This window comes from Myceligenerans indicum, from assembly GCF_016742955.1.
Taxonomy (GTDB): domain Bacteria; phylum Actinomycetota; class Actinomycetes; order Actinomycetales; family Cellulomonadaceae; genus Myceligenerans; species Myceligenerans indicum.
The window spans coordinates 57,672-115,342 of record NZ_JABBYC010000010.1; the positions used below are offsets into that span (position 1 = coordinate 57,672).

Below are 57,671 nucleotides of genomic sequence, written 5' to 3' on the forward strand. Positions count from 1 at the left end.
TCGAGGACGGAGGCGACCATGCCCTTGCTGCGGCGCTTGCGGTGGGCCTGGATCGCGAACCGGTGCGCCTCGTCCCGAACGCGTTGCAGCAGGTAGAGGCCTTCGGAGGAGCGCCGCAGGATGACCGGGTAGTCGTCGCCGGGCACCCAGATCTCCTCGAGGCGCTTGGCGAGCCCGCACAGGGCGACGTCCGTGACACCCAGCTCGGCGAGGGCACGTGCCGCGGCGGCGACCTGGGGTGGACCGCCGTCGACCACGACGAGGCTCGGCGGGTACGCGAACCGCTTGGTGTCCTCGGGCGGGGCGTCGTCGGGATCGATCTCGCCGGACGCGAGCTCGACGTCGCCGGACCTGAGCCGGTCGGCGAGGTAGCGCTTGAAGCGCCGGGTGATGACCTCGTGCATGGCGGCGGTGTCGTCGCGGGCGCCGTCGCCGTCGGGGCCGCGCACGCTGAACGTGCGGTACTCGCTCTTGCGCGGCAGGCCGTCCTCGAACACGACCATGGACGCCGACTGGTAGGTGCCGCCCGTGTGGGAGACGTCGTAGCACTCGATGCGCAGCGGGGCGCTGTCCAGGTCGAGCGCCTCCTGGATCTCCTGGAGCGCCTGGCTGCGCGTGGTGAGGTCGCCGGCACGCCGGGTCTTGTGCAGCACGAGGGAGTGCTCGGCGTTGCGCAGCACGGTGGCGGCGAGCTCCTTCTTGTCGCCGCGCTGCGGTACCCGCAGGTCGACGCGGGAGCCGCGCAGGCCGGTGAGCCATGCCGTGACCTGGCCCGGATCCGGCGGCATGACCGGGACCAGAACCTCCCGCGGGACGGCGTCGCGCACGGCCTCCCGGTCACCGTCCTCGGCCGCGCCGTAGACCTGCTGCAGCAGGTGCTCCACGAGCTCCGCGTCCGTGACGTCCTCGACCTTCTCCACGACCCAGCCGCGCTGCCCGCGGATACGCCCGCCGCGCACGTGGAACACCTGCACGGCCGCCTCGAGCTCGTCCCCCGCCAGGGCGAACACGTCCGCGTCGGTGCCGTCGCCGAGCACCACCGCGTTCTTCTCCGTGGCGCGGCGCAGCGCCTCGATGTCGTCACGCAGCTTCGCGGCGCGTTCGTACTCCATGGCCTGCGCGGCCTCGGTCATCTCGCTCGTCAGGCGCTTCTCGAAGCGCCTGGTCTCGCCGGCCATGAAGTCGCAGAAGTCCAGGGCCAGGTCCCGGTGGTCCTCGGGGCTGATCCGGCCCACGCACGGCGCCGAGCACTTGTCGATGTACCCCAGCAGGCAGGGCCGCCCCGAGCGTGCGGCACGCTGGTAGACGCCCGCCGAGCAGGTACGGATGGGAAACACCCGGAGCACCTGGTCCAGGGTCTCCCGGATCGCCCAGGCGTGGCCGTACGGTCCGAAGTACCGGGTGCCCTTGCGCTTGGCACCACGCATCACCTGTGCCCGCGGGATCTCCTCGCCCAGCGTCACGGCCAGGTACGGGTACGACTTGTCGTCCCGGTACTTCACGTTGAACCGCGGGTCGTACTGCTGGATCCACGTGTACTCCAGCGCGAGGGCCTCCACCTCCGTACCCACGACCGTCCATTCCACCGACGCGGCCGTGGTCACCATGGTCCGGGTGCGGTGATGGAGGTTCGCGAGGTCCTGGAAGTAGTTGGACAGGCGCTGACGCAGGTTCTTCGCCTTGCCCACGTAGATCACGCGCCCGTGCTCGTCACGGAAGCGGTACACGCCCGGAGAGGTGGGGATCTCGCCGGGCCGGGGACGGTAGGTGGCCGGATCTGCCATGCCCGCAACCTTAGGCCAGGTAGCTGACATCGGCTCCTGACCGGCGACGACGCACCGAGCCGGACGGACCTGTCAGCGGACGCGGTCGTAGGTCAGGCTGAGCTCTCCGGCCTCGCCCGCCTCCTGGCGGGCCAGGGACCACGTCGACGCGTCGAGCCCGTCGTCGAACAGCCGCGCCCCGCCGCCGACCACCTCGGGCACCAGCAGGATCTCCAGGCGGTCGATCTCGTCCGCGGCCAGGAGCGCCTTGATCACGCTGACGCTGCTGTTGACCAGGATGTCGCCGTCGCCGTTCTCCCGCAGCTGCGCGACGACGTCGGCGGCCGGGGCGTTCACGACCCGCGTGTTCTCCCACGGCGCTTCGCGCAACGTGGTCGACAGCACCACCTTCTCCGTCTCGACGAGCCACCGCGCGTAGGCGACGTCGCGAGGATCGGCACCCTCGGCGTCGATCACGGACGGCCAGAAGCCGAGGAAGCCCTCAGCGTTGGACCGGCCCAGCACGGCCGTCGTCGACGACGCCACGAACCGGGCCAGGTGGTCGCGCGCCACGTCGGTCGTCGCGTACGGGACGACCGCCGCCAGGTCGGCAGGCCCGCCCGGACCGTGGTAGCAGCCGTCGAGAGTCAGGCAGATGTTGGCGACGACCCGGCGGGCGGGCGTGGTGGACGATGCGTTCATGAGAGCCTCCTGAGATCAGGCCGCGGCACCCGGTGCGCCGCGCTCACCCCTGGGACGGAGCGTGGTGCGACTTCTCGACATCCGCACGGACATCGGTTCTCACCGGACCGAACGTCTGCCCGCCAACCGGGACGGACCGCTTGGACCCGCTGCCGCGGGGGAGCTTCCGTGGCGCGGCAGAGCCGACGGGACGGTCCTGCCCGCGCAGCGCCTCAGGCGTGGTGGGCCGCCGCGAGAGGCGCCGGCTCGACGAGCACGGGGAAGTTCACCGAGCGCGCGATGAAGCACATCGCGTGGGCCTTGTGGTGCAGGGCGGCGATCTGTTCGTCGGTGGCGAGCTCACCGCCGTCGACCACGATGCGGGGGTGGAGCGTGATGTCGGTGAACTGGCCCTCCCCGCGCGACTCGACGCGCATCGTCCCGGTCGCGGAGTCCGTGTACTCACGCACCACGAGCCCGCTGGACGCGGCCAGGTGCAGGAACCACAGCATGTGGCACTGGCTCAGGCTCGCCACGAACAGTTCCTCCGGGCTGTACCGCCCCGGGTCGCCGCGGAACGCGGGGTCCGCCGTGCCGGGCAGCGCCGGCTTGTGCGGCAGCACCACGTCATGGTCGCGCGAGTAGGCGGTGTACGACGACGTCCCCGTCTCCCCCGCGCCGGTCCAGGTCACCTCGACGGCATAGTCATGCGTGGCTCCACTCATGGCGCTCACGATATCCGGAGGGTGTGACGCAGGCCATGGCTGCGACGTACCGTGCTCGTGTCGCGCCAAGCGCCCTCGTGTCGGTGTCGCCGACTACTTTCGCCCGGGTGACATTCTCACTCCTCGACTTCCACGTCTGGCACCGAAACGATGGCATCGTCGTGCGAAAGCCGGTGTCGTGCCGGAACCGTACCGGCGTCGCGCCGTTCCACCGCCTTGCGACCATCCGCGCGCCGAGAACGATCCGGGTGATCTCGCCGGCCTGCTCAGGGCACGCGGCGAAGCCACCCGCCCCGGCATGACCGATCACGAGCTCGGCCTGGCGGAGGAGCGCCTCGGTGTCACACTCCCACCTGAACTGCGCACGCTGTACCGAACGGTCGCCGACGGCTTCGTCCGGTGCGACGGCTGGCCGGGCTTCCACGTGGTCCCGCTCGACGACCCGGAACGCGACATGCCGCGCTGGCGCTGGTGCAGCGGAGGACGCCTGTCGTTGACCGCAGCACGCACCGGCCCGGACAGCCATGTGCAGGCGCTGTCCGATCCCGCCGAATGGGTGCTGTTCGGATCGGCGGACGTCTGGAACATCTCCGTCGACCTGGCACCTGGACCACGAGGCACCGTGGGGCAGATCATCGCGTGGGACACCGCCGACGCCGACCAGCCGTTCGGCGCGGAGGTCTGGGCCGGCTCGCTGAGCCAACTCCTGCAGGCGAGGATCTCGAGTGATGACCTTGCGGCGGGTCTTCCGCGCACCTACGCCACGACGCTCCCGCCCTTGTTCGTCGACACCCACGCCACCTCCGGCGATGACCCGGCCGGGCCGATCTCTGCGGACCTTGAGGTCCTCACGGTCCGGCAGCGCCGGATGTCCCTCGCCGGACTGGCCGGCCACACCCGGCTCCGGACTCTCATCGCGCACCCCGGGATGGCGGACGGTCTCGAGGCCATCGGAACGATCCAGAGCCTGGAGTTCGTCAGCCTGGGCGCGGCCGAGTGGCATGACCTGCTCGACGCCGGCGCCGTCCCCCCGAACCTCCTTGCGGCTCGTGTGACGGCCGAGGTCGCCCCCGGCAGGCATCACGACCGCGCTCATGCCGCCGAGGCCCGCCTTCGTCAGCTCTGGGCGTCCGGGGCCGCGGCCCCATGATCGTCCGGGGTCGTCGCCGCTCGGCATGGCTGAGCCCGCCGGGCCGGTGGACCGCCGCGTGGGCCGGGCCGCCGAACCGGTGGAGTGCCGGGCGGGCCGGACCGCCGGACTGATGAAGTGCCGGACCGGTGGACTGCCGGACCGGTGGAACGACGCAGACCCGGCGTCCCGCGATCCCGCCTCACCGTGACGCACGTGAATCCGGTTCACCGACCGACCGCATCGAGACGTCCGCCCTGGCCAAGAGGCGGACACGTCACCAACTGTGCCGTTCGTCACACCGAGGCGCGCCGCCGGAACCTCCGGCACCGCGCTCCAGTCGTCCGCCCCGAGTACGGTCACACACGGGCCATGGTCACGCGGAGTCAATGAATCAGCCAGTTCTGCGTCTCACACCGCACACGGCGCGTTCAGCGCTTGGCATACTTTTTCTCCGCAACGCAGAGGTTGCGTAACACCAGCGAAACGCCTGGTGGGGAAGGATTTCACCTCCTGAATCAGCACGAAGGTCTAGGACCTCTTTGCCGGATATGCGAGTCTTAGCGGTAGCCACCCGCACACGGCAAACCCCAGGGGTGATTTCCGTGCCGACCAGCACAAACGCCACGGCCACCTACGATGACATCGCGCCGCTCATCTGCGTCACGAGACCGTACTACGCCCTTCAAGACCTTCACAGCACCAGGCCCGGCCGGGTCACCGCCACCGTTCCCATCGAGGCGTCACCAGGACGCCAGACCCAGGTCATCAGCGTCGGTGAGGTCGGACGCCATCTCGCCGTTCTCGGCCTGTCGGCGGCTGCCACGAGCAGCCCTGCCCCGGGCCGCCGTCACTACTACCTCGCGAGCCGCGCCGTGGGCCGGATGTACCCGGCCGGTGAGACGCCCGCGCCGGGCCCGCTGACCGGGACGGCCGTCGTCCAGGGCCAGAACCGCCGGCAGGTCGTCGCGCACACCGAGCTGCGCGACTCCGCCGGGGCCCTCATCGCCCGGATGGACGTGCAGTACCGGGTCATGCCCGCTGCGACGTTCCACCGCCTCATGGGGGCGCCCGGCGAGGCCGACGCCAAAGGGCCCGACAACCCGTACGCAAGCGCCATGCCCGTGCGCGACGTGTCCGTCCACGAGCAGTCGGGCAGCGCGAAACTCGACGTCACGGCAGAGATGTGCCGGGGTCACTTCGACGGCTTCCCGGCGCTGCCGGTGTCGATGGCCAGCTACGCCTCCTTCGACGTGTTCCACCGGGTGCTCGACGAACTGGCCGGGCCGGACGCCCGCTGGCGATGCGGCGCGTTCCGGCTGAAGGCCGACCATCTGGCCGCGGCCGGGCAGACCTGCACGGTCGACATCGAGCCGACCAAGCCCCGGCTCGGCGAGCAGGCGTTCAGCGGTACGGTTCGCACCGCCGAGCAGCGCACCGCGGCACGCATCTGGGTGGACTACGACCTGGTCTGAGGCACCCGGACCGCCCGCCTCACCCCGCGACGGCCGCCTTGCGCCGCCGCGCCCGGCTCTTCGCGGTCCCGGTGGCCCTGGCGGCCTTCGAGCCCCCGTTCTCGAGGGCGCCCACCGGCACCGTGCCGTCGAGGATCTCCGCGAGGAAGGTCCCGGTGTGCGACTCCGGCACCATGGACACGGTCTCCGGCGTGCCCTCGGCCACGACCGTCCCGCCCCCTGAGCCGCCCTCGGGACCCATGTCGACCACCCAGTCGGCGTTCTTCACGACGTCGAGGTTGTGCTCGATGACGATCACCGAGTTCCCCTTGTCCACCAGGGACTGGAGCACACCGAGCAGCTTGCGGATGTCCTCGAAGTGCAGGCCGGTCGTCGGCTCGTCGAGCACGTAGACGGTGCGGCCGGTGGACCGCTTCTGCAGTTCGGTCGCCAGCTTCACGCGCTGCGCCTCGCCACCCGAGAGCGTGGGGGCGGGCTGCCCGAGCCGGACGTACCCCAGGCCGACGTCGACCAGGGTCTTCATGAAGCGCGAGATCGCGGGGAACGCCTCGAAGAACTCCGCGGCCTCCTCGATCGGCATGTCGAGCACATCGGCCACGGTCTTGCCCTTGAAGTGCACCTCGAGCGTCTCGCGGTTGTACCGCGCCCCGTGGCACACCTCGCACGGCACATAGACGTCGGGGAGGAAGTTCATCTCGATCTTGATCGTGCCGTCACCGGTGCACGCCTCGCACCGGCCGCCCTTGACGTTGAACGAGAAGCGGCCCGGACCGTACCCGCGCACCTTCGCCTCGGTGGTCTCGGCGAACAGCTTGCGCACCCGGTCCCACACACCCGTGTAGGTGGCCGGGTTGGAGCGCGGTGTCCGCCCGATCGGCCCCTGGTCGACGTGGACGACCTTGTCCAGGTGGTCCATGCCCGTGACCCGGGTATGGCGGCCGGCCACCTGCCGCGCGCCGTTGAGCTCGTTCGCGAGCACGGTGTGCAGGATCGAGTTCACCAGCGTCGACTTGCCCGACCCGGACACGCCCGTGACCGCGGTGAACACCCCGAGGGGGAACGACACGTCGATGTCCCGCAGGTTGTTCTCACGCGCGCCGACCACCGTGAGCTCACGCGCCGGGTCCACCGGTCGGCGCACGGCGGGGACGGGGATCTCCCGCTGCCCCGACAGGTAGGCGCCCGTGACCGACTCGGCCGAGCCCAGCAGGCCTGCCAGGTCACCCGAGTGGACCACCCGTCCGCCGTGCTCCCCCGCGCCGGGGCCGACGTCGACGATCCAGTCCGCCGCGCGGATCGTGTCCTCGTCGTGCTCGACGACGATGAGCGTGTTTCCCAGGTCCCGCAGGCGGGTGAGCGTCTCGATGAGTCGCCTGTTGTCACGCTGGTGCAGGCCGATCGAGGGCTCGTCCAGCACGTACAGCACACCCACCAGCCCGGACCCGATCTGGGTCGCGAGACGGATTCGCTGCGCCTCGCCTCCGGACAGCGTGCCCGCGGGACGCTCCAGCGTGAGGTAGTGCAGCCCGACGTCGAGCAGGAAGCCGAGTCGCGCGTGGATCTCCTTGAGCACCTCGGCCGCGATCTGCCGCTCGCGTTCTCCCAGCTCCAGGCCCTTGAGGAACTCGGCCGCGGCCGCGATCGGGAGGCGGCACACCTCCGCGATGGACCGCCCGCCCACCTTCACGGCGAGCACCTCGGGCTTGAGGCGGGCGCCGTCGCACACGGGGCACGGCACCTCGCGCATGAACGCCTCGTACTTGTCCTTCGACCAGTCGGAGTCCGTCTCCCGGTGCCGCCTCTCCAGGAAGGTGATGACACCCTCGAACCCGGTCGAGTACTGCCGCTCACGGCCCCAGCGGTTGCGATAGCGCACGTGCACCTCGTGGTTGCGACCGTGCAGCACCGCCTCCCGCGCGCGCTGCGGCAGTGCACGCCACGGCGCGTCCATGTCGAACTTCAGCTCCTCGGCGAGCGCGGTCAGCACCCGCTCGAAGTACTCGCTGGACGTCTGCGCCCACGGGATGACCGCCCCGTCCCGCAGCGACTTCTCCTCGTCCGGCACGACGAGGTCCGGATCCACCTCCAGGCGGAAGCCGATCCCCGTGCACTCCGGGCACGCGCCGTAGGGGGCGTTGAAGGAGAAGGTGCGCGGCTCGATCTCGTCGAGCGCGAGCGGGTGGTCGTTGGGGCAGGAGCGCTTCTCGGAGTACTTGCGGAAGCGGTCGGGATCGTCCGCGTCGAGGTCGACCAGGTCGATCATCACGAGCCCGCCGGCCAGCCCCAGCGCCGTCTCCACGGAGTCGGTGAGCCGCCGCTGCACCCCCTCGCGCGCCACGAGGCGGTCCACGACCACCTCGATGTCGTGCTTGAGCTTCTTCTCGAGCGACGGGGGCTCGGCGAGCTGGACGACCTCCCCGTCGACCCGCGCGCGGGAGAAGCCCTTGGCGGTGAGCTCCTTGAACAGGTCGGCGTACTCGCCCTTGCGACCCCGCACCACCGGGGCGAGCACCTGGTACCGCGTCCCCTCGGGCAGCTCCAGCACGCGGTCCACGATCTGCTGCGGTGTCTGGGACCGGATCTCCTCACCGCACACCGGACAGTGCGGCGTACCCGCCCGGGAGAACAGGAGGCGCAGGTAGTCATAGACCTCGGTGATGGTCCCGACCGTCGACCGCGGGTTCCGGTTCGTGGACTTCTGGTCGATCGAGACCGCAGGGCTCAGCCCCTCGATGAAGTCGACGTCCGGCTTGTCCATCTGACCGAGGAACTGCCGCGCGTAGGCGCTCAGCGACTCGACGTAGCGACGCTGGCCCTCGGCGAAGATCGTGTCGAAGGCGAGCGAGGACTTCCCGGAGCCGGACAGCCCCGTGAAGACGATCAGCGCGTCCCTGGGGAGATCCAGGTCTGCGTTCTTGAGGTTGTGCTCACGCGCACCAGATACGACCAGCCGATTGCTCACCCGAGCATCCTAGGCCGAGAGTCTGACATTCGCACGCGTGTTCTACGCCACTCGGGAGGACGGTGTCGCGGGCCCTCAGGCGAAACCGCCGATCACCACCGTCCACTCACGCGCGGAACGCTCCGTGACCAGGCCCTGCGTCCAGAACGGGTCCCGGTCCAGGGCTGCGAGCGCCGCCTGCCGCGAGTCCGCCTCCACAACGAGAAGGGCTCCCGCCGGTGCCGCCGCGCCGCCCTCCGTTCCGGCCGCCGGCTGCGGCCCCGAGGCCAGCAGCGTCCCCTCCGCGCGCAGGCCGTGCAGGAACGCACGGTGGTCGGGGCGGTGTGCGTCCAGCGCGGCGTCGTCGTCGGCGTACACGTAGGTCACGGCGAAGGTCGTCATGCGGGCCATTGTGCCGGGTCCTGAGGGGCACCGGTGACCAGGCCGGGCGAGCGCCGGGAGAGAGCCCCGAGCAGGCCGCGTGGCCGGCCCGAGCAGGGCTCGGGGACGGCGACGGCGCCCGTCCCCGGGAGACTCCTGGGGACGGGCGCCGTCACCTCACGACGGCACGCCCGGGTCAGCCGGCGCGCGCCCGCGTGCGCGGGGGCCGGTGGCTCACGCGTCCGCCGCGGTCTCCGCCACCTCGGCGTGCGCCAGGGTCACGAGCGCCTGGGCGTGCACGGCGTGCTGCCACTTGCCCAGGTCACCGACGCTCTTGATCTTGAGCGCGGCGAGCGCCTCGTCGTGGTTGGGGCTCAGGCCGAGCAGCGCCGACGGCGGTGCGGCGAGGATCTCGTTGATGCTCTTGCCCCGGAAGTCCTTGTCGACGAGCTTGTCGAGGTTCAGGCTCACGAATGCCTGCCTTTCGTGGTTGTGGTGGTGTCTCCGGCCGGGTGCAACCCGACCGCCCGCAGGATGTCGTGATCCGCCCCGATTTGCAACATCCGCCGGATACCGGAGACCTGCCGTGAGGGCCGCACGGACGGGAACCGGCCACCGGGATCACGAAGATGGCACCGATAACAGCACCTCCAGGTGCGCGGACAACCGCAACCCTGGCAGACTCCCTCCATGGCGCCCTACACCGGTGATGTTGTCACGGGCTGTGACCCCGACGTCCGCCTGCTCGACGACGTGGCGATCCACAAGATGGCCGTCGGCCCGATGGACAACAACACCTATCTCCTGACCTGTCACGCGACCGGCGCGCAGCTGCTCATCGACGCGGCCGCCGACCCCCAGTCGCTCATGGACCTGATCGACATGTCCGAGGGCGACGGGCCGGGCGACGGCCCCCTGGACGCGGGCCCTCCGCTCGACCTGATCGTGACCACGCACCGGCACGCCGACCACCTGGGGGCGCTCTCCGACATGGTCGCCGTCACGGGTGCCCGAACCGTGGCCGGTGCGGACGATGCCGACGCCATCGCGCACGACGCCGGTACCCCCGTCGACATCACCGTGTCCGACGGCGACGACATCACCTTCGGCGAGATCACGCTCGGTGTGATCCAGCTGCGCGGGCACACGCCGGGCTCCATCGCGCTCGCCTACACCGAGCCCGACAACGTTTCCGAGTCCGGCGCCGTCGCCGGGCGCACCCACCTGTTCACCGGCGACGCGCTGTTCCCCGGGGGCGTGGGTAACACGCACGGCGACCCCGACCGCTTCGCGACCCTGCTGGGCGACGTCACGACCCGGATCTTCGACCGCTACCGCGACGACACCTGGATCTACCCGGGCCACGGCGTCGACACGACACTCGGCACGGAACGCCCGCACCTGGCCGAGTGGCGCGACCGGGGCTGGTGACGCCCGGGCGCCCCGGAAACCGGGGACGTCACTTGCCGGCGGACACCTCGGACTTCTCCGTACGTGACCCGTTCCGCGTGGACAGGAGGCTCGCCACGGTGCCGACGGTCAGCGACACGAGGATCACGGTGAGCGACAGCCAGATCGGCACCTCCGGCGCCCAGTCGTAGCCCTCGCCGCCGTTGACGAACGGCAGGTTGTTGGTGTGCAGGGCCTCGAGGACGAGCTTCACGCCGATGAAGCCCAGGACCGCCGCGAGCGCGTACGGCAGGTAGACCAGCCGGTCCATGAGGCTGCCCAGCAGGAAGTACAGCTGGCGCAGGCCCATCAGGGCGAACAGGTTCGTGGAGAACACGAGGAACGGGTCCTTCGTGACGCCGAAGATCGCGGGGATGGAGTCGAAGGCGAACAGCAGGTCCGTCGAGCCGATCGCGACGAAGACCACGAGCATCGGCGTGAAGACCTTCTTGCCGTCCACAACGGTGCGAACCTTGCTGCCGTCGTAGTGGTGGTCCAGCGGAAGCACGCGGCGCAGGCCCCGGATGAGCGCGTTCTCCCGGAAGTCCTCCTCGACCTCGTTGACCTCGTCCACCACGAGCTTGACCGCCGTGTACACGAGGAAGAGGCCGAACAGGTAGAAGATCGCCGTGAACCGCTCGATGATCGCCGCGCCCGCGAGGATGAAGGCGGCCCGGAAGACGAGCGCCATGATGATGCCCACCATCAGCACCCGCTGCTGCTGGAGCCGCGGGACGGCGAACCGGGCCATGATGATCACGAAGATGAACAGGTTGTCGACGCTCAGGGAGTACTCCATGAGCCAGCCCGTGTAGAACTCGGCGGCCGGCGTGGCACCCCCGACGCCCCACACCACGCCGCCGAACGCCAGCGCGAGCGCGATGTAGAAGGCCACCCAGATCGCGCTCTCGCGGGTGCTGGGAACGTGTGGGCGCCTCCCGACGACGAGCAGGTCGGCGATGAGGAGGGCGATCATCGCGCTCAGTGACACCGCTTCGAACCAGATGGGCAACTCGAGAGTCATCCGCGTTTCCTTTCACAGACTCCGCGGAGGCCCACGACGGGCCGTGCAACCTCCGGTACGTATTACAAAGCACCGGAGGTCTTCCTCGCCCGCAGGAGACCCCGACCTGGCCGGGGCCAGGTGGGACCGCCGTCGGACCGGCCCGCCCGGGGTAACGCCGTTGTCACCCGTACTGACGATCGAGCCGTTCTGAGGTACTCCCCTCCAACGCAGGAGAGTCTACGGCACACGAAGGGACGGCAGAAGGTGGGCGTGCTCACTCCCCCGCCGCCGTCACGCTCCCGGGCGCAGGGACGCCCGGCAGCCGGTCAGGCGGTCGCGGCCTGCATCTGCCGGAACTCCTTCTTCAGGCCGGAGATCTCGTCCCGCAGGCGCGCGGCCACCTCGAACTGCAGTTCCGCCGCCGCGCCGTGCATCTGGTCCGTGAGCTCCTGGATGAGTTCGGCCAGCTCGCCGGCCGCCGCGCCCGCGAGGCGGTTGCCGGTGACGGCGCCCTCCTTCGGCGTGCCCGGGAGCGGGGCCTTGCCGCGCCCGGAATCACCCCGTGCCTTCCGGTAGCCGCCGGCGAGCAGTTCCTGGGTGTCGATGTCCTCCCGCGCCAGCATGTCCGTGACGTCCGCGATCTTCTTGCGCAGCGGCGTGGGGTCGATGCCGTTCGCCTCGTTGTAGGCGACCTGCTTGGCCCGGCGGCGGTCGGTCTCGTCCAGCGCCTGCCGCATGGCCGGGGTGATCTTGTCCGCGTACATGTGCACCTGGCCGGACACGTTGCGGGCCGCGCGGCCGATGGTCTGGATCAGGGACCGCCCGGACCGCAGGAAGCCCTCCTTGTCCGCGTCCAGGATCGCGACCAGGGACACCTCCGGCAGGTCGAGGCCCTCTCGCAGCAGGTTGATGCCCACCAGCACGTCGAACTCACCCAGCCGCAGTTCACGGAGCAGCTCCACGCGGCGGAGCGTGTCAACCTCGGAGTGCAGGTACTGCACCCTGATCCCCCGCTCCAGGAAGTAGTCCGTGAGGTCCTCCGCCATCTTCTTCGTGAGCGTCGTGACCAGCACGCGCTCGTCCTTCTCCACCCGGTCACGGATCTCGCCGAGCAGGTCGTCGATCTGGCCCGTGGTGGGCTTGACCACCACCTGCGGGTCCACCAGACCCGTCGGGCGGATCACCTGCTCGACCACACCGTCCGAGAGCGCCTGCTCGTAGTCGCCCGGGGTCGCCGACAGGTACACCGTCTGACCGATCCGCTCGGTGAACTCCTCCCAGCGCAACGGGCGGTTGTCCATGGCGCTCGGCAGGCGGAAGCCGTGCTCCACCAGGGAACGCTTGCGCGACATGTCGCCCTCGAACATCGCGCCGATCTGCGGCACCGTCTGGTGCGACTCGTCGATGACCAGCAGGAAGTCCTCGGGGAAGTAGTCGAGCAGCGTGTTCGGCGCCGTGCCGGGCTCGCGCCCGTCGATGTGCATCGAGTAGTTCTCGATGCCGCTGCAGGTGCCGATCTGGCGCATCATCTCGATGTCGTAGGTGGTGCGCATGCGCAGCCGCTGCGCCTCCAGCAGCTTGTTCTGCCCCTCCAGCTCGGCGAGCCGCTCGGCGAGCTCGGCCTCGATCCCCGTGATCGCCCGCTCCATCCGCTCCGGACCGGCGACGTAGTGCGTGGCCGGGAAGAGGTAGACGCTCTGCTCGCTGCGCACCACCTCACCCGTGAGGGGGTGCAGCGTCTGGATGGCCTCGATCTCGTCGCCGAACATCTCGATGCGCACGGCGAGCTCCTCGTACACCGGGATGATCTCGACCGTGTCTCCCCGGACCCGGAAGGTACCGCGGGTGAACGCGGTGTCGTTCCGGGTGTACTGCATGGTGACGAACCTGCGCAGCAGCTCGTCGCGGTCCACCACGTCGCCGATGTCCAGCCGGACCATACGGTCGACGTACTCCTGCGGTGTGCCGAGCCCGTAGATGCACGACACCGACGCCACCACGACCACGTCCCGCCGCGTCAGCAGGGACGACGTCGCGCTGTGCCGCAGCCGTTCCACCTCGTCGTTGATCGAGGAGTCCTTCTCGATGTAGGTGTCCGACTGCGCGATGTACGCCTCGGGCTGGTAGTAGTCGTAGTAGGAGACGAAGTACTCCACCGCGTTGTTCGGCAGCAGCTCGCGGAACTCGCTCGTGAGCTGCGCGGCGAGCGTCTTGTTCGGCGCCATGATCAGCGTGGGCCGTTGCAGCTTCTCGATGAGCCACGCGGTCGTGGCGCTCTTGCCCGTTCCGGTGGCACCCAACAGGACGACGTCCTTCTCCCCTGCCTGGATGCGCTCGGTGAGCTCGGCGATGGCAGCCGGCTGGTCTCCGGCGGGCTGGTACTCGGAGACCACCTCGATGGGGGCGACGGTCCGCTGCAGATCGGTGACGGGGCGCATGGTCCTACGGTAGTTCGACTGTCTGACATTCGACCGTCCGGCAACGGCGGGCGGGCCGATGTCTCAGTTCTCGGCTCCCGCTGCCGCCGCCGTCCTCTGTTCCTCCCCGCGTGCCGCGGCCAGGGACGTGGTCAGCACGATCCGCAGTGCGGCGGCCAGAGTCTCCAGCGGGAGTCCGGGATCGTCGTCCGCCGCCTCCTCCGTCGTCCGCGGCACGTGCACGAACCCCGTCACCCCGTCACCGAACGCGTCACGCAGGGCGTAGAACAACGCGTTGCACACGAAGGTACCGGCGGTGTTGGAGACCGCGGCCGGGACACCGGCGTCGTGCAGGGCGGCCAGCGCCGCCTTCACGGGGAGCCCGGTGAAGTGCGCTGCGGGCCCCGCCTCGACGAGGGGCTCGTCGGCCGGCACCTGGCCGGCGTTGTCGGGGATCCGCGCGTCGGCCACGTTGATCGCGACGCGCTCCAGACGGACGAGGCTCGTCCGTGCGGCGAGCCCGACACCGAACACCACGTCGTACGGTGCGCCTGCCTCGCTCGCGGCCAGGACCGCCGACCGGACCGGTGCGAAGGCCCCGCCGAACGTGACGGGCAGCAGCAGCGTGTCCAGGACGGCGCCCTCGGCCGACGCGTCCCAGCCCGCCGCGAGCCGGGCCACCGCCTCGGCCGACGCGTTGACCTGGTCCCCGCCGAACGGCTCGAAGGCCGTGACGAGCGCCCTCACGCCCCGGCCGCCCGTCTGTCGTGCAGTGCCACGTCCTCGGCCTCCGCCTCGGCCTCCTGCGCGACCTCGCGCCGCACCCGCTGCCACAGGGCGTCGATCTGAGCGTTCAGCTCGTCCTCCGTCCCCGAGCCGTCGAGCACCACGTCGGCCGCGGCGAGCCGGTCCTCGTCACGAGCCTGTGCGGCGATGCGGCCCCGCGCCTCCTCCGGCGCCATGCCGCGCCCCTCGACCAGCCGTTCGAGCCGCTGCTCGGCAGGAGCGTGGACCACGACGACGAGATGGAACGCGTCCGCCTGCCCGGTCTCGACGAGCAAGGGGATGTCGTGCACGACGACGGCTTGCGGGTCTCGTGCCGCCGCTTCCGCCTCGTGCTCGGCGGACAGGCGCCGCACCTCCGGGTGCACGATCGCGTTGAGCCGCTCGCGTGCCTCGTCGTCGGCGAACACGAGCCGTCCGAGCGCGGGCCGGTCGAGCTCGCCGCCGGACCCGATCACCCCGGTGCCGAAGGCCTCGGCGATCTCCTCGAGACCCACCGATCCAGGGGCGACGGCGGCGCGGGCGAGCTGGTCGTGGTCGACGACGACGGCGCCGAGATCGGCGAGGCGACGTGTGGCGACCGACTTGCCGGCGGCGATCCCGCCGGTGAGGCCGATTCGGAACATAGCCCTATCCTGCCTCACACGCCGAAGGTCTGCCCCAGTTGGGTGATCGGTCACGTTATGACCTGTCGCGCGCGCGGCACCGGGACAACGAGAGGGGCCCAGGCGATGACGCCTGGGCCCCTCTCGTCACCGGATCAGTTGCCGGTCAGCTTCTCGCGCAGTGCGGCGAGCGCCTCGTCCGAGGCGAGCGTGCCGCCGGCGTCCTCCTCGACCGGGGCCGAGGAGTAGGACGACGACGACGCCGCGGCGGGAGCCGGAGCATCGGCGGTGGTGTCGTTGTCCGCGGCGAGCGCCTCGGCGACCTGCTTGCGGTGCGCCTCCCAGCGGGCGTGGGCCTTGGCGTACTCGGCCTCCCAGGCCTCGCGCTGCGTCTCGAAGCCCTCGAGCCACTCGTTGGTCTCCGGGTCGAAGCCCTCGGGGTACTTGTAGTTCCCCTGGTCGTCGTACTCGGCGGCCATGCCGTAGAGCGCGGGGTCGAAGTCCTCGGACTCCGGGTCCACGCCCTCGTTGGCCTGCTTGAGCGACAGCGAGATGCGGCGACGCTCCAGGTCGATGTCGATGACCTTGACGAAGACCTCGGCGCCGACGGACACGACCTGCTCGGCGAGCTCCACGTGGCGCACGGCCAGCTCGGAGATGTGCACGAGGCCCTCGATGCCGTCCTCGACGCGCACGAACGCACCGAACGGGACGATCTTGGTGACCTTACCGGGCACGACCTGGCCGATGGCGTGGGTGCGCGCGAAGGTCTGCCACGGGTCCTCCTGCGTCGCCTTCAGCGACAGGGAGACGCGCTCGCGGTCGAAGTCGACGTCGAGCACCTCGACGGTGACCTCCTGGCCCACCTCGACGACCTCGGACGGGTGGTCGATGTGCTTCCAGGAGAGCTCGGAGACGTGCACCAGGCCGTCCACGCCGCCCAGGTCGACGAAGGCACCGAAGTTGACGATCGAGGAGACCGTACCGGGGCGCACCTGGCCCTTCTGCAGGGTCTGCAGGAAGGTGGAGCGGACCTCGGACTGGGTCTGCTCCAGCCAGGCGCGGCGCGACAGGACCACGTTGTTGCGGTTCTTGTCGAGCTCGATGATCTTGGCCTCGATCTCCTTGCCGACGTACGGCTGGAGGTCGCGGACGCGACGCATCTCCACGAGGGAGGCGGGGAGGAAGCCCCGGAGGCCGATGTCGAGGATGAGGCCGCCCTTGACGACCTCGATGACGGTGCCGGTGACGACGCCGTCCTCTTCCTTGATCTTCTCGATCGTGCCCCAGGCGCGCTCGTACTGGGCGCGCTTCTTGGACAGGATCAGCCGGCCTTCCTTGTCCTCCTTCTGGAGAACCAGGGCCTCGACGTCGTCACCGACGGCGACGACCTCGCCGGGGTCGACGTCGTGCTTGATCGAGAGCTCCCGGGAGGGGATGACGCCCTCGGTCTTGTAACCGATGTCGAGGAGGACCTCGTCACGGTCCACCTTGACGATGGTGCCTTCGACGATGTCACCATCGTTGAAGTACTTGATGGTGGCGTCGACGGCAGCAAGGAAGTCGTCCTCGGTGCCGATGTCGTTGACGGCGACCTGAGGCGCGGACTTCGTGGTGGAGATGGTCATTGAGTTCGATGCTCCGATGCGGACATGACGTAGTGCGGACAGGGACTGAAACTGCTGGGCGGCGCATATGGGTAGGCGCACGGCACCGCCGAACATCCTAGCCATGGGACGGTGGGACGGTCAACGCGGGAGGAGCGTACGCGGAGCGAGGCCGGAGAGGTCTCCCGCCACGCCCGCGTCCGCGTCTCGTCAGCGTTCCCGCCGCCTGCGTGCCTGGATCTCGGGGTCGGGCACCGGCAAGGACGCGAGAAGCCGCCGGGTGTAGTCCTCGGACGGGGCGCCGAGCACCTGCGCACCCGTGCCCTGCTCGACCAGCTCCCCGCGGTACATCACGGCGATCCGGTCCGAGACGAGGTCGACGACGGCCAGGTCGTGCGACACGAACAGGCAGGCGAACCCGAGCTCGGTCTGCAGCTCGGCGAACAGCTCCAGGACACGCGCCTGCACGGACACGTCCAGCGCCGACGTCGGCTCGTCCGCGATCAGCAGCTCCGGGTCCAGGGCCAGAGCCCTGGCCAGGGAAGCACGCTGGCGCTGGCCGCCGGACAGCTCGTGCGGGAACCGGTCACCGAACGAGCGGGGCAGCTGGACGGCTTCGAGCAGCTCGTCGACCCGGCCCCGGGCCGCCGCGGGCGACGCCGCACGGCCGTGCACCACCAGCGGCTCGGCGACGCACTCGGCGATGGTCAGCAGCGGGTTGAACGAGGTCGCCGGGTCCTGGAACACGAAGCCGAGCCTCGGGCGCATGGCCCGCAGGTCCCGGCTGCGCGCGCCGCGCATCTGCGTGCCCAGAACCTCCAGCGACCCGCCCGTGACGGGCTGGAGGCCCGCCATGGCACGGGCGATCGTGGTCTTTCCGGACCCGGACTCGCCCACCAGGCCGAGCACCTCGCCCTGGCGGATGTCCAGGGAGACGGCGTCGACGGCGGTGAAGCCCGGCTGCCGGAACCCGCCGGGATAGGTGATGGTCAGCTCCGTGGCACGCACCACGGGTTCGCCGTCCGCCCAGCCCTCGGGTCGGGTGGCGGCCCGCTCCTCGGCGCGGGCGGTCCCCTCGCCGACCTTCGGGACCGCGGCGAGCAGGGCCTTGGTGTACTGCTCCTGGGGCCTGGCGAACAGGTCGCCGACCGGCGCCTGCTCCACGAGCTGCCCCTGGTACATCACCGCGACCCGGTCGGCCATGTCCGCCACCACGCCCATGTTGTGCGTGATCAGGACGATGCCCGTGCCGGTCGTGTCCCGTAGGTCGCGCAGCAGGTCGAGGATCTCCGCCTGCACGGTGACGTCGAGCGCGGTCGTCGGCTCGTCGGCCACGATCACCCCCGGGTCGAGCGCGAGCGCCATCGCGATCACGATGCGCTGCTTCTGGCCCCCGGAGAACTGGTGCGGGAAGTAGTCCACCCGCTCGGCCGGGTCGGGGATGCCGACCCGGCCGAGCACCTCGACGGCCCGGGCCCGGGCCGCCTTGCGCGAAAGCTTCCCGTGCGCGCGCAGGCCTTCGGCGATCTGCCAGCCCACGGTGTACACGGGGTTCAGGACGCTGGACGGCTCCTGGAACACCATGGCCACGTCCCGGCCGCGCGCCTGGCGCAGCACGGACCCGGACACGGACACGACGTCGGTGGCGCCGCCGTCGCGCGCGGACACCAGGACGGCCCCGCGAGTGGTCGCCGTCGCCGGCAGCAGCCCCAGGATCGCCTTGGCGGTCACGGTCTTCCCCGAACCGGACTCCCCGACGACTGCCAGCACCTCCCCGGGCCGCACGTCCAGGCTCACCCCGTCGACGGCGCGCACGGGCCCGGCGTCCGTCGCGAACGAGACGGCGAGGTCGTCGATCCGCACCACGGGCGCGGAGTCGGCTGTGTGTGTCATTCCTCGGTCTCCTTCGTCGTGCCGGGCACGGAGGTCTCCGCCACGTCGCCGGCCACCTCGGCCGACGCCGCCCGCATCCGCAGGCGCGGATCGGCGAGGTCGTTCAGCGACTCCCCGACGAGCGTCATGCCCATGGCGGCCAGGACGATCGCGAGGCCCGGGAACAGGGCCGTCCACCAGATGCCACTGGTCACGTCGGCGACGGACCGCTGCAGGTCGTAGCCCCACTCGGCGGCCGCCGTCGGCTCGATGCCGAAGCCCAGGAAGCCCAGGCCCGCGAGGGTCAGGATCGCCTCCGAGGCGTTGAGCGTCACGATCAGCGGCAGGGTTCGGGTGGAGTTGCGCAGCACGTGGCGCGTCATGATCCGCAGGTGGCCGGTGCCCAGCACGCGTGCGGAATCCACGAAGGCCTCCGCCTTGACCCGCACCACCTCGGCCCGCGTGACGCGGAAGTACTGCGGCACGAACACCACCGTGATGGACAGGGCCGCGGCCATGATGCCGCCCCACATGCTCGACTGGCCCCCGGAGATGACGATCGCGAGCAGGATGGCCAGCAGCAGTGACGGGAAGGCGTAGATCGCGTCCGCGACCACCACCAGGACCCGGTCGAGCGCGCCGCCGAAGTACCCCGACACGAGGCCCAGCAGCACGCCGACCACGATCGAGGCGGCCACCGCCACGATCACCACCAGCAGCGCGGTCTGCGCACCCCAGATCACGCGGGACAGCACGTCGTAGCCGCCGACGGTGGTGCCGAGCCAGTGCTCGGCCGACGGCGGCTGCTGCGCCCCGAACGACGTCCCGTCGCCGGTACGCAGCTGCGACCCCGTGAAGGGGGCCAGCACCGGCGCGAACACGGCCGTCACGACGAACACCGCGCACAGGACCAGGCCCGCCACGAGCATGCCGCGCTGCAGGCCCATGCTCTGGCGCAGCTGGTGCACCACGGGCAGCCGGCGGAACCAGGCGCCACGGCCCGAAAGGTGCTCCGGCGCGGCGCCGGCGATGCCGACCTCGGAGATCTCGCCCGCCATCAGAACCTCACTCTCGGGTCGACGAAGGCCGCGACGACGTCGACCAGGAAGTTGGTCACCGCGACCACCACGGCCATGACGACCACGATGCCCTGCACGGCCACGAAGTCGCGGGCCTGCAGGTACTCGGACAGCTGGAAGCCGAGACCGCGCCACTCGAACGTGGTCTCGGTCAGCACGGCCCCGACCAGGAGCATCGCGACCTGCATGCCGGCCACCGTGATCACGGGGATCAGCGCGGGGCGCCAGGCGTGGGCGGTGACCAGGCGTGACTCCCGGACTCCGCGCGACCGCGCGGCGTCGACGAAGTCGGTGCCCAGCGTGCCGATCATGTTCGTGCGCACCAGCCGGAGGAACACGCCGGCCGTGAGCAGGCCGAGGGCCGTCGCCGGGAGCGCCGCGTGCGACAGGACGTCCCCGACCACCGCCGGGTCACCGGTCCGGATCGCGTCGAGCAGGACGAACCCGGAGTCGGCGTCGGCCTTGCGCAGCTCGATCTCGCCGTTCGTGGAGATGCGGCCCGCCACGGGGAACCAGCCGAGCCACACCGAGAAGATCAGCTTCAGGATGAGCCCCGCGAAGAATACCGGCGTCGCATACGCGAGGATCGCGAGGATCCGCAGCGCCGCGTCCGGCAGACGGTCGCGGAAGTAGGCGCTGATCATGCCGAACGGCACGCCGAGCACGAGCGCGACCAGCACCGCGTAGCCGGCGAGTTCGAGCGTCGCCGCGCCGTACTCGGTGAGCACCTCCACCACCGGGCGGTTGTCGCTGATGGTCATGCCGAAGTCCCCGCGGAAGACACCCGACAGGTACTCCCAGTACTGCACGAGGATGGGCCGGTCGTAGCCGGCGGCGTGGATGCGCTCTGCCAGCTGGTCGGGGGTGAGGCGCCCGCCGAGGGACGCCGTGATGGGGTCACCGGTCGCGCGCATCAGCACGAAGACGGTGGTGACCAGGATAAACACGGTGGGGATGATCAGCAGGAAGCGCACCAGGACGTAACGTCCCAGTGCGCTTCCCGCGGACTTGCTCTGCGCTGCCACGAGGGTTCGGGTCAGCCCTTGGACAGTGCGCCGTAGCGGAACTTGAACGACGCGTCGAGCGTGTCCTCGGCCCCGGAGACGTCCGCACCGGTGACCGCGACCTGCGCACCCTGCAGGTACGGGACGGTCGAGAGCTCGCCCGCCACGGTGTCCTGGATCTCCGCGATGATCGCGGCGCGCTCGTCCGGGTCCTCGGTGACGGCCTGCTCACCGATCAGCTCGTCCACCGCCGGGTTCGAGTAGTGGTTGGCCAGGAAGTTCTCCGTGAGGAAGAACGGCGTGACGTAGTTGTCGGCGTCCGAGTAGTCCGGGAACCAGCCGAGCTGGTAGGACGGGTAGACGTCGCTGCTGCGGTCCTCGGAGTACTGCACCCACTCGGTGGTCTGCAGGTCGACCTCGAACAGGCCGTCGGCCTCGAGCTGGTCCTTGATCAGGGCGTACTCGTCGCCCGACGACGGGCCGTAGTGGTCGTTCGAGTACTGCATGCCCAGCTGCACCGGCGTCTCGACGCCCGCGTCCTCGAGCACCTTCTTCGCGGCGTCCGCGTCGGGGCCGCCCGAGCCGTCGCCGTACATCTCCTTGAGCGACTCGGTGGCGCCGGTCAGGCCCGCCGGGACGTAGGAGTACAGCGGCGTGTAGGTGCCCTTGTAGACCTGGTCCGCGATGGTCTCGCGGTCCAGCAGGTCGGCCACGGCCTGGCGGACGGCCAGCGCCTTGTCCTCGTCGGCGTCGTCCGTCTTGGCGCCGTAGGGCTGGGTGTCGAAGTTGAAGACGATGTAGCGGATCTCGCCACCGGGGCCGTCCACGACCTTCACGTTGTCGTCGCCGCGCAGGTCCTCGATGTCCGTGGCGGACAGCGAGCGGAAGGCGACGTCGATCGAGCCGTCCTGGACCTCGAGCTTGAGGTTGGACGAGTCGGCGAAGTACTTGACGTTGATCTCCGGGGTCTTCGGCGCGCCGAGGATGCCCTGGTAGTCGTCGTACGCCTCGTAGCTGATCAGCTCGTTGAAGTCGTAGCTGGTGATGACGTACGGGCCGTGGAAGGCCATCCCGTCCACGATCTCCTGGTCCGGGGTGAGCGCGTCGGCGGAGAAGACGTCCTCGTCCACGATCGGACCGGCCGGCGACGACAGGATCTTCGGGAAGACCTGGTCGTTGTCGGACTTGAGGTGGAAGACGACGGTGGTGTCGTCCACCGCCTCCGTGCTGTCCAGGTTGTAGAGCAGGGAGGAAGGACCGTTCTCGTCCGCGATGCTCACCATGCGGTCGAACGAGAACTTCACGTCGCTGGAGGTGAGGTCGTTGCCGTTGGCCCACTTCAGGCCCGGCTTCAGCGTCACCGTGTACTCGCTGGGCGAGGTGAACTCCGCCGACTCGGCGATGTCCGGCTGCACGTCCGGGTCGCCGAACGTGGTGTTCATCAGGAACGGGAACACCTGGTTCATCACGGCGAAGGACCCGTTGTCGTAGGACCCGGCCGGGTCGAGGGTCGTGACCTTGTCGGTGGTGCCGATCGTGATCGAGCCGCCGTCGGCCTCGTCGCCGCCGTCGCCGTCACCGCTCCCACCGCAGGCGGCCAGTGCGAGGGCTGCCGCAGCCGCCAGCGCGGCCGGTGCGGCCGTGCGACGAAGTGTACGCAGACGCATTGCGTCTCCTTCCGTCAGGTGTCGCTGCGGGCATGTGACGCGCGCCGCGACGAGATGTATCGCCCGACTCTAGGAGGACGGCGGTTGCCGAAATGTTTCCCGGCCTGGCAAACGTCCACATCGTGACCGATTTGTGACCGCCCGCTCGCGCGTAGGGTAGCTGCCGTGCCCGACTACGGATACCGCGACGTGCCCGACCACGAGGGCGGCGCGGCCTCACGCGGCTGGTGGGACGACAACGCCGCCGAGTACCTCGACGACCACGACGCCTTCCTGGCCGGTGAGCTGCGCTGGGGACCGGAGGGTCTCACCGAGTCGGAGGCAGGACTCCTCGGTGATGTCGCCGGCCGCGACGTGCTGGAGATCGGCGCGGGCGCCGCGCAGTGCTCGCGCTGGCTCGCCGCCCGGGGCGCCCGAACGGTGGCGACGGACGTGTCCTGGGCGATGCTCCGCGGGAACAGGTCGCGGACGCCCGCCTCCACCCGCGCCGCGACCCGGAGCGACGCCCGCGACGACGTTCCCCTGGTCCAGGCCGACGCCCGGGCGCTGCCCTTCGCGGCCGGGAGCTTCGACGTCGTCTTCACCTCGTTCGGCGCGATCCCGTTCGTGCCCGACGCCGGGCGCGTGCACGCGGAAGCGGCCCGTGTCCTGCGGCCGGGTGGCCGGTGGGTCTTCTCGGTGACGCATCCGCTGCGCTGGGCGTTCCCCGACGACCCGACGATCGCGGGGCTCACCGCGACACGCTCCTACTTCGACCGGCGCCCGTACGTCGAGACCGACGACGCCGGCCGCGTCACCTACGCCGAGTACCACCGCACCGTCGGCGACCACGTCCGGGAGGTCGCCGCCGCCGGGCTGCGCCTCGTCGACCTGGTCGAACCGGAGTGGCCGTCCTGGAACACCCAGGTGTGGGGCGGATGGGGCCCGGAACGCGGCCACTACCTGCCCGGCACGGCGGTCTTCGTCGCCCGCAAGGAGTGAGCGGCGCACGACCTGCCCGGCGTGAGCGCCTGGGTCAGTGCGCGGCGTCGTGCCAGTTCTGCCCCGTTCCGACGGAGACCTCCAGCGGGACGTCGAGTTCGAAGGCGGAGCCCATCTGCTCGCGCAGGAGCCGCTCTGCCAGCTCCCGCTCCCCGGGCGCCACCTCCACGACGAGTTCGTCGTGGACCTGCAGGAGCACCCGGGACCTCAGGCCCGCCGCCTCGATCTCGCGCTGCACGCTCAGCATCGCGAGCTTGATGATGTCGGCGGCCGAGCCCTGGATCGGGGCGTTCAGCGCCATCCGCTCGGCCATCTGGCGGCGCTGCCGGTTGTCGCTGGTGAGGTCCGGGAGATAACGGCGGCGTCCCAGCACGGTCGCGGTCCACCCGGTGGCGCGGGCCTCCTCCACGACGCCCGTCAGGTAGTCCCGGACACCGCCGAACCGTTCGAAGTAGTCGTCCATGAGGCCCTGCGCCTCGCCCGTCGAGATCCCCAGCTGCTGGGAGAGCCCGAACGCGCTCAGCCCGTAGGCCAGGCCGTAGCTCATCGCCTTGACCTTGGCGCGCATCTCCGGGGTGACGTCCTGCGGCGCCACCTGGAACACCCGCGAGCCCACATACCGGTGCAGGTCCTCGCCGGAGCGGAAGGCACTGATCAGTCCCTCGTCGCCGGACAGGTGCGCCATGATCCGCATCTCGATCTGGCTGTAGTCGGCCGTCAGCAGCGTCTCGTACCCCGGGCCCACCACGAAGGCCCGCCGGATGCGCCGGCCCGCCTCCGTCCGCACGGGGATGTTCTGCAGGTTCGGGTCGACCGAGCTGAGCCTGCCCGTTGCGGCGATGGTCTGCTGGAACGTGGTGTGGATCCGCCCGTCCGGCGCGACGGTCCGCAGCAGGCCCTCGACGGTGGTCCGCAGCCGCGTGACGTCGCGGTGGGTGAGCAGGTGCTCGAGGAAGGGGTGCTGTGTCTTGGCGAACAGGTCCTGGAGCGCCGCGGCATCGGTGGTGTACCCGGTCTTGATCTTCTTCGTCCTGGGCATCGAGAGCTGGTCGAACAGCACCTCCTGCAACTGCTTCGGGCTGCCGAGGTTCACCTCGCGCCCGATCACGTCGAAGGCGGCCGCGGCCGCGTCGGCGACGCCCGCCGCGAAGTGCTTCTCCAGCTCCGTCAGGTAGGCGACGTCGGCCGCGATCCCCGCGTGCTCCATGCCGGCCAGGACGCGCGACAGCGGCAGCTCGACATCCGCCAGCAGGTGCCCCGCACCGCGGTCGGACAGCTCACCGGCGAGCACGTCCGCCAGGTCGAGGACGGCGCTCGCGCGTGACGCCTCCGCCTGGCCGGCGGAGCCCGCGTCCAGGTCGAGGTCGAGCGCACCCTGAGCGGCCGGTGCGGCCTCGTCCAGGCGGCGCCCCAGGTGCCGCTCGGCCAGGTCGCCGAGATCGTAGCCTCGCTGGTCCGGGTGGCACAGGTAGGCGGCGAGCTCGGTGTCGAAGTCCACGCCCCCCAGGTCCCAGCCACGCCCCGCCAGGGCATGCCAGGCGGCCTTGGCCCCGTGCACCACCTTCGGCGAGGCCTCGTCGGCGAACCAGGCCGCGAGCGCCTTGTCGTCGTCGGACCCGAGCTCCGCCGTGTCCCGGACGACGGCGTGCCCGTCCGCGCCGGCCACGGCCACCTTCCAGGCGTCCCCGCCCGCGGGCGTCGCCGCTCCGGAGACGTGCAGGCCGAGACGGCCGGTGCGCGCGGCGAGCCAGGCCGCGAGACCCCCGGGGGCGACGTCATCCACCTCGATCTCGACGGTGCCGGTGCTCGCCTCCCCCTCCGGCTCCGCGGCGGGGTCCACGGCGAGGATGCGGTCGCGGAGCTGGCCGAACTGGAGCGCGTCGGAGACGCGGTGCACGGCCTCGCGGTCGAAGCCGCCCAGGGCGAGGTCCTCGACACCGAGGTCGAGCGTGACGTCGGTCAGCAGGGCGTTGAGCTCGCGGTTGGTGCGGACCTGGTCGAGGTGGTCCCGCAGCTTCTCCCCCGCCTTGCCCTTGACCTCGCCGGCGCGGGCGAGCAGTTCGTCGAGCCCGCCGTAGGTGGTGACCCACTTGGCCGCCGTCTTGGGCCCGACGCCCGGGATCCCCGGGAGGTTGTCGCTCTTCTCACCGACCAGTGCGGCCAGGTCGGGGTAGCGACCGGGCGGAACGCCGTACTTGTCCTCGACCGCGGCCGGTGTCATCCGCGCCAGCTCCGACACGCCCTTGACGGGGTACAGCACGGTGACGTCGTCGCTCACGAGCTGGAGGGTGTCGCGGTCACCCGAGCAGACGAGCACCTCCATGCCGGCGGCGGCCGCGGCGGCGGCCAGGGTGGCGAGGATGTCGTCGGCCTCGATCCCCTCCGCCGACAGGTGCCGCAGGTGCAGGGCGTCGAGGACCTCGTGGATGAGCGGCACCTGGGAGCGGAACTCGTCCGGGGTGGTGGCGCGGCCGGCCTTGTACTCCGGGTACCTCTCGGTGCGGAACGTGACCCGGCCGGCGTCGAACGCGACGGCGGCGTGCGTGGGCTGCTCGTCCCGCAGGAGGTTGGTGAGCATCGAGGTGAAGCCGAACACGGCGTTGGTGACCTGTCCCGACGTGGTGGCCAGCGTGTCCGGCAGGGCGAAGAACGCCCGGTAGGCCATCGAGTGGCCGTCCACGAGCAGCAGCCGGGGGCGGGTGCCGGGCAGGGTGCCGGCGGTCAGGTCGGTTCGCGCTTCGGTCGTCACGGATGACAACCTATCCCGCATGACTGACATCGACGCGGGGCGCAGTGAAGGGTCCGGACCGGGGAGCGAGGTCCGTGACCGGAACGGAGCCCGGGCAGCGGACGCGGGTGGCACCGGCTCCGGGCCCGGTGGCGCCGTGGGCGCCTCCGCCGGCGCACTGGACCTGCGTGAGCTGTATCCGGACGCCCCGGAGGAGACGGTGATCGACAAGCTCGGCATCGAGCTCACGGAGGTCTCGCCCGAACGCACGGCGGGGCGCATGCCGGTGGAGGGGAACACGCAGCCGGTCGGCCTCCTCCACGGCGGTTCGTCAGCCGTTCTCGCGGAGACCCTCGCGTCGGTGGCGGCCCAGGCACACGCCGGCCCCGACCGCCAGGCCGTGGGCATCGACCTCAACGCCACCCATCACCGCGGCGTCCGGTCCGGAACGGTCACCGGCGTGGCGACGGCCATCCACCTGGGCCGCACGACGGCGTCCTACGAGATCGTCATCACGGACGACCGGGGCAAGCGGGTCTGCACGGCCCGGCTCACCTGCATGATCCTCAAGGGCTGAGCGGCCTCTCGGCCGGAGGGGGCGGGCCGGCCACGTGCTACCGGTCGGGGCGGTCGGCCCCGGCCGCGACGGCGTGGAGCTCCAGCGGCCCGGTCTCGGCCGAACGGGCCCGCCGGCGACGGGCGATGAGGTCCTCGAGCCCGGCGCGCACGGGCCGCCGGCGGCGGTGCGGTTCCGCGTCGCTCGCCAGCCTGCTGTCCTGCGCGAGGCGGCGCAGCAGGGTCTGGGTCGGCGCCACGCGGTGCCCGCACGCGGGGGCGAAGCCCAGGCGGGCCAGGAAGCGCTGCACGCCACGGGTCCCGGCGACCGGTGCCGCGTAGACCTCGTCGCAGTCGTTCTCGATCGCGAGGGTGGCCACGGCACGCAGCAGGGCATGCCCGACGCCACGACGACGCTCGTCGGGTGCCACGAACACGGTGTCCAGGTACAACGTCGGCCGGACCACGAACAGGTGCGGGCCCACGACACGGCCCAGCACCACACCGACGATCCGGCCGGAACGCTCCGCGACGAGCACCCGCCCGCCCGCGGCCAGCAGCACGCTGAGCTGCTCCTGCAGCCGATCGTGGTCGCCGGCGGTCACCTGGACACCGGCCGGCGACTCGTCCCGGCCGCGGACCGCGAGCTCCGCGATCGCCTCCAGGTCCGCGACGTCCGCCGACCTCACCTCGACTGCCGCTCGCTCTCGCACTGGCGCTACCTCCGCAGCTTGCACGCCCCGCGGTTCTGGGTTCCCGCGGGCGCCGAACGCCTCTTGGACGACCGTCCGACTCAGCCCACGAGAATAGGCCCACGGCCGCACTGCGGCCAAGTCCCGAGGCCACGTGGCCGCCGGCGGTGCGGCGGCACCTGCTGCACGGAGCGAATCCTCAGGCGTTGCCGACCTGATCGATGACGGCATCGGCGACCTCACGCATCGTGAGCCGGCGATCCATCGACGTCTTCTGGATCCAGCGGAACGACTCCGGCTCGGTCAGACCCATCTTCGTCATGAGCAGCCCCTTGGCACGGTCGACGCGCTTGCGGGTCTCGAACCGCTCCTTGAGGTCGGTGACCTCGGCCTCCAGTGCGCCGAGCTGCTGGTAGCGCGAGATGGCGATCTCCACCGACGGGAGCAGATCCGCCGGGGTGAACGGCTTGACGACGTAGGCCATGGCCCCGGCGTCGCGCGCCCGCTCGACGAGCTCCGTCTGTGAGAACGCGGTCAGCAGCACCACGGGAGCGGCGTGCGCCTTGCCGATCCGTTCCGCGGCCGAGATGCCGTCGAGCTCGGGCATCTTGACGTCCATGACGACGACGTCCGGCTTGAGTTCGAGGGCCAGGTTGACCGCGGTCTCGCCGTCACCCGCCTCGCCGACGACGTCGAAGCCCGCCTCGCGCAGCGTCTCTACGACGTCCATGCGGATCAGGGCCTCGTCCTCGGCGACGACCGCCCGGCGCGCGGAGCGGGCGGGCGCGGCCTCCTTGGCCTCCGCCTCCTCCGTCATCGGCGGGAGATCCAGTTCCACCTGGGTGCTGTCACCGTCGGTGGTCTCGGTCGTGGGGGTGGTCTCGTCGCTCACGGCTCACATCCTACTGTCCTGGTACCGCATAAGGCCTGGCGACCTGCGGCAGTGCGGGTTGTTCTTCATCACGTCCGGCATCGACACCGGTAACAGCACTCGACTCACCCGGGTTCCCGGCCGGCGAGCAGGACGCGCCGGAGGTGCCGACCGGGCTCGCCCCGAGGGGCAGGAGGACGACAGGCCTGCAGGACACGACGAGATGGAATGGCCCACGGACGTGGGCGCATTCCATCCGTCCGTCTCGTGCCCGCCGGGGGACTTGAACCCCCACCTCCGAAGAGACGCGGGTTTGAGCCGCGCGCGTCTGCCAGTTCCGCCAGGCGGGCCGGAGCGAGAGCCACCCTACACGGTGGCCCCGCCCGAAAATGTTACGTCCGGACGGTGTTCCGCCGGGCGCGAAATCCGTCCCTCAGCCCTTCACCGCCCCCTGCATGATCCCGGCCACGAGCTGGCGGCCGACGAACGCGAAGACGATCAGCAGCGGGAGCGTGACCAGGAAGACACCGGCCATGATCAGCGAGTAGTCGTCGTGGTACCCGGCCGTCAGGTTCTGCACCGCGATCGGCAGCGTCGGGTTCGCCGAGCCGAGCACGATCGAGGGCCAGAAGAACATCGTCCACTGCATCACGAAGATGAACAGCCCCAGCATCGAGGCGGCCGGCAGGGCCGCGGGCATCGCGATGCTCCAGAAGGTGCGGATCATGGAGGCCCCGTCGACCCGGGCGGCCTCGATGAGCTCGTAGGGCAGCGCCGACTCCAGGTACTGCGTCATCCAGAACACACCGAACGCGGAGACCAGCGCCGGGACGATCACCGCCTGGATCTTGCCGATCCAGGACAGCTCCGACATGAGGATGTACATCGGGATGACCCCGAGCTGGGTCGGGACCGCCATGGTCGCGATGACGAACACCAGCAGGGCGTTCCGCCCCGGGTAGCGCAGCTTGGCGAACGAGAACCCGGCGAGCGTGGAGGTCAGCACGGTCGCGACCGAGACCACCACGGCGATGATCACCGAGTTGGTCAGCGCCAGCCAGAAGTTGATCTGGCTGGAGGACATGACGTCGGCGAACCGGGTGAAGATGCTCACGTCGGGGAGCAGCTGCGGAAGCGCCTGCTGGGAGATCGACACCTGGTCGGAGGAGCCGAGCAGCAGCGTGTAGTAGAGCGGGAACGCGGAGATCACCAGCACGACCGCCAGGATCGTGTAGGTGATCCAGCCCGGCCGGCGCACCGCGGACGCGGCGCCGTGCTGTGAGCGTGCCAGCCTGCGGGCGGCGGCCCGCGCGGCTCCCTTGCCCGCGCTCTGGGCGGTGGCTGCGACGGAACTCATGCGTCCCTCCGGTCGGTGGTCGTGGTGGCTGTGGTGTCCGGGCCGCGGCCCGCGGCACCGCGCGGCGTCCCGGCGGCCGCCGCACGCGCCTCGGCGAGCAGCCCGCGGGTCACCGAGCGCCGCACGCGTGGCGCCCGCGGGCCGGAGGACGCGATCCGCTGGCTGAGCATGAAGTTGAGGAACCCGATCACGAGGATCAGCACGAACAGCATCCAGGCCACGGCAGCGGCCCGCCCGAAGTCGCGCTGGTTCCCCCACGCGACGTCGTACATGTACAGCACCGTGGTCATCCACTGCCGGTCCGCACCGCCCAGGCCCTGGGTGTCGAAGAGCCGGGGCTCGTCGAAGATCTGCAGGCCGCCGATACTGGCGGTGATGACCACGAAGATGATGGTCGAGCGGATCTGCGGGACGGTGACGGAGATGAACTGCCGCCAGGGCCCGGCGCCGTCGATCGTCGCGGCCTCGTAGAGGTCCCGCGGTACCGCCTGCATGGCCGCCAGGAAGATCAGGGCGTTGTAGCCGGTCCACCGGTAGTTGACCATCGCGGCGATCGCCACATGGCTGGCCAGGCGGTCCGTGTGCCAGCCGATGGGGTCGATGCCCAGGCCGCCGAGGAGTTCGTTGATGAGACCGTACTGGTCGGCGAACAGCCGGCCGAAGATCAGCGACACGGCGATCGGCGCCACGACGTAGGGGATCAGCACCCCCATCCGCCAGAAGGTGGCGCTGCGGATGTTCCGGTCCAGGAGCGCCGCCAGCGTGATCGCGACGATCACCTGGGGCACCGCCGAGAGCAGGAAGATCGACAGGGTGTTGACCAGGGACTTCCAGAAGGTCGGCTGGCCCAGGACGTCGGCGTAGTTCTGCAGCCCGACGAACTCCCCCTGCCCGCCCAGAAGATTCCAGTCGTACACCGAGACGACGGCCGTGTACCCCAGCGGGAAGAGGCCGGTCAGGGCGAACAGGACGAAGAACGGGGAGATGTAGAGGTAGGGCGAGACCTTGACGTCCCACCGGCTCAGTGTCTGCGAGAACCCGAGCCGGCGCGGCGTCCCGGGCCCCGGCGAGGTGGAGCCCCGAGCGGGCTCCGCGGTGATGAGTGCGGCCATGTCGTCTTCCTGATCAGCTGCGCGCGGGAGCGAGGACGGGTGGGTTGCGCGTGCGCGGGACGGCCGCCGCCGCGCACGAGGGCGCAGGGGCGGCCATCCCGCTCACACGGCGTGGCTGCCTACAGGCCCAGCTCGTCGTAGGCCGCGAGCGACTTGTCCCACGACGTGGCCGGGTCCTCGCCGTTGATCTCGACGCGCTTGATGCCGTCCTGGACCGCCTGGTGGATCGCGAAGTAGTTCGGGCCCTTGAACGGGTTGCCCTCGATCGCCTGGGCGCGGTTGGAGAAGATCTGACCGGCCGGGGCGTCGTTCATGAACGCGTTGGTGAAGGACTGCACCTGCTCGGAACCCTGTGCCTCGACCTGCGAGGGGAAGGTACCGGCGTTCTCGAACGCGGCGGTCTGCTGCTCGGGGGCGGTCAGCCAGGCCGCGAGCTCCTTGGCCTCCGTGGTGTGCTCGCCGGAGGCCGGGACGGTCAGGAACGAACCGCCCCAGTTGCCGCCACCACCGGGGAAGACGTCGGCGATGTTCCAGCCGTCGACGCCACCCGAGTTCGACTCGATCGGGCCCGTCATCCAGGCCGGGCACAGCATCGTGGCGAAGGCGTCGTTCTGGAACCCGGAGGTCCAGTCCTCGCTCCACTGCTCCAGGTCGGCCGACAGCCCGGCCTCGTCCTGCTCGACGACCGTGCCGTACAGGTCGCTGATCTCGGCGTTGTCGGCGAGGGGCTTGGGGGTGCCGTCCTCGTTCTCGTAGGCGTAGTCGATCTGGTTGACCAGGCCCTGGTAGATGGCCACGCCCGAGTCGTACCAGGCCGAGTCGGAGTTCTTCACGAAGTCGGCGCCGGCCGCGAAGTAGTCGTCCCACGTGGCGTCGTCGCCACCGAGCAGCTCGGCGACCTCGTCGGGGGCGGAGGGGAGACCGGCATCCTCCAGGAGGTCCTGGCGGTAGCAGATCGCCTCCGGGCCGATGTCGGTCCCGTAGCCGATGAGCTTGCCGTCCGACGTCGTGGCCTGCGCCACCTTCCAGTCCACCCAGCGGCCGTCCAGCTCGGGGTCGGCCAGGTCGGTGAACAGGTCGGGGTACTGAGCCAGCTCGCTGATCCAGTCGACCTCGATGGCCTCGACGTCCGCCAGGCCCTCGCCCCCGGCGGCGAGCTTGGTGGTGAGGTTGGTCCGCGCGTCCTCGGCCTGGGCGGCCACGGTCTGCTTGACCGTCACGTTCGGGTGTTCCTCGGTGTACTTCGCGAGGAGCTCGTCCGTGTACCCGAAGTCGTTGAAGGTCGCGACGGTGAGGGTGATCGGCTCGTCGGCGGTGCCGCCCTCGCCCTCGTCGCTGCCGCCCCCGCACGCGGAGAGGCCGAGGGCCAGGGTGGCGATTCCGGCGGTGGCCGCGAGACGACGACCACCTGATCGAGTGCTGCTGAGCACGGTTGACTCCTTTGTCTTTGCTGACGTTGTTCTGACGCGCCGACGCCGGCGCGTCTCTGGGGACGCCGTCCACGAGGTGCGTGGGAGCGCTTCCACCGTGTGTGTTCGCCATGGTGCCCAAAGTGGTGACACCCCGTCAAGTTCCCAAGCCATGCTAAAGATCGCGATACTTCACCATCAAGCACGACCTGAATGGCGCCGAGCCGGATCGTTACCTTTTCGTGGCCCCCGTGCGGCTCTTTCGCGCGTTCCCCGGCACCCGATGGGGTGTGGTAACGCTCCCACGCCTCGGGCTCGGCCCGCAAGAACGCAAAAAGGGCGCGCCGCCGGGGAAGCTTCCCCGACCGCGCGCCTCCCGCGAGGGCCTCGGCGTCAGACCGCCCGCCCGTCCCCCTTGGTCCCGATCCGGTGCACCAGGATCGAGTTGGTGGTCCCGGGCACGCCCACGGGCGCACCGGAGACCACGACCACGAGGTCACCCTTCTCGGCCAGGCCGTTGGCCTGCAGGGTCGTGTCCACCTGGTCCACCATCGCGTCCACGTTGCCCACCTTGGGCACGAGGTACTGCGTGGTCCCCCAGGTCATCGACAGCGCGTTGCGCACGCCCTCCTCCGGCGTGAACGCCAGCAGGGGGATCGACGAACGCAGCCGCGACATCCGCCGCGCCGAGTCGCCGGACTGCGTGAACGTCACCAGGTACTTCACGCCGAGGCGCTCGCCGATCTCGGCGGCCGCCCGCGTGATCGCACCACCGCGGGTGTGCGGTGTCGAGCCCAGCGGGGCGATCCGCTCACGGCCCGCCTCCTCGGTGGCCTCGATGATCTTGGCCATGGTCTCGACCGTGACGATCGGGTAGTCGCCCACCGACGTCTCGCCCGAGAGCATCACCGCGTCCGCGCCGTCGAGCACGGCGTTCGCGCAGTCCGACGCCTCCGCACGGGTCGGCGTCGGCGAGTTCGTCATCGACTCCAGGACCTGCGTGGCCACGATGACCGGCTTCGCGTTGCGGCGTGCGAGCTCCACGATGCGCTTCTGCACCAGCGGCACCTGCTCGAGCGGCATCTCGACCGCGAGGTCGCCGCGGGCCACCATCACGCCGTCGAACGCCGCCACGACCTCGGCGAGGTTCTCGACCGCCTGCGGCTTCTCGATCTTGGCGATGACGGGAACCGTGCGGTTCTCCTCCTCCATGATCCGGCGCACGTCCTCGTAGTCCTTCGCGGACCGCACGAAGGACAGGGCGATGAAGTCGGCGCCCTGGCCGAGGCCCCAGCGCAGGTCGTCCGTGTCCTTCTCGGACAGCGCGGGCACCGACACGGCCACGCCCGGCAGGTTCAGGCCCTTGTTGTTGGACACCGGCCCGGCGACCTCGACGCGCGTCACGACGCGCGGGCCCTCCACGGCCTCGACCACGACGCGCACCTTGCCGTCGTCGATGAGGATCGGATCGCCCACCCGGGCGTCCTGCGGGAGGCCCTTGTGCGTGGTGGAGACGAGCTCCCTGGTGCCCTCCACGTCCTCGGTGGTGATGGTGAACCGGTCACCGACCTCGAGGTAGTGCTTCTCGTCGCCGACGAAGCGGCCGAGGCGGATCTTGGGGCCCTGCAGGTCCACGAGGACCGCCACCGACGTGCCGGCGTCCTCCGCGGCCTGCCGGACGTTCTTGATGATCTCGGCGTGCTCGGACTGCTCACCGTGGCTGCGGTTGATCCGCGCCACGTTCATGCCGGCGTCCACCAGCTCCCGCAGTCGCTCCGGCGACGCAGTCGCGGGTCCGATGGTGCACACGATCTTTGCTCTGCGCATGTCTCCAGCCTCGTCAGTCTCACGGCGCCCGCGCGTCTGTACGTGCGAGGCAGAGGCACGAACACAGGCTCGGGGTCCGCACGGCCCGGGTCCGGGCCATGGTTGTCTCGGTTCTACAGGCTATGCCCGCCCACGGGCACGGTGCGCTGTGGGCGGGCACAACGTCAGGTGAACTTTCTGTCGCACCCAGGAGGTCAGGCCCGCAGGGCGTGGGTCCTGGGACGCACGGGGGCGGGAAGTTCGGTACCACCCGCCAGGTACTCGTCCACCGCGGCGGCCGCGGCACGGCCCTCCGCGATGGCCCACACGATGAGCGACTGGCCGCGGCCGGCGTCGCCCGCCACGAACACACCCGGCAGGCTGGCGGCGTAGTCGTCGCCGCGCGCCACGAGACCACGATCCGTGATCTCGATGCCGGTCTGCTCCTCCAGCGGCTGGGTCTCCGGTCCGGTGAACCCCATCGCGATCAGGACCAGGTCGGCCGGGATCTCCCGCTCGGTGCCCGCCCGGGGAACACGGCGGCCGTCGGGCAGGTACTCGGTCTCGGCCACCTTGAGGGAGCGCACCCGGCCGTCGCCGTCGTCGGTGAACTCGACGGTCGAGGCGAGGTACTTCCGCTCGCCACCCTCCTCGTGGGAGGTGGAGACCTCGAACAGGATCGGATCGGTGGGCCACGGCTGGTTCTCGGGACGCTCCACCGGCGGCTTGCGGCCGATCGCGAGCGTGGTGACGCTCGCGGCGCCCTGCCGCAACGCGGTCCCGACACAGTCGGAACCGGTGTCGCCGCCACCGATGACGATGACGTGCTTGCCCGACGCCGACGGCGCGTCCTCGGGCAGCCCGGGCACCGACGAGCCGCGCGCGGCCTGCGCGACCACGTGGTTCTGCGGCGTCAGGAAGTCCATGGCGAAGTGCACGCCGTCCAGCTCGCGGCCGGGCAGGCTCAGGTCGCGCGGCACCGTCGCGCCCGTCGCGACCACGACGGCGTCGAAGCGGCGCCGCAGTGCGTCCCACGAGATGTCGCGCCCGATCTCCACCCCGGGCCGGAAGCGCGTGCCCTCGGCCTCCATCTGCGCCAGGCGGCGGTCGATGTGCTGCTTCTCCAGCTTGAAGTCCGGGATGCCGTACCGCAGCAGGCCGCCGATGGCGTCGTCGCGCTCGTAGACGACCACGGTGTGGCCGGCGCGGGTGAGCTGCTGCGCCGCGGCCAGCCCGGCCGGGCCGGAGCCGACGACGGCGACCGTGGAGTCGGTCAGCCGCTCGGGCACGTGCGGGGTGACGAGCCCGCGGGCGAACGCCTCGTCGACGATCGACACCTCGACGTTCTTGATCGTCACGGCCGGCTGGTTGATGCCCAGCACGCACGAGGTCTCGCACGGGGCCGGGCACACGCGTCCGGTGAACTCCGGGAAGTTGTTGGTCGCGTGCAGCCGGTCGATGGCGTCGGCCCACTGGCCGCGCCACACCAGGTCGTTCCACTCGGGGATGAGGTTGCCCAGCGGGCAGCCCTGGTGGCAGAACGGGATGCCGCAGTCCATGCAGCGCCCCGCCTGCTCCTTGAGGAACGGCTGACCTTCCACACGCACGTCGTGCGTGTCCTTCCAGTCCAGCAGCCGCACCTCGACGGGACGGTTCGGCGGGAGCTCCCGCTCCCGAACCTTCAGAAACCCACGCGGGTCAGCCACGAGCCACCTCCATGATCCGGTCCCACTGCGCGGGGTCCCAGTCGTTCTCGTCCAGGTCGTGCGTCGCGAGCGCCTCCCGCACGCGGGCCCAGCCGGGCGGCAGGACACGGGTGAAGCGCTCGCGCGCGTCGGGGTCGTCCAGCAGCTCGCGCGCCACGAGCGAGCCGGTCTCCGCCAGGTGCCGCTCGAGCAGTCCCCGGACCGTCTCCCAGTCGGCGTCGTCGAGCCGGGTCAGGGACAGCTCGCCCGAGGCGAGCGCGGCGGCGTTCGTCGCGCCGTCGCGCAGGTTCAGCACGTACGCGACGCCGCCGGACATGCCGGCACCGACGTTGCGGCCGGTCGGGCCCAGCACGAGCACGGTGCCGCCCGTCATGTACTCGCAGGCGTGGTCCCCCACGCCCTCGGTCACCAGGGTCGCGCCCGAGTTGCGCACGCCGAAGCGCTCGCCCACCCGTCCGCGCAGGAAGACCTCCCCGGACGTGGCGCCGTAACCGATGACGTTGCCCGCGATGACGTTGGCCGCGCCGTCGAGCACGGCCGCCTTGTCCGGCCGCACCACGATCCGGCCGCCCGAGAGACCCTTGCCCACGTAGTCGTTCGCGTCGCCGAACAGGCGCAGCGTGACACCGCGCGGCACGTAGGCACCGAACGACTGGCCGGCAGACCCTGTCAGGGTCACGTCGATCGTGTCGTCGGGCAGGCCCTCGCCGCGGTAGCGCCTGGTCACCTCATGGCCCAGCAGGGTGCCGACCGTACGGTTGACGTTGCGCACCGGGACCTCGACGCTCACGCGCTCGCCACGCTCCAGGGCCGGGCGGGCGGCGGCGATCAGCTGGTTGTCCAGGGCACGGTCCAGGCCGTGGTCCTGGTCCTGCGTGCGGTGCAGCGCCGAACCCGCCGGGGGCTCGATCCGTTCCAGGACCGGACCGAGGTCCAGGCCCTGCGCCTTCCAGTGGTCCACGGCCTTGCGGGTGTCCAGCACCTGCACGTGGCCCACCGCCTCCTCCACGGAGCGGTAGCCGAGCGCGGCGAGGTGCTCGCGAACCTCCTGGGCGATGAACTCGAAGAAGTTCTCGACGAACTCCGGCTTGCCCGTGAACCGCTTGCGCAGCTCCGGGTTCTGGGTGGCCACGCCCACGGGGCAGGTGTCCAGGTGACACACCCGCATCATCACGCAGCCGGAGACCACCATCGGCGCCGTGGCGAAACCGAACTCCTCGGCACCCAGCAGCGCCGCCACGACGACGTCGCGGCCGGTCTTCATCTGGCCGTCCACCTGGACGGTGATGCGGTCGCGCAGGTTGTTCAGGACGAGCGTCTGCTGCGTCTCGGCCAGGCCGATCTCCCACGGCGTGCCCGCGTGCTTGAGCGAGGTGAGCGGGGAGGCGCCCGTGCCGCCGTCGTGCCCGGAGATGAGGACGACGTCGGCGTGCGCCTTGGAGACGCCCGTCGCGACCGTCCCGACGCCGAACTCGCTGACGAGCTTCACGTGGACGCGCGCGGCCGGGTTGGCGTTCTTCGCGTCGTGGATGAGCTGGGCGAGATCCTCGATCGAGTAGATGTCGTGGTGCGGCGGCGGCGAGATGAGGCCGACGCCGGGCGTCGAGTGCCGGGTGCGCGCCACCCACGGGTACACCTTGGTGCCGGGCAGCTGCCCGCCCTCGCCGGGCTTGGCGCCCTGGGCGAGCTTGATCTGGATGTCGTCGGCGTTGGTCAGGTACTCCGACGTGACCCCGAAGCGGCCCGAGGCGATCTGCTTGACGCGGCTGCGGCGCTCCGGGTCGTAGAGACGATCCGGGTCCTCGCCACCCTCGCCGGTGTTGGACCGGCCGCCGAGCCGGTTCATGGCCACCGCGAGCGTCTCGTGGGCCTCGGCGGAGATGGAGCCGTAGGACATCGCGCCCGTGTTGAACCGCTTGACGATCTCGGAGACCGGCTCGACCTCGTCGATCGGCACCGGCTCGCGGTCCGGGCTGAACCGCAGCAGGCCACGCAGCGTCATGAGGCGCTGGGACTGCTCGTCCACCCGGCGGGTGTACTGGCGGAAGACGTCCATCCGGCCCTCGCGGGTGGCGTGCTGCAGCCGGAACACGGTCTCCGGGTCGAAGAGGTGCTCCTCGCCGTCGCGGCGCCACTGGTACTCGCCGCCGGTGGTGAGGCGGTCGGCCGGGCCCCGGTTGCCCGAGCGCGGGTAGGCCTCGGCGTGCCGCGCGGCCGTCTCGGCCGCGATCACGTCCAGCCCGATGCCGCTCAGGCGCGACGTCGTCCCGGTGAAGTAGTTCTCGACGAGCTCGTGCGAGAGGCCGACGGCCTCGAAGATCTGCGCGCCGCGGTAGGACATGATCGTGGAGATGCCCATCTTGGACATCACCTTGAGCACGCCCTTGCCGAGCGCCTTGATGAGGTTCGCGACCGCCGCCGACGGGGTCACGCCGAGGTAGCCGCGGGCCGCCAGGTCCTCGACGGTCTCCATCGCGAGGTACGGGTTGACGGCCGCGGCGCCGTACCCGATCAGGAGCGCGACGTGGTGCACCTCGCGCACGTCACCGGCCTCGACCACGAGCGACACCCGCGTGCGGGTGTGCTTGCGCACCAGGTGGTGGTGCACCGCGCTGGTCAGCAGCAGCGACGGGATGGGGGCGAGCTCGGCGGTGGAGTGCCGGTCCGACAGGACGATGAAGCTCGCGCCGGCCTCCACGTGGGCGTCGACCTCGGCGAAGATCTCCTCGAGGCGGGCATGCAGGGCCGCTCCCCCGCCCGAGACGTCGTACAGGCCGCGCACGACCTCGCTGCGGAAGATGCCCTCCAGCTCCCGGTCGCGGTCGACGTGCACGATCTTGGCGAGCTTGTCGTTGTCCAGGACGGGGAAGCCGACCACGAGCTTGCGCGCGTGCTCCGGCAGGTCGGCGAGCAGGTTCGGCTCCGGACCGATGGCGCTGCCGATGGACGTCACCAGCTCCTCGCGGATCGCGTCCAGCGGCGGGTTCGTCACCTGCGCGAACATCTGGGTGAAGTAGTCGAACAGCAGGCGCGGGCGCTCCGAGAGCACGGCGACGGGCGTGTCGGACCCCATGGCGCCGAGCGGTTCGGCACCCGAGGAGGCCATCGGCGTCAGGAGGATCTTCAGCTCCTCCTCCGTGTACCCGAAGGCGCGCTGCCGACGGCGCACGGAGGCGGTGCTGTGCGCGACGTGCTCCCGCTCGGGCAGATCGTCCAGGTGCACGGACTGCTCGTCGATCCACTGGCGGTACGGGTGGCGCGTGGCCAGGCCCGTCTTGACCTCGTCGTCCTCCACGATCCGGCCGGAGGCGGTGTCGACCAGGAACATCTTGCCGGGCTCCAGACGGCCCTTGCGCACCACGGAGGCGGGGTCGATGTCGAGCACGCCGGCCTCGGAGGCGAGGACCACGAGACCGTCGTCGGTCACCCAGAACCGGCCCGGGCGCAGGCCGTTGCGGTCCAGCACGGCGCCGATCAGCTCACCGTCGGTGAAGGTCAGCGCGGCCGGGCCGTCCCACGGCTCGATGAGGTTGGCGTTGTACTCGTAGAAGGCCCGCCGCTCGGCGTCCATCTCGGTGTGGTTCTCCCAGGCCTCCGGGACCATCATCAGCACGGAGTGCGGCAGGGAGCGGCCGGACAGGTGCAGCAGCTCCAGCACCTCGTCGAAGCTCGCCGAGTCGCTCGCGCCCGGCGAGCACACCGGACGCAGCTGCTCGAAGTCGCCGAGCACGTCCGAGGCCATGGTGCCCTCACGGGCGGCCACCCAGTTGCGGTTCCCGCGCACCGTGTTGATCTCGCCGTTGTGGGCGATCGTGCGGAACGGCTGGGCCAGCGGCCAGGAGGGGAAGGTGTTGGTGGAGAAGCGCGAGTGCACCAGCGCGATCTCGGTCGCGTACCGCGGGTCCTGGAGATCGGCGAAGAACGGCTCGAGCTGGGATGTGGTGAGCATGCCCTTGTACGTGACCGTCCGTGCCGAGAGCGACGCGAAGTACAGGTCCAGCTCCCGCTCCGCGCGCTTGCGCAGGCGGTAGCAGCGGCGGTCGAGGTCGATCCCGCCGAGCTCACGGGACGGGTCGGCCACCACGAGCTGGCGGAACACCGGCATGGTGGCGCGGGCCGTGGGGCCCACCATCGAGGCGTCGACCGGCACGTCCCGCCAGGACAGCACGTCGAGCTTCTCCTCGGCGGCGAGCGCCTCGACACGGGCGACGACCTGGTCGCGAGCGGCCTCGTCCGTGGGCAGGAACGCCGTCCCGATGGCGTACCTGCCGGCCGGAGGCAGCTCCCCGTCCACGACGTCACGCAGGAACGCGTCGGGGATCTGCGTCAGGATGCCGGCGCCGTCGCCGGTGTCCTCCTCCGCGCCGACGGCGCCGCGGTGGTCGAGGTTCAGCAGGGCGGTCAGACCGGCGTCCACGATGTCGCGTCCGGGCGTGCCGCGGAGCGTGGCGACGAACGCCACACCGCAGGCATCATGCTCCGCGGACGGGTCGTAGAGCCCTCGGGCTTCGGTCCGGTGCAACGGCATGGTCATGGATCCTCACAGACGTCCGGGCATGCCGGACGCACATAGAACTGGTCACCGGGGCGCCGTCGGCCCGGAATCGGACTGGGCGCGCTGCCGATGGGTGGTCGGCCGCTCACGCCCTTCGCATGGTCTCGGGTCCCGTTCCGGTGGTGCCCGGATCCGGTTCCCGCTCCACCGATTCCTCCCGCTGAGGGAACCGGCGTGCCAGGACCACCGACATTGCCAGAGCCACGAGCCCCAGCACTACCGACGTCCAGACATTGAGCCGGAGACCCAGCAGGATCTCCGTCTCGTCGATCCGCATCATCTCGATCCAGACCCGGCCGAGAGTGTAGAGCACGACGTACGCCCAGAATACTCGGCCATGACCGAACTTGAACCGCCGGTCAAGAAAAAGCAGAACTCCTGCCGCCAGGAGGTTCCACAGGACCTCGTACAGGAACGTGGGGTGAAAGGTGGTTCCCTCGGGGTAGGCGACGCCCGTGGCGGGGTTCGTCACGAGGTGCTCGCGCGTGATCTCCAGCGCCCACGGCAGGTCGGTGGGCCGGCCGTAGAGCTCCTGGTTGAACCAGTCGCCGAGCCGCCCGACGGCCTGCCCCAGGAGCAGGCCGGGCGCGACGGCGTCGGCGAACGAGGCGAACCGCAGGCCGCGGACGCGGCAGCCGATCCAGGCGCCCAGCGCCCCGAACGCCACCGCGCCCCAGATGGCCAGGCCGCCCTCCCAGAGGCGCAGCGCGGCGAGAGGATCGGCCCCGGACCCGAAGTAGGTCTCCGGCAGGGACAGGACGTGATAGATCCGTCCGCCGACGAGGCCGAACGGCACGGCCCAGAAGGCGACGTCCAGGACATCCCACGGATCACCTCCGCGTGCCCTCCAGCGCACCATCGTGACCCAGGCCGCCACCACGATCCCAGCCAGCAGCGCCACCGCGTACGCCCGGACCGGGACGACTCCCAGATACCAGGTGTGCTCGGGCGGGCTGGGCAGGCTCGCGGGAAGCCACGACGGGATCACGTACTCTCCGGTTGCTCGGCGGCAGGTCAGTGCGCGCCGTGCGCGGCGCGTGCCGACCGTACCCCGGAAGCCAGGTCACGGGTGACCTCGGCCAGATTCCTGAGACGCACGTCCCACGGATCGTCCCCGAGAAGCGGCCGGACGAGAGCCGACCCCACGATCACGCCGTCCGCCCAGCGCCCCACCTGAGCGGCCTGCGCCCCCGTGGAGACGCCGATACCCACGCAGACGTTCTGCGCGCCGGCCGTGCGGGTGTCGGACACGAGCTGCTCGGCGCGGTCGCCCACGCTGGCCCGCTCGCCGGTGACGCCCATGAGGGACGCCGCGTAGACGAAGCCGCGCGACGCCTGCGCCGTGAGCGCCAGCCGCCGGGGCGTGGAGCTCGGCGCGACGAGGAACACCCGGTCCAGGTCGTGCTCGTCGCTCGCCGCGATCCACGCGGCGGCCTCGTCGGGAATGAGGTCCGGGGTGATGAGCCCGGAACCGCCCGCGGCGGCCAGGTCCCGCGCGAAGTCCGCGACGCCGTACCGCAGCACCGGGTTCCAGTAGGTCATGGGCAGCACCGCAACGTGCGGGGCGTGCTCCCGGATGCGTCGCACGGCCTCGAACACGTGCGCCACCCGGACGCCCGCGTCCAGCGCGGCCTGAGCGGCCTGCTGGATCACGAGGCCGTCCATCACCGGGTCGGAGTACGGGATGCCCAGCTCGACGATGTCCACACCGTTGTCGGTGAGCGTCAGCAGGGCCTCGATCGACCGCTCCACGTCCGGGAAGCCCACGGGGAGGTAGCCGACCAGCGCGGGCCGGTTCTCCTCGGTGCGCAGGCGTGCGATCAGTTCCCCCGCGCGGGGGGCGGTGGCCCGCACGCCGCCGGGTTCGGCGGTCGTCCCCGGTCCGGTGGTCGAGCTCGTCGCGGCCATCACCCTCGTCCTTCCATCTTCTCCAGTTCCTCGGACGCCACGCCCTCGTCGAGCAGGCCGAACCACCGTGCCGCGGTGGCCACGTCCTTGTCCCCGCGGCCCGACAGGTTCACGAGGATCGTGTACGGCTCGCCGTCCGGGCCGGTCCTGCCCCCGGCAACCGCCCGGCGGCCCAGCCGCAGCGCACCTGCCAGGGCGTGCGCGGACTCGATGGCGGGAATGATGCCCTCGGTGTGGCACAGCAGCCGGAACGCGTCCATCGCCTCGGCGTCCGTGACGGGCTCGTACTCCGCCCGCCCCAGGTCGTGCAGCCACGAGTGCGCCGGCCCGACGCTCGGATAGTCCAGCCCCGCCGAGACCGAGTGGCTGGGACGGGTCTGCCCGTCCTCGTCCTGCAGCAGGTAGGAGCGCGCGCCGTGCAGCACGCCGGGCGCCCCGCCGGAGAACCGCGCCGCGTGCCGTCCGGTCTCGACGCCCTCGCCGCCCGCCTCGAACCCGTACAGCGCCACGCCCTCGTCGTCGAGGAACGCGTTGAAGATGCCCAGCGCGTTCGACCCGCCGCCGACGCACGCCGCGACGACGTCGGGCAGGCGGCCCGTGCGCTCCAGGATCTGCCCGCGGGCCTCCTCGCCGATGATGCGGTGGAACTGCCGCACCATCTCCGGGAACGGGTGGGGTCCGGTGACCGTGCCCAGCACGTAGTGCGTGTGCTCGACGTTGGTCACCCAGTCACGCAGGGCCTCGTTGATCGCGTCCTTGAGCGTGCGCGTCCCGGCCGTCACCGGCACCACCTCGGCGCCGAGCAGCCGCATCCGGGCCACGTTCAGCGCCTGCCGGCGGGTGTCCTCCTCGCCCATGTAGACGACGCACTCGAGATCCATGAGGGCTGCCGCCGTCGCCGTGGCGACGCCGTGCTGGCCGGCGCCGGTCTCCGCGATCACGCGCCGCTTGCCCATGCGCTTGACCAGCAGCGCCTGGCCCAGCACGTTGTTGATCTTGTGCGAGCCGGTGTGGTTCAGGTCCTCGCGCTTGAGCAGGACGCGCACGCCCGGGTGCGATCCGGACCGCTCCGTGTCCCCCGTCGCGTGCGCCGCGAAACGCGCCACCTCGGTCAGCGGGCTCGGGCGGCCGGTGTACTCGCGGTGCAGCCGGGCGAGCTCGTCGGCGAACGCCGGATCCCCGGCAGCCTTCGCGTACTCGGTCTCCAGCTCGTCGAGGGCCGCGATGAGCGCCTCCGGCACGAACCTGCCGCCGAACTCACCGAAGTACGGCCCGCTCACATCCGCCAGCCGTTCGGCCAGGCTCATGGGTGTCTCTCCTTCGTGGTACTACGTTCTCGTCGTTCTCGCCGCCGCCTGCCGCCGTCGTGATCACCACCAGGCCGTCTCCACCAGGCCCGGCCGTGTCGGACCGTGCCGCGAGGGTGGGGACGGTGTCGTGAGGAGCGGTTGCGGCGGTCCTCACCTCACGAGGGGCGCACGGAGCGCAGCGACGGATGCGCCCCCGCGGCCACGAGGTCGGCCACCGAGGCGCGCGGCGCCTCGCCCGTCACGAGGGCCTCGCCCACGAGGACGGCGTCGGCTCCCGCACGGGCCATCTCCATGACGTCCCGCGGTCCCCCGATGCCGGACTCCGCGATGCGCACGACGTCGTCCGGGACGTAGGGGGCCAGCCGCTGGAACACCGTCATGTCGATCTCGAGGGTCTTGAGGTTGCGGTGGTTGATCCCCACGACCCGGGCGCCGGCGTCCAGGGCGCGGCGCACCTCTTCCAGGTCATGTGTCTCGACCAGCGCGGTCATGCCCAGCGAGTGCACGCGCTCGATGAGCGATGTGAGCACGGTCTGCTCCAGCGCGGCCACGATGAGCAGCACGATGTCGGCTCCGTGTGCGCGCGCTTCCCACACCTGGTAGGGCGTGACGATGAAGTCCTTGCGCAGCACGGGCACGTCCACGCGGGCACGCACGCCGTCCAGGTCCGCCAGGGACCCGGAGAACCGGCGCTGCTCCGTGAGCACGGAGATGGCTGCCGCGCCGCCGTGGGCGTACTCCACCGCGAGCGCCGCGGGATCGGTGATCTCGGCGAGCGATCCCTTGGACGGGCTCGACCGCTTCACCTCGGCGATGACGGCGACCGCCTCGGGGTCCTTGAGCCGGCCGACGGCGTCCAGGGCGCCGGGCACGCGCGAGGCCTTCTCCTTGAGGTCGTCGAGGGGCGTGCGCGCCTCGCGCTCCGCGAGGTCCTCGAGGACCCCTGCGACGATGTCGTCCAGGACCGCCATACGTGTGCCTCCCGTGCGCTTGCCTGAGCTGCGATACCCGCCTCGCGGTTCATCGTAGGACGTCCCGGCGGGTTTCCCTGTCACGCGCCACCTGTCGGGACGTGCGCGCGCTCCCAGCATGGACCATCCGGGCACGTCGGGCACCTCGGGCGGCCGGGATGTCCTCACGGAGCCGTCCGGGCGATCGTGGCGGCCGCACGGGTGATGTCCTCCGGCGTCAGGGTCGCTCGTGCCGTGAGGCGCAGGCGGGGCCAGGGGACGGACGGGGGCCGGAAGCAGTGGACCGTGATGCCCTCCGCGCGGCAGCGGGCGGCCCAGGCGACGGCGTCCGGGGCCGACGGTGCGGGAACGGAGACGACGGCGCCGCCGGGGCGGGTCGCGTCCAGGCCGGCGGCGCGGAGCCGGGCGGACAGGTCCGCCGCCGCCGCCCGGCATCGCGTGGCGCGTTCGGGCTCGCGCCGCAGCACCCGCAGGGCGGCGAGGGCGGCGCCCGTCGCGGCGGGGGCGAGGCCCGTGTCGAACATGAAGGTGCGTGCGGCGCTGACGAGATGGTCGATGACGCGTGCCGGGCCGAGGATCGCCCCGCCCTGGGAGCCGAGGGCCTTGGACAGCGTGACGGTCGTCACGACGTCGGGAGCGCCCGCCAGTCCGGCCTCGTGCACGCTGCCGCGTCCGCCGTCGCCGACGACGCCGAGTCCGTGGGCGTCGTCGACCAGCAGGCCCGCCCCGGCCGTGCGGCATTCGCGGGCGAGCTCGCGCAGGGGTGCCACGTTGCCCTCGACGGAGAAGACGCCGTCCGTCACGACGAGGACGGGGCGGTTCGCGGGACGCGGGGCGACGGCGCCCGCCCGGCCGGGGTCGGCCCGGTGGGCGAGGTGTTCAGTGCCGGCGGGATCGTGCGGGCCGCTGGGGCCGGGCGGACGGGCGTGGCCGGGCGGACGGGCGTGGCCGGGCGGACGGGCGTGGCCGGGCGGACGGGCGGGGCCGGCGGCGTCGCGGCGGGCTTCCGCGAGCCGTGCCGCGACGTCGGCGGGTGACGCGTGGCCCGCCACGTGGACCTCGGCGGCGGCCAGGCGGCAGCCGTCGATGACCGAGGCGTGGTTCCCGGCGTCGGACACGACCAGGGCGCCGCGCGGGGCGAGCGCCGCCAGGGCACCGAGATTCGCGGCGTACCCGCTGGCCAGGACCAGAGCTGCCTCGGCACCGCAGAAGTCGGCCAGGGCCGCCTCGAGCTCGGTGTGCAGGTCGGTGGAGCCGGTCACGAGCCGCGATCCGGTCGCGCCCGCACCCCAGGTGCGCGCGGCCTCGGCGGCGGCGTCGGTCACCTCGGGGTGCCGCGCGAGCGACAGGTAGTCGTTGCTCGCGAGGTCCAGGGCGTCGTCGTCGGCGGCGCGGGGCCGGATCTCTCGCAGCAGGCCCGCGTCGCGACGGCGCTCGGTCTCGGCCTCCACCCAGCCGAACGGGTCCGGGCCAGGCACCGGCCCGTTTTGTAGGTTTCCCATCAGTGCTCCCTGAGTCACTGCGAAGGTATCCGCCGATACTCCTGGTGTGACCTGCCGGGTGCCACACAGCCCGCCATGGATGTTGTCGCTAACTCACAGTTCACGCGGGGCCGTCTGTCGGTGAGGATCGGACATCGTGAGCACCGTCGCCCTGTCAGAGCTGTTGTCGTCCCTCGTCGCGAAGGGTCTCGCCGCCGACCCGGAGGACCCCGTCACCCGGGCCGAGGCCCTGGCCGTCCTGGCCACCGGGGACGACGACCTCCTGGACGTCGTCGCGGCGGCCGGGCGCGTGCGGCGCCGGTGGTTCGGCCACCGCGTCAAGCTGAACTATCTGGTCAACCTCAAGTCCGGGCTGTGTCCGGAGGACTGCTTCTACTGCTCGCAGCGGCTCGGGTCCCGTGCGGACGTGCTGAAGTACACGTGGCTCTCGGCGCAGGACGCGGCCGACGCCGCGGCCGCAGGAGTGGCGGGCGGGGCGAAGCGGGTGTGCCTCGTGGCCAGCGGCCGTGGCCCGACGGACCGGGACGTGGACCGCGTGGCCGGGGTGGTCGAAGCCGTCCGGGAGCGCAACCCGGAGGTCGAGGTGTGCGCCTGCCTGGGGTTGCTCCGGGACGGTCAGGCGGCCCGGCTGCGCGAGGCCGGCGTGGACGCGTACAACCACAATCTCAACACGTCCGAGGCGACCTACCAGGACATCTGCACCACGCACGAGTTCTCCGACCGGGTGGACACGGTGCGGCAGACCCAGGGTGCGGGTCTGTCGGCGTGCTCGGGACTGATCGCCGGGATGGGCGAGAGCGCCGAGGACCTCGTGGACGTGGCCCTGGAGCTGCGGACGCTGGATCCGGACTCGGTACCGGTGAACTTCCTCATGCCGTTCGAGGGAACGCCGCTGGAGGGAACGTGGGAGCTGACGCCCGCGAAGGCGCTGCGGATCCTGGCGATGGTGCGGTTCGTGCACCCGGACGTGGAGGTGCGGCTGGCCGGGGGCCGCGAGATGCACCTGCGGACGCTGCAGCCGCTGGCCCTGCACTGCGCGAACTCGGTTTTCCTCGGGGACTACCTCACCAGCGAGGGGCAGGCCGGACGGTCCGACCTGGAGATGATCGCGGACGCCGGGTTCGTCGTGGAGGGCACCTCGACCGACACGATGCCGGCGCACCGGCAGGCCGTCGTCCCGCGCAAGCGCGGCGCGGGCACGGAGGTGGCACCCAATGCGTGAGGCCCTGCCTGCCGCGGACCTCCTCGCGCTCGACCGGGCACACGTGTGGCATCCGTACGGGCCCATGCCGGGGACGACGGCGCCGCTCGTCGTGTCCTCCGCCCGGGGCATACGGCTCCGGCTGGCCGAGCCCGCGTGGGGGCAGCACGAACTGGTCGACGGGATGTCGTCCTGGTGGGCGGCGATCCACGGCTACCGCAACCCCGTGCTCGACGCGGCGGTGCGCGACCAGCTCGGCAGGATGAGCCACGTGATGTTCGGCGGTCTCACCCACGAGCCCGCGGTGCGTCTCGCCGCGCGGCTCGTGGAGATCACGCCGGAGCCGCTGCGACACGTGTTCCTCGCGGACTCCGGGTCGGTCGCGGTCGAGGTGGCGCTCAAGATGTGCCTGCAGTACTGGGCGTCGCTGGGCAGGCCGGCGAAGCGGCGCTTCCTGACCTGGCGCGGCGGGTACCACGGCGACACGTGGCACACGATGTCGGTGTGCGACCCCGACGGCGGCATGCACAGCCTCTGGTCGGGGGCACTGCCGGAGCAGGTGTTCGCACCTCCGCCGCCGGACGGGCCCGGCACCCTGGACGACGCGGCGGACGGCGGCACGGCCGGCGGTCCGGCCGGCGCCCGCGGGACCGATCACGGCGAGGAGCACGCGGCGTACGCACGGTCCCTGGAGACGCTGGTCGCCGAGCACGCGCACGAGCTGGCCGGCGTGATCGTGGAGCCCGTGGTGCAGGGCGCCGGCGGGATGCGTTTCCACTCCCCCGCCCACGTCCGCGCCCTGCGTGAGATCTGTGACCGTCACGACGTGCTGCTCGTGCTCGACGAGATCGCCACCGGGTTCGGCCGCACCGGCGCCCTGTTCGCGGCCGACCACGCCGAGGTCGCACCGGACGTGATGTGCGTGGGCAAGGCCCTGACCGGCGGCTACCTGACGCTCGGCGCGACCCTGTGCACCTCGCGCGTGGCGGACGGGATCTCGCGCGGTGAGGTACCGGTGCTCGCCCACGGCCCGACCTTCATGGGCAACCCGCTGGCCACCGCGGTGGCCGTGGCATCGGTCGAGCTGCTGCTCGGCCAGGACTGGCAGGCGCAGGTACGCCGGATCGAGAGGGGCCTGCGCTCGGGACTGTCACCGGCCCGGAACCTTCCCGGGGTGCGCGACGTGCGGGTGCTCGGCGCGATCGGCGTCGTGCAGCTCGACCACGAGGTCGACCTGCCCGCGGCGACCCGCGCCGCAGCGGCCGAGGGCGTCTGGCTGCGGCCTTTCCGCGACACGATCTACACGATGCCGCCGTACATCACCGACGACGCCGACCTGGCGCGCATCTGCGCGGCGGTCGTGGCGGCGGCCGAGGCCTGCACATGACGACGCCCGGCACGCCAGGTGGTCCGACGCGCCACGGACGGCAGCGCGGCACGCGGACGGATCACGGGCGAGCCAACCGCCGGACCGGCCCCGGCGAGGTGCTGGTCGTCACCGGGACGGGGACGGGCGTCGGCAAGACCGTGGTCACGGCCGCGCTCGCGGCGGCCGCGCTCGCCGGCGGCCGCTCGGTGGCCGTCGTCAAGCCGGCGCAGACCGGGGTGCTTGCGGACCAGGCCGGTGACGTGCAGGAGGTCGCTCGCCTCGCGGGCGACGTGACGGCGTACGAGCATGCCCGCTACCCCGAGCCGCTGGCCCCCGCGACGGCTGCCCGCCGCGCGGGAACGGCACCCGTGCGCATCCCTGACGTGGCCCGCCAGGTGCGCCGGCTGGCGGCGCACCACGACCTGGTCCTCGTCGAGGGAGCGGGAGGCCTGCTCGTGCGGTTCGACGACGACGGCGCCACGCTGGCGGACCTCGCGCGCACGCTGGAGGCGCCGGTGCTGGTCGTGGCGGCCGCGGGCCTGGGCACGCTCAACACGACCGCGCTCACCGCCGAGGCTCTGCGATCCCGCGGCCTGGCATGCCGCGGTGTCGTCATCGGGAGCATGCCCGACGGCCCGGACCTGGCCTCCCGCTGCAACGTCGAGGACCTGCCGCTGGTGGCCGGTGCCCCGCTCGCCGGCGTCGTCCCGGCAGGTGCCGCCGTTCTCGAACCGGCGACCTTCCGCGCGCGGTCCGCGACCTGGTTCACCGATGGACTCGTCGGACGGGAGGCTCCTCGTCCGCGGGCCGGGAAGGGTGCCGGCACGGATCGGGCGGACCCGAGGCGAGATCAGGTCAGAGCCACGAGGTGAGATAGGGGGCCAGCGGCGGGAGGTTGCGCAGAACCCCGAACACCACCAGCAGGCCCAGCAGGCTCCACGCCGTCCAGGACGGCAGCCGAGGACCGTCCAGGCCACGGGCCCGGCGAAGGGCCCACACACCCCACAGCACCACCAGGGCCGGCGCGAGCAGCACCCAGAGCGGGTTCATCGCCCAGGCGCCGGCCAGGTCCAGGTGAGCCAGCTCGTACGTACCGCGCAGGCCACCGCACAGGGGACAGGCCCATCCGGTGAGCACCAGCAGGGGGCAGAAGCCGTAGCTGTTCGGCGCGTGCGGGCTCCGCAACGCGACCAGCAGCGTCCCCGCGCCGACCGTCCCCGCCGTGACCAGCGGCGCCCGCAGGCGGTGCCACATCGCCGGGACGGGCTCGGCAGGCGACGCCCCCGGGCCCGGGGCCCCGGCGCCCTGGTCCGCGGTGGCGGTCGCCGGTGCCGTCATCGGCCGCCCGTCACCATCAGGTAGATGACGACGCCCCCGCCGACCAGCGTCAGCGCGATCGACGCCCAGCCCAGCAGCACGCCGGTCATCGCGACGCCCTCGTTGTCGGCCTGTCCGGCGCGCACCGCGCGACGGCCGTCGTTGCCGACCACGATCGCCGGGATGCCGGTCAGGACGCCCAGGAAGAGGAGGAACGACGCACCGCCGAGCACGAGGGACCAGATGCCCAGCGAGTTCCGGGCCCGGCCGGGCGCCGCCGCGCTCATCGCTGCCCCATGCCCATCCCTCGGAGCACACCGCCCAGCACGAGGCTCCCGACGCACACCACGAGCCCGGCCCAGAACAGCCAGAACGCGCCGTTGACGACGACGCCCGCCGTCGAGACGAGAGCACCGACCATGATGCCGATCATGGTGACCCAGGCGGCCACCGTGTGCCCGTGGTTGTGCGGCGGGGTGGCCTTCGGCAGGTAGGCGACCTCGGCGGCTGCGGACTGGTTCTCGGTCATCGTGGTGTGGTGCCTTTCGACGTCAGGATCTCGGGCGACAGTGCCGCCCTGACCCAGCCTAACGGTCATCGCGGGTCGGGTCCTCGCCACGGGTCAGCGCGTCCCAGTCGTCGGCCGGGTCCGGCCCTTCCCCGGGCGCGTCCGCCTCGGACGGCTCCGGCGTCCCGGGCCCCGTCCGTACCGCCGCCACGGTGCCTGGTTCACGGTCATCACCCCGCGCGCCGTCCCGCTCGTGGCGGCGGGATACCTGCGGCCAGCGCCGTGCGGCGAACGCCGCCACGACCGCCACGAGCACGGCCAGCACCCCCGCGGCCGCCGTCGTCCACGGCCACGGGGTCAGGACCACGGGCCCGGTCAGGTCCGTGACGCCCGCGGCGTCGGCCGCCGCCGACGCGCCGGCGGCGGCACGGTCGGCGATGACGGACAGCGCACCGGCGCTCACGCCGGCACCGGCGAGCGCGGCGACCGTCAGGACGACGTACCGCCCGGCCCGGCCGGTCAGCGCGAGCGCCGGACCGCACGCGAGCAGCACGAGTGCGGCCGCGCCGACGGCCGGGGCGGCATCGGCACCGGTGGCCGCGACGGCGACGTCGGGCCGCAGCGCCGTGGCCACCTCGGTGGTCAGCCACGTCACGGACGTCGCGGCGAGGGAGACGCCGCCGAGCGCCACGAGGGCCCCCAGCACGCGTGTCCGGGTCAGCGGGGTCCGGCGGCCCGCGGCCGTGGGCGCGCTCATGCGGGACCGAACCGGGCGGCGAGCTGCACGGCACGTACGGCGGCGGCCGCCTTGTTGCGTGATTCCTCGTACTCCAGGCGGGGTACCGAGTCGGCGACGATCCCGGCGCCGGCCTGTACGTGCGCGCGGCCGTCGGCGATCATCGCCGTGCGGATCGCGATGGCCATGTCCATGTCGCCGTCGAAGTCGAAGTAGCCGACGGTGCCGCCGTAGATCCCGCGCGAGGCGGGCTCGAGCTCGTCGATGAGGGCGATGGCCCGCGGCTTCGGTGCGCCGGACAGGGTGCCGGCGGGGAAGGTGGCGCGGAGCGCGTCCAGGGCGGTGGCCTCCTCGCGGAGCCTGCCCACCACCGTGGAGCACATGTGCATGATGTGGCTGAAGCGGCGCACCCGCATGAACTCCACGACCTCCACGGACGTGGGCTCGCAGACCTTGACGAGGTCATTGCGGGAGAGGTCGACGAGCATGAGGTGCTCGGCACGCTCCTTCGGGTCGGCCAGCAGCTCCTCCCCGAGAGCCACGTCCTGTTCGGGATGAGTCCCCCGAGGGCGGGACCCGGCGATCGGGTAGGTGGTGACGTGGCCGTCGCTGACCTTCACCAGCGTCTCGGGACTGGAGCCGACGACGGCGACCGGCCTCCCGCCGTCGTCCTGGAGCCGGAAGTAGTACATGTAGGGGCTCGGGTTGATCGTGCGCAGGGCCCGGTACACGTCCAGCGGGTCGGCCGGACAGTCCAGGTCGAGACGCTGGGACAGGACCACCTGGAAGACCTCGCCGTCACGGATGGCCTCCTTGGCGACGGCCACGGCGTCCTCGAACTCCTCCTGCGTGGAGCGGAACTCCAGGACGGGCTCGGCGGCACGCTCCGTGGTGGCCGGAGCGACGATCGTGGTGACCGGCCTGCTCCCGGCCGCGAGGCGGGCCTGCATCGCGTCGAGCCGGGCGACGGCGTCGGCATGCGCCTCGTCGACCCGTTCGGCCGTGTCGTCCGCATTGATCGCGTTGGCGACGAGCCACACGGTGCCCTCACGGTGGTCGACCACCGCCAGGTCCGTGGCCAGGCACAACGCCAGTTCGGGGGCGTGGAGCTCGTCCGGGGCGTCCGCGGGCAGGGTGGGCTCCCAGTGGCGCACCACGTCCCACCCGAGCGACCCGGCGAGCCCGCCGGTGAACGGCGGGAGGTTGGCCAGGCGCGGGGTGTGCAGAGCCTCCAGGGTCGCCTGGACGACGTCGAGCACGTCGCCCTCGGCCGGGATGCCGACCGGGACGTCGCCCGTCCAGCGTGCACGGCCTCCCGCGGAGGTGAGCACGGCCCGGGAGGACACCCCCACGAACGACCAGCGCGACCACTCCCCCGTGGCCTCGGCCGACTCCATGATGAACGAGCCCGCGCCGGAGGCGAGCGTGCGGTAGAGGCCGACGGGGGTGGTGTCGTCGGCGAGGAGTCTGCGCACCACCGGGATGACGCGGCGGTCGGGGGCTAGCGCCCGGAAGTCCGCGAGGCCGGGCCAGGTGTCGCCCCAGGCGAGGTCGGCGGGGGCTCCCGTGGGCGCGGCGCCTGCGGGTGCGGCGTCGGCGGTCTGCTGGGTCACCGGTCCTCCTGACGGGCCTGGGTGGTGGCGGAGCCTGCCGCCGGGGCGGTCCGGCCGGCGGCCTGCGGGCGGGCGGCAGGCGTGGCACCGAGGTCACCGCCGGCCTCGAAGCAGGTGCGCGCGCCGGTGTGGCAGGCCGCGCCGACCTGGTCGACCTCGACGAGCAGCGCGTCCCCGTCGCAGTCGATGCTGACGGACTTCACGTACTGCACGTGCCCCGACGTGTCGCCCTTGCGCCAGTACTCACCGCGCGAGCGCGACCAGAACGTCACCCGGCCCGAGGTGAGGGTGCGGCGCACCGCCTCGTCGTCCATCCAGCCGAGCATCAGCACCTCACGGGTGTCGTGCTGCTGGATGACGGCGGCCACGAGGCCGGCGTCGTCCCGCCTCAGCCGGGCGGCGACAGCGGGGTCGAGTCGGGAGTCTGCTTCGTTCTCGGAGCTGGAACCTTGCACAGGAGAATCCTGCCACCTGTGACGCGCCGGGGCTGCGCCGTCCACAGGGGCGGCTCAGCGGCGGAGCGAGGGCCTCCACGGCACCCGGGCGTTCACCGGTGCGCGGTACCGGAGCAGATCGCCGTCGAACACGACACGGCCGGGCAGTGACAGCAGCGTCTGCGGCCGCACCTGGCTGCGCGGGATGCGCAGGTCGCACACGCCCGCCTGGTGCAGCACGTGGTAGACGAACTCGGAGCAGAAGAAGCGGTAGGCGTCCTCCTTGGCCCGGCCGGTCACGTGGTCGAGCAGCCCCGTGAAGTTGTACCGGTAGCGGTGCCCGTCCAGCAGGAAGGCCTCCACCTGCGCACGCACGGCTTCGTGCTGCGCGCCCGTGACGGGTACCTCCAGCACCAGCCCGGGAAGGCTTCCCATCCGCTCGTACAGCGGGTCGTCCAGGCGCTCCCGCCGGAAGCAGCCGGACAGGGGGTTGGTCGTGCCGCGCCGCCCGAACCCGAACATGTACTCCAGCCCCGGGTCGAGGGCCAGCGCGGCATGGGTGAGCCGGTCTCCCGTCATGACGCCGATGAGCCGGGACGGCACGGTGCTGCTGCGGGACAGCACCACGTACACCGCATGTCCCGGGCCGCCGAGGCCGCGGAGGGCCTGCGGACCGGTCGGGGAGACGGGAACTGCGGCGGTACGGGGGATGTCGATGACGCTCACGCGGCGACGCTAGCCTGACCCTCACTCCGCTGACCAGTACGTACGCCGAATCTCCGGGTGCACTCGGGGGACCCCCCGAGTCCGGCGCGGCGCGCCGTGGGGATGATCGCCGCCCCCACGGCAGCCGACCGGACAGCCGACCGGACACAGGTCGCGCGCGACCCGGCACCGCCGAGACCGTGCGGCAGCCGGTGGCGCGGCTCACCTCGTCTGGGCCACCCAGCTCGCGTGCATGCGGGAGTAGGTCCCGCCCGCCGCCACCAGGTCCGTGTGCGGGCCGGTCTCGACGATCTCGCCGGCGTCGACCACCACCACCAGGTCCGCCGCCTCCGCGGTGGAGAGGCGGTGCGCGATCGTGATCGTGGAGCGGCCGGCCGTGAGGGAGTCGAGCGCGCGGGCGATCCGCACCTCGGTGGCCGGGTCCACCGCCGACGTCGCCTCGTCCAGCACCAGAAGGTCCGGCGCGGCGAGGAACGCGCGCGCGATCGCGACGAGCTGCCGCTCCCCCGCGCTCAGCGCCTCGCCGCGCTGGCCCACCTGGGTGTCGAGCCCGTCGGGCAGGGAGCGGACCCAGTCCGTCAGCCCGAGCTCCGCGAAGGCGGCCGCGACCACGGAGCGCACCTCCTCCGCGGCAACGCCGTCCGCAACGCCGTCTCGCGCCGCCGGGCCCGCGCCGGCCACCGCACGGCCCGACCCACCGCGCAGCCCGTACGCCGCGTTCTCCAGCACACTGCCGTCGAACAGGAACCCCTCCTGCGGCACCAGCACGACCCGCTCCCGCAGCGAGGCGAACGAGACCTTCCGCAGATCCGTCCCGTCCAGCTCGACGACGCCGTCCACCGGGTCCATCAGCCGCGTGACGAGCTTGGCGATCGTCGTCTTGCCGGACCCGGTCTGCCCGACGACGGCGACCTTGGTACGCGGCGGCAGGTCGAGCGAGACGCCGTGCAGCACGTCCGGCCCGCCCGTGTAGGCGAACCGCACGCCGCGGAGCGTGACGCGGGCCGGGCCGCGCGGCAGGTCGACGGCGTCGGGCGCCTCGGTGACCTCGACCGGGGTCTCCAGGACCGCGATCACGCGACGCCAGCCGGCCACGGCGTTCTGCATCTCGTTGAGGATCTCCGTACCCATCTGCACGGGGCCGGTGAACAGCTGCACCAGGAACAGGAACGCCACGACCTCGCCCGCGCTCAGCGCCCCGCCGATACCGAGCCACGCACCCAGCACCACCACGACGGCCAGGACGAAGTTGGCCACGAACACGCCCGAGGAGAACACGAACGCGACGAGTTCCATCGAGCGCCGCTGCGCGCGGCGTGTCGCCTCGACGGCTCCGGAGATGCGCCGCCCGGTCCGCTCGGACACGCCGTAGGCACGCACGGTCTCCGCGCCCACCACGGACTCGCTGATCGCGCCCAGCATCGCCCCGACGCGCTCGCGCACCAGGGTGTAGGCGCCGTTGACCTTGCGCTGCCCCACTCGCATGAACAGGAACATCGGCACGAAGCACACCCACACGACGACCGTCAGCACCGGCGAGTACCAGGCCATCAGCGTGGTCGCCACGAGGATCTGCAGGATGCTGACCAGCAGCATGATCCCGCCCCACTGCACGAACAGCGAGATGGTGTCGACGTCGTTGGTCACGCGGGCCACGAGGGCTCCGCGCCGCTCGGTGTTCTGCGTGAGGGTCGACAGGTCGTGCACGTGCCGGAAGGCTCGCGTGCGCAGGGTCGCCAGCCCGGCCTCCGTCGATCGGAACAGCCGCACGTTGACCAGTGCGGCGCACACCCCGGCCAGGACGAGCCCTGCCGCGGCCAGCGCGGTGAGCGTCACGACGCGGCTCGCGTCCGGCCCTCCCTCGGCGAGGATCCCGTCGTCGATGGTGCGCTGCACCGTCAGGGGCACCACCACCTTGCCGCCCGCGGCGAGTACCGCGAACGCGAGCGTGACCCAGATCCCGTTCAGGATCTCCGGGGAGAGCTGGATGCCGCGGCGCAGCGTCGCGAACACCCCGAGACCGCTCACCGACTCGATGCGCGCACCGTTCGCGTCGAGCTCGTCCTCGCTGACCACCGGCTCGGCCGTCGTGGCGCTCATCGGGCAACCTCCTGCAGCTCGTCGTCGCGCGGGGCCTCGTCCCCGGCGCGTTCCCGGCGTTCCGCCTCGGCCTGGTAGGCCGTGGCGAGCTCGCGGTACCCGGGGTCGCGAGCCATGAGGGCCTCGTGCGGGCCGACGTCGACCACGCCGCCCTCGTCCAGGTGTACGACCGTGTCCGCGAGCGCGACCGAGCTCATCCGGTAGGCGACCATGATCACGGTCGTGGCCCCCGGGGCGCCGTCGTCGCCCGTGCCCGGGGCGGACTGCTCGGCGAGACCGCGCAGGATCGCCTGCTCGACGCGCGGGTCGACGGCGCTGGTGGCGTCGTCGAGCACGAGCAGGCGCGGACGCCGCACCAGCGCACGCGCGATGGCGAGGCGCTGGCGCTGGCCACCGGACAGGTTCGCGCCCCGCTCGCCGAGAGGCGCGTCGAGGCCGTCGGGGTGGGCACGGATCGTGTCGTCGAGCCGCGCGAGACGCAGGGCCTCCCAGACCTGTTCGTCGGAGGGCGCGCCGTCGTCGCCCTGGTCGGCGAGCGTGATGTTGGCGCGCACCGAGTCCTCGAACACGAACGTGCTCTGCGTGACGAGCGCGACCTGCGCGGGGATCTCGCCGTCCCGCAGGTCACGCGCGTCGGCCCCGTCCAGCAGGATGCGACCGCGCGTGGGGTCGGACAGGCGTGCGAGCAGCGAGACCAGAGTGGTCTTGCCGGAGCCCGTGGGACCGACGACGGCGACCGTCGCCCCCGCGGGCACCTCCAGGTCCACGGCGTCCAGGAGCGTACGTCCGCCGGTGCCCGTGCCTGGGACGTCGACCCCGACCTGCTCGAACCGCACGGCCAGGCCCACGCCTGACCTGGGCATCCGGTTCGTACCGTGGGTGAGTTCGCCGTCCGCGTCGACCACCTCCGCGATCCGGTCGTAGCCGACCAGGGCGCGCGGCAGTTCGCCGAGCACCCAGCCGAACGCCATGAGCGGCACGGTCATCATCGTGAGCAGATAGGCGGCACTCACCACATCGCCCGCCTCGACGCTGCCGGAGGCGGCGCGCCACGTACCGACGGCCAGCACGACGAGGGTGCCGAGGGCGGGGAGGTTCTGGATGACCGGGTCGAAGACTGCCCGCACCACGCCGACACGCACGTTCGCGCCGCGCAGCTCGTCCGCCGTGGCGGCGAAGCGGGACTCCTCCCGCCCCTCGGTACCGAGGGCCTTGACCAGGAGCGCGGCCTCGAAGGACTCGTGTGCGACGTCGGCCACGTCACCGCGCAGCTGCTGGGCCCGGGTGACCGCCGGGGACATGTGGCGCTGGTAGATCGTGTTGGCGACCACCGTGACCGGGAAGATCACCAGGGCGGCCAGCGCCAGCCACGGGTCGATGGAGAACAGCATCGCCACGGCGGTGCCGATCATCACCACGACGCCGAGCGCGAAGGGCAGAGGGTTGAACACGCCGTTCGCGGCCTCCGCGTCGGAGGTGGTGTGGTTCAGGAGCTGCCCGGCCGGGTGGGCACGGTGCCAGGAGACCGGCAGCCGCAGGTACTGCGTGGTCAGGGCGCTGCGGTGATCGGCGATGTTGTCCGCGAAGCCGTAGCCGGCCCAGATCCGGCGGCCTGCCACG

46 protein-coding genes and 1 tRNA gene (2 of these 47 cut by a window edge) are annotated in these 57,671 nt (G+C 71.6%); 8 read left to right on the forward strand and 39 right to left on the reverse strand.

Features of this window, described 5'->3' with window-relative positions:
• The 3 genes from uvrC to HGK34_RS08510 all read right to left on the reverse strand — a co-directional run.
• Positions 1 to 1,784, reverse strand: partial view of an excinuclease ABC subunit UvrC gene (gene uvrC, locus HGK34_RS08500; protein ID WP_201846151.1) — the 5' portion only. It extends 205 nt beyond the left edge of the window; only the first 1,784 of its 1,989 coding nucleotides appear in the window; its start codon is at positions 1,782 to 1,784; its stop codon lies beyond the left edge, outside the window.
• 72 nt (positions 1,785 to 1,856) lie between these two features.
• Complete coding sequence (locus HGK34_RS08505; protein WP_201846152.1) at positions 1,857 to 2,465, reverse strand: dihydrofolate reductase family protein; 609 nt, start codon at positions 2,463 to 2,465, stop codon at positions 1,857 to 1,859.
• A 212-nt stretch (positions 2,466 to 2,677) separates the two neighbouring features.
• Entirely contained in the window at positions 2,678 to 3,169 is a 492-nt protein-coding gene (locus tag HGK34_RS08510) for an OsmC family protein (protein ID WP_201846153.1), read from the reverse strand.
• 298 nt (positions 3,170 to 3,467) lie between these two features.
• On the opposite strand from HGK34_RS08510, the gene HGK34_RS08515 reads away from it, so the two are divergent.
• Together HGK34_RS08515 and HGK34_RS08520 are read left to right on the forward strand one after the other, a co-directional pair.
• Positions 3,468 to 4,319: an SMI1/KNR4 family protein gene (locus HGK34_RS08515; RefSeq protein ID WP_201846154.1), complete on the forward strand. Its 852-nt coding sequence runs from the start codon at positions 3,468 to 3,470 to the stop codon at positions 4,317 to 4,319.
• Positions 4,320 to 4,903: 584 nt separating this feature from the next.
• The gene (locus HGK34_RS08520) at positions 4,904 to 5,773 is read left to right on the forward strand and encodes a hypothetical protein (protein ID WP_201846155.1); all 870 of its coding nucleotides are present in this window, start codon (positions 4,904 to 4,906) and stop codon (positions 5,771 to 5,773) included.
• Positions 5,774 to 5,792: 19 nt separating this feature from the next.
• Here the strand turns inward: HGK34_RS08520 and uvrA are convergent, their stop codons facing one another.
• The 3 genes from uvrA to HGK34_RS08535 form a co-directional block, all read right to left on the reverse strand.
• Entirely contained in the window at positions 5,793 to 8,735 is a 2,943-nt protein-coding gene (gene uvrA, locus HGK34_RS08525) for an excinuclease ABC subunit UvrA (RefSeq protein ID WP_201846156.1), read from the reverse strand.
• Positions 8,736 to 8,810: 75 nt separating this feature from the next.
• Positions 8,811 to 9,116, reverse strand: a complete 306-nt coding sequence (locus HGK34_RS08530) for a YciI family protein (protein WP_201846157.1) — start codon at positions 9,114 to 9,116, stop codon at positions 8,811 to 8,813.
• Positions 9,117 to 9,329: 213 nt separating this feature from the next.
• Positions 9,330 to 9,566, reverse strand: coding sequence for a hypothetical protein (locus HGK34_RS08535; RefSeq protein ID WP_201846158.1), 237 nt, complete (start codon positions 9,564 to 9,566; stop codon positions 9,330 to 9,332).
• Positions 9,567 to 9,785: 219 nt separating this feature from the next.
• Between HGK34_RS08535 and HGK34_RS08540 the strand changes: the two genes are divergently transcribed.
• Positions 9,786 to 10,526, forward strand: coding sequence for an MBL fold metallo-hydrolase (locus HGK34_RS08540; RefSeq protein ID WP_201846159.1), 741 nt, complete (start codon positions 9,786 to 9,788; stop codon positions 10,524 to 10,526).
• A 28-nt stretch (positions 10,527 to 10,554) separates the two neighbouring features.
• Here the strand turns inward: HGK34_RS08540 and HGK34_RS08545 are convergent, their stop codons facing one another.
• The 9 genes from HGK34_RS08545 to HGK34_RS08585 all read right to left on the reverse strand — a co-directional run bounded on the left by HGK34_RS08545 (position 10,555) and on the right by HGK34_RS08585 (position 22,584).
• On the reverse strand, positions 10,555 to 11,568 hold the full coding sequence (locus tag HGK34_RS08545; RefSeq protein WP_201846160.1) for a TerC/Alx family metal homeostasis membrane protein: 1,014 nt from the start codon (positions 11,566 to 11,568) through the stop codon (positions 10,555 to 10,557).
• 308 nt (positions 11,569 to 11,876) lie between these two features.
• A complete protein-coding gene (gene uvrB / locus HGK34_RS08550) occupies positions 11,877 to 13,988 on the reverse strand; it encodes an excinuclease ABC subunit UvrB (protein WP_201846161.1) in 2,112 nt (703 codons plus the stop codon).
• Between the two features lie 63 nt (positions 13,989 to 14,051).
• Positions 14,052 to 14,714 (reverse strand): pyroglutamyl-peptidase I, encoded by a 663-nt coding sequence (locus HGK34_RS08555; protein WP_201846162.1) that lies wholly within the window; start codon positions 14,712 to 14,714, stop codon positions 14,052 to 14,054.
• On the reverse strand, positions 14,711 to 15,376 hold the full coding sequence (gene coaE, locus HGK34_RS08560; protein WP_201846163.1) for a dephospho-CoA kinase: 666 nt from the start codon (positions 15,374 to 15,376) through the stop codon (positions 14,711 to 14,713). The genes HGK34_RS08555 and coaE overlap by 4 nt, the downstream gene beginning before the upstream one ends.
• 134 nt (positions 15,377 to 15,510) lie before the next feature.
• Positions 15,511 to 16,983 carry a 30S ribosomal protein S1 gene (gene rpsA / locus HGK34_RS08565; protein ID WP_201846164.1) on the reverse strand — a complete coding sequence of 491 codons (1,473 nt, stop codon included), beginning with the start codon at positions 16,981 to 16,983 and terminating at the stop codon, positions 15,511 to 15,513.
• A gap of 189 nt (positions 16,984 to 17,172) precedes the next feature.
• A complete protein-coding gene (locus HGK34_RS08570; protein WP_201846165.1) occupies positions 17,173 to 18,855 on the reverse strand; it encodes a dipeptide ABC transporter ATP-binding protein in 1,683 nt (560 codons plus the stop codon).
• Positions 18,852 to 19,892, reverse strand: a complete 1,041-nt coding sequence (locus tag HGK34_RS08575; protein WP_201846166.1) for an ABC transporter permease — start codon at positions 19,890 to 19,892, stop codon at positions 18,852 to 18,854. Before HGK34_RS08575 ends, HGK34_RS08570 begins: the two co-directional genes overlap by 4 nt.
• Positions 19,892 to 20,938 (reverse strand): ABC transporter permease, encoded by a 1,047-nt coding sequence (locus HGK34_RS08580; protein ID WP_307815864.1) that lies wholly within the window; start codon positions 20,936 to 20,938, stop codon positions 19,892 to 19,894. Before HGK34_RS08580 ends, HGK34_RS08575 begins: the two co-directional genes overlap by 1 nt.
• An 11-nt stretch (positions 20,939 to 20,949) precedes the next feature.
• A complete protein-coding gene (locus tag HGK34_RS08585) occupies positions 20,950 to 22,584 on the reverse strand; it encodes an ABC transporter substrate-binding protein (protein WP_201846167.1) in 1,635 nt (544 codons plus the stop codon).
• Positions 22,585 to 22,749: 165 nt separating this feature from the next.
• Here HGK34_RS08585 and HGK34_RS08590 point away from each other — a divergent pair, with 165 nt between their 5' ends.
• Positions 22,750 to 23,565, forward strand: a complete 816-nt coding sequence (locus HGK34_RS08590) for a class I SAM-dependent methyltransferase (RefSeq protein WP_201846168.1) — start codon at positions 22,750 to 22,752, stop codon at positions 23,563 to 23,565.
• Between the two features lie 34 nt (positions 23,566 to 23,599).
• Here HGK34_RS08590 and polA read toward each other — a convergent pair whose 3' ends face one another.
• Positions 23,600 to 26,335 carry a DNA polymerase I gene (gene polA, locus HGK34_RS08595; protein WP_201846169.1) on the reverse strand — a complete coding sequence of 912 codons (2,736 nt, stop codon included), beginning with the start codon at positions 26,333 to 26,335 and terminating at the stop codon, positions 23,600 to 23,602.
• 178 nt (positions 26,336 to 26,513) lie between these two features.
• Between polA and HGK34_RS08600 the strand changes: the two genes are divergently transcribed.
• On the forward strand, positions 26,514 to 26,870 hold the full coding sequence (locus HGK34_RS08600) for a PaaI family thioesterase (RefSeq protein WP_372433099.1): 357 nt from the start codon (positions 26,514 to 26,516) through the stop codon (positions 26,868 to 26,870).
• Positions 26,871 to 26,907: 37 nt separating this feature from the next.
• Here the strand turns inward: HGK34_RS08600 and HGK34_RS08605 are convergent, their stop codons facing one another.
• From HGK34_RS08605 to HGK34_RS08670, 14 genes are all read right to left on the reverse strand, one after another.
• Positions 26,908 to 27,561 (reverse strand): GNAT family N-acetyltransferase, encoded by a 654-nt coding sequence (locus HGK34_RS08605; protein WP_201846171.1) that lies wholly within the window; start codon positions 27,559 to 27,561, stop codon positions 26,908 to 26,910.
• A gap of 178 nt (positions 27,562 to 27,739) precedes the next feature.
• Entirely contained in the window at positions 27,740 to 28,357 is a 618-nt protein-coding gene (locus HGK34_RS08610) for an ANTAR domain-containing response regulator (RefSeq protein ID WP_201846207.1), read from the reverse strand.
• Between the two features lie 322 nt (positions 28,358 to 28,679).
• Positions 28,680 to 28,761, reverse strand: a tRNA-Leu gene (locus HGK34_RS08615).
• Positions 28,762 to 28,844: 83 nt separating this feature from the next.
• On the reverse strand, positions 28,845 to 29,768 hold the full coding sequence (locus tag HGK34_RS08620; RefSeq protein WP_201846172.1) for a carbohydrate ABC transporter permease: 924 nt from the start codon (positions 29,766 to 29,768) through the stop codon (positions 28,845 to 28,847).
• A complete protein-coding gene (locus HGK34_RS08625) occupies positions 29,765 to 30,880 on the reverse strand; it encodes a carbohydrate ABC transporter permease (RefSeq protein ID WP_201846173.1) in 1,116 nt (371 codons plus the stop codon). Before HGK34_RS08625 ends, HGK34_RS08620 begins: the two co-directional genes overlap by 4 nt.
• Positions 30,881 to 30,999: 119 nt before the next feature.
• Positions 31,000 to 32,310 (reverse strand): ABC transporter substrate-binding protein, encoded by a 1,311-nt coding sequence (locus HGK34_RS08630; RefSeq protein WP_307815865.1) that lies wholly within the window; start codon positions 32,308 to 32,310, stop codon positions 31,000 to 31,002.
• 372 nt (positions 32,311 to 32,682) lie between these two features.
• Entirely contained in the window at positions 32,683 to 34,116 is a 1,434-nt protein-coding gene (gene pyk / locus HGK34_RS08635) for a pyruvate kinase (protein WP_201846175.1), read from the reverse strand.
• A 194-nt stretch (positions 34,117 to 34,310) separates the two neighbouring features.
• Positions 34,311 to 35,801 (reverse strand): glutamate synthase subunit beta, encoded by a 1,491-nt coding sequence (locus HGK34_RS08640; RefSeq protein ID WP_201846176.1) that lies wholly within the window; start codon positions 35,799 to 35,801, stop codon positions 34,311 to 34,313.
• Positions 35,794 to 40,335 carry a glutamate synthase large subunit gene (gene gltB, locus HGK34_RS08645; RefSeq protein ID WP_201846177.1) on the reverse strand — a complete coding sequence of 1,514 codons (4,542 nt, stop codon included), beginning with the start codon at positions 40,333 to 40,335 and terminating at the stop codon, positions 35,794 to 35,796. The genes HGK34_RS08640 and gltB overlap by 8 nt, the downstream gene beginning before the upstream one ends.
• 106 nt (positions 40,336 to 40,441) lie before the next feature.
• The gene (lgt, locus tag HGK34_RS08650; protein WP_201846208.1) at positions 40,442 to 41,341 is read right to left on the reverse strand and encodes a prolipoprotein diacylglyceryl transferase; all 900 of its coding nucleotides are present in this window, start codon (positions 41,339 to 41,341) and stop codon (positions 40,442 to 40,444) included.
• Between the two features lie 29 nt (positions 41,342 to 41,370).
• Positions 41,371 to 42,264, reverse strand: a complete 894-nt coding sequence (gene trpA / locus HGK34_RS08655) for a tryptophan synthase subunit alpha (RefSeq protein ID WP_201846178.1) — start codon at positions 42,262 to 42,264, stop codon at positions 41,371 to 41,373.
• Positions 42,264 to 43,571, reverse strand: a complete 1,308-nt coding sequence (gene trpB / locus HGK34_RS08660; RefSeq protein ID WP_201846179.1) for a tryptophan synthase subunit beta — start codon at positions 43,569 to 43,571, stop codon at positions 42,264 to 42,266. The genes trpA and trpB overlap by 1 nt, the downstream gene beginning before the upstream one ends.
• A gap of 158 nt (positions 43,572 to 43,729) precedes the next feature.
• Positions 43,730 to 44,545, reverse strand: coding sequence for an indole-3-glycerol phosphate synthase TrpC (gene trpC, locus HGK34_RS08665; RefSeq protein ID WP_201846180.1), 816 nt, complete (start codon positions 44,543 to 44,545; stop codon positions 43,730 to 43,732).
• A 164-nt stretch (positions 44,546 to 44,709) separates the two neighbouring features.
• Positions 44,710 to 46,047, reverse strand: a complete 1,338-nt coding sequence (locus HGK34_RS08670) for an 8-amino-7-oxononanoate synthase (protein ID WP_201846181.1) — start codon at positions 46,045 to 46,047, stop codon at positions 44,710 to 44,712.
• A gap of 163 nt (positions 46,048 to 46,210) precedes the next feature.
• Here HGK34_RS08670 and bioB point away from each other — a divergent pair, with 163 nt between their 5' ends.
• Genes bioB through bioD form a run of 3 tightly spaced genes read left to right on the forward strand, consistent with a single transcriptional unit; the run spans position 46,211 to position 49,489 of the window.
• Complete coding sequence (gene bioB, locus HGK34_RS08675; RefSeq protein WP_201846209.1) at positions 46,211 to 47,269, forward strand: biotin synthase BioB; 1,059 nt, start codon at positions 46,211 to 46,213, stop codon at positions 47,267 to 47,269.
• Positions 47,262 to 48,635, forward strand: a complete 1,374-nt coding sequence (locus HGK34_RS08680; protein ID WP_201846182.1) for an adenosylmethionine--8-amino-7-oxononanoate transaminase — start codon at positions 47,262 to 47,264, stop codon at positions 48,633 to 48,635. The genes bioB and HGK34_RS08680 overlap by 8 nt, the downstream gene beginning before the upstream one ends.
• Positions 48,632 to 49,489, forward strand: coding sequence for a dethiobiotin synthase (gene bioD / locus HGK34_RS08685; RefSeq protein ID WP_201846183.1), 858 nt, complete (start codon positions 48,632 to 48,634; stop codon positions 49,487 to 49,489). Before HGK34_RS08680 ends, bioD begins: the two co-directional genes overlap by 4 nt.
• Here bioD and HGK34_RS08690 read toward each other — a convergent pair.
• The 9 genes from HGK34_RS08690 to HGK34_RS08730 all read right to left on the reverse strand — a co-directional run.
• Positions 49,473 to 49,955 (reverse strand): DUF2752 domain-containing protein, encoded by a 483-nt coding sequence (locus HGK34_RS08690; RefSeq protein WP_244666547.1) that lies wholly within the window; start codon positions 49,953 to 49,955, stop codon positions 49,473 to 49,475. The genes bioD and HGK34_RS08690 overlap by 17 nt on opposite strands.
• Positions 49,952 to 50,221 (reverse strand): DUF4190 domain-containing protein, encoded by a 270-nt coding sequence (locus tag HGK34_RS08695; RefSeq protein WP_201846184.1) that lies wholly within the window; start codon positions 50,219 to 50,221, stop codon positions 49,952 to 49,954. The genes HGK34_RS08690 and HGK34_RS08695 overlap by 4 nt, the downstream gene beginning before the upstream one ends.
• Entirely contained in the window at positions 50,218 to 50,463 is a 246-nt protein-coding gene (locus HGK34_RS08700; protein ID WP_201846186.1) for an HGxxPAAW family protein, read from the reverse strand. The genes HGK34_RS08695 and HGK34_RS08700 overlap by 4 nt, the downstream gene beginning before the upstream one ends.
• A 58-nt stretch (positions 50,464 to 50,521) precedes the next feature.
• A complete protein-coding gene (locus tag HGK34_RS08705; RefSeq protein WP_201846188.1) occupies positions 50,522 to 51,199 on the reverse strand; it encodes a Trp biosynthesis-associated membrane protein in 678 nt (225 codons plus the stop codon).
• Positions 51,196 to 52,791, reverse strand: a complete 1,596-nt coding sequence (locus tag HGK34_RS08710) for an anthranilate synthase component I (protein WP_201846190.1) — start codon at positions 52,789 to 52,791, stop codon at positions 51,196 to 51,198. Before HGK34_RS08710 ends, HGK34_RS08705 begins: the two co-directional genes overlap by 4 nt.
• On the reverse strand, positions 52,788 to 53,246 hold the full coding sequence (hisI, locus tag HGK34_RS08715; protein ID WP_201846191.1) for a phosphoribosyl-AMP cyclohydrolase: 459 nt from the start codon (positions 53,244 to 53,246) through the stop codon (positions 52,788 to 52,790). Before hisI ends, HGK34_RS08710 begins: the two co-directional genes overlap by 4 nt.
• 54 nt (positions 53,247 to 53,300) lie before the next feature.
• The gene (locus HGK34_RS08720) at positions 53,301 to 53,951 is read right to left on the reverse strand and encodes a hypothetical protein (RefSeq protein WP_201846193.1); all 651 of its coding nucleotides are present in this window, start codon (positions 53,949 to 53,951) and stop codon (positions 53,301 to 53,303) included.
• A 201-nt stretch (positions 53,952 to 54,152) separates the two neighbouring features.
• Complete coding sequence (locus HGK34_RS08725) at positions 54,153 to 56,051, reverse strand: ABC transporter ATP-binding protein (RefSeq protein WP_201846195.1); 1,899 nt, start codon at positions 56,049 to 56,051, stop codon at positions 54,153 to 54,155.
• Positions 56,048 to 57,671 carry the 3' portion of an ABC transporter ATP-binding protein gene (locus tag HGK34_RS08730; protein WP_201846196.1) on the reverse strand. Its footprint extends 257 nt past the window's final position, so the window shows 1,624 of its 1,881 coding nt (coding positions 258-1,881); its start codon lies off the right edge, out of view; it ends in the stop codon at positions 56,048 to 56,050. Before HGK34_RS08730 ends, HGK34_RS08725 begins: the two co-directional genes overlap by 4 nt.

Coding starts and splice junctions, on each gene's coding strand:
- HGK34_RS08505 (WP_201846152.1), bottom strand. CDS start 2,465: ATGAACGCATCGTCCACCACGCCCGCCCGCCGGGTCGTCGCCAACATC.
- HGK34_RS08510 (WP_201846153.1), bottom strand. CDS start 3,169: ATGAGTGGAGCCACGCATGACTATGCCGTCGAGGTGACCTGGACCGGC.
- HGK34_RS08515 (WP_201846154.1), top strand. CDS start 3,468: ATGACCGATCACGAGCTCGGCCTGGCGGAGGAGCGCCTCGGTGTCACA.
- HGK34_RS08530 (WP_201846157.1), bottom strand. CDS start 9,116: ATGACGACCTTCGCCGTGACCTACGTGTACGCCGACGACGACGCCGCG.
- HGK34_RS08540 (WP_201846159.1), top strand. CDS start 9,786: ATGGCGCCCTACACCGGTGATGTTGTCACGGGCTGTGACCCCGACGTC.
- HGK34_RS08545 (WP_201846160.1), bottom strand. CDS start 11,568: ATGACTCTCGAGTTGCCCATCTGGTTCGAAGCGGTGTCACTGAGCGCG.
- uvrB (WP_201846161.1), bottom strand. CDS start 13,988: ATGCGCCCCGTCACCGATCTGCAGCGGACCGTCGCCCCCATCGAGGTG.
- coaE (WP_201846163.1), bottom strand. CDS start 15,376: ATGTTCCGAATCGGCCTCACCGGCGGGATCGCCGCCGGCAAGTCGGTC.
- rpsA (WP_201846164.1), bottom strand. CDS start 16,983: ATGACCATCTCCACCACGAAGTCCGCGCCTCAGGTCGCCGTCAACGAC.
- HGK34_RS08570 (WP_201846165.1), bottom strand. CDS start 18,855: ATGACACACACAGCCGACTCCGCGCCCGTGGTGCGGATCGACGACCTC.
- HGK34_RS08575 (WP_201846166.1), bottom strand. CDS start 19,892: ATGGCGGGCGAGATCTCCGAGGTCGGCATCGCCGGCGCCGCGCCGGAG.
- HGK34_RS08585 (WP_201846167.1), bottom strand. CDS start 22,584: ATGCGTCTGCGTACACTTCGTCGCACGGCCGCACCGGCCGCGCTGGCG.
- polA (WP_201846169.1), bottom strand. CDS start 26,335: ATGCGGGATAGGTTGTCATCCGTGACGACCGAAGCGCGAACCGACCTG.
- HGK34_RS08610 (WP_201846207.1), bottom strand. CDS start 28,357: ATGACGGAGGAGGCGGAGGCCAAGGAGGCCGCGCCCGCCCGCTCCGCG.
- HGK34_RS08620 (WP_201846172.1), bottom strand. CDS start 29,768: ATGAGTTCCGTCGCAGCCACCGCCCAGAGCGCGGGCAAGGGAGCCGCG.
- HGK34_RS08625 (WP_201846173.1), bottom strand. CDS start 30,880: ATGGCCGCACTCATCACCGCGGAGCCCGCTCGGGGCTCCACCTCGCCG.
- pyk (WP_201846175.1), bottom strand. CDS start 34,116: ATGCGCAGAGCAAAGATCGTGTGCACCATCGGACCCGCGACTGCGTCG.
- gltB (WP_201846177.1), bottom strand. CDS start 40,335: ATGACCATGCCGTTGCACCGGACCGAAGCCCGAGGGCTCTACGACCCG.
- trpA (WP_201846178.1), bottom strand. CDS start 42,264: ATGGCCGCGACGAGCTCGACCACCGGACCGGGGACGACCGCCGAACCC.
- trpB (WP_201846179.1), bottom strand. CDS start 43,571: ATGAGCCTGGCCGAACGGCTGGCGGATGTGAGCGGGCCGTACTTCGGT.
- trpC (WP_201846180.1), bottom strand. CDS start 44,545: ATGGCGGTCCTGGACGACATCGTCGCAGGGGTCCTCGAGGACCTCGCG.
- HGK34_RS08670 (WP_201846181.1), bottom strand. CDS start 46,047: ATGGGAAACCTACAAAACGGGCCGGTGCCTGGCCCGGACCCGTTCGGC.
- HGK34_RS08680 (WP_201846182.1), top strand. CDS start 47,262: ATGCGTGAGGCCCTGCCTGCCGCGGACCTCCTCGCGCTCGACCGGGCA.
- bioD (WP_201846183.1), top strand. CDS start 48,632: ATGACGACGCCCGGCACGCCAGGTGGTCCGACGCGCCACGGACGGCAG.
- HGK34_RS08690 (WP_244666547.1), bottom strand. CDS start 49,955: ATGACGGCACCGGCGACCGCCACCGCGGACCAGGGCGCCGGGGCCCCG.
- HGK34_RS08695 (WP_201846184.1), bottom strand. CDS start 50,221: ATGAGCGCGGCGGCGCCCGGCCGGGCCCGGAACTCGCTGGGCATCTGG.
- HGK34_RS08700 (WP_201846186.1), bottom strand. CDS start 50,463: ATGACCGAGAACCAGTCCGCAGCCGCCGAGGTCGCCTACCTGCCGAAG.
- HGK34_RS08705 (WP_201846188.1), bottom strand. CDS start 51,199: ATGAGCGCGCCCACGGCCGCGGGCCGCCGGACCCCGCTGACCCGGACA.
- HGK34_RS08725 (WP_201846195.1), bottom strand. CDS start 56,051: ATGAGCGCCACGACGGCCGAGCCGGTGGTCAGCGAGGACGAGCTCGAC.